Here is a 57671-nt window from a genome sequence, read left to right as displayed (position 1 = left end):
GAAATGTTACAAGATTTAATATTGACTGCATGTAATCAAGTTCTACAAACAATGGAAGAAACTACAGCAAACGAAATGAAAAAACTTACAGGTGGAATGAATATGCCTGGAATGTTTTAATTGAGGTGAATAATTTGGATTTTTATCCTATAGCAATAGAAAAGCTAATTGAAGAGTTTGCAAAGCTGCCAGGAATAGGATATAAAACAGCTCAAAGACTAACCTTACATGTATTAAATTTACCAAGAGAAGAGGTAGATGAATTTGCAGAGGCCTTAGTTAAAGCTAGAGGAACTATAAAATATTGTTCTGTATGCGGGAATTACACTGATACAGACCCTTGTGGAATATGTTCTAACCCTAGCAGAGATAAAAGTACAATTTGTATAATAGAACAGCCCAAGGATATTATTTCTTTAGAAAAGGTTAGAGAATATAATGGAGTATATCATGTTCTTCATGGAGTAATATCTCCAATGTCAGGAAAAGGTCCCGATGATATTAAGTTAAAAGAACTAGTTCGCAGGATCAACGAAGATGTAAAAGAAATAATTGTTGCAACTAATCCTAATGTTGAGGGTGAAGCTACAGCAATGTATATCTCTAGAATTTTAAAACCTTTAGGGGTAAAGGTTACAAGAATTGCTCATGGAGTTCCTGTAGGTGGGGACTTAGAGTATGCAGATGAGGTTACTTTATCTAAGGCATTAGAGGGTAGAGTAGAGCTTTAGAAACTTAAATATAAGTGTCTCCATCAAATAAAGTCCTATCATTTTGCAAATTCATTTTAAAATGCAAATAAAGTTGTTTCAGGAAACATGGTTTATTAGGGTTAAGGAAAGCCCTGTAGGCCATGTTTTTTATTAGAAGTTTACGACGGATATAGAATAAGGAGACAAGGCTAAAAGTCAGATAAATCAATGGATTGAAAGATTGAATGAATAAGAAAATGGAAGAATAAATGGACAAAATCTCCCATTATCCCTAGTTCCTAAATCCTATTATTTCCTCAATCCTAATAGAACTTTATTTTCATTTTTTGCCCTGATTTTTAAGAAATACAAGTACTTTGAAAGACAGGTTCAAGGGAAAAGGGCTTAAATGGAAAATTAGGGGTAAAAAAACAAGCCAGTGGTATCAAGGGTTTGAGGGGTGTTGGTGAGAGAACTTTATTTGAAAAAGGTGAGGAGTTTGTTTGATGAACACATAGTTAGGAACAAGGAAAAAGGGGTAAGGAATATAGGAAATAAAAAAGACAGGATATAGGACTTAATTAGTTGTTATAAAAAGAAAATAAAGTAGTGGTATTTGAAGGGATAAGGAATCAGGAAAAGTATTGGGAATACAGGGTTTAGGTAAGTTTTAAGGTTAAAGGAATAAGGAGATTAAAGGAAATTTGTAATAGGACTTTATTTACTTTTACTATATAACATAGGCCTTTTTTTCTGTTTCTAAAAATGATGTGGTGAAAAATATTAGAAACAGAAAAGTTATTACATTGCAGAAAAGTAGTTACAAAAAGAAAATAAAGTTCTTAGATGGCGTTTTACCCACATTTCTTGATACGTGAATGGGGATAAAGTATATAAAATATAAGGGAAATGTGGATAAAAGGGAAAAGAAATTAGGACATTATTTACTTTTTATAAGAACTTAGCATATTTTTTCTGTTTCAGAAATGATGAAGAAGAAATTTTGGAAAAAGAAAAGACAATTTTAGTGATGGTAAAGTTCTATTAAAGTGAAAATAAAGTTGTGATATTGGAAGGTATAAGGAACAAGGAAAAGCATTGGGGATAAGGGGTTTGATAGGGCTTTAAGGTATAAAGGGTTTGGTGTTTGTAGGAAGTTCATGTAAGGACTTTATTTGTGTTTCCTATAGAACATGCTCTATTTTTTCTGTTTCTTAAACTCATTTAGATGATAATTTGGAAATAGAAAAGTATTTTTACTGCAAGGAAAGTTCTATTAAAGTGAAAATATAGTTGTATTATTTATATGAATATAGAAAACAGGTTGTGGAAGAGGTTAATAGGGCATTAGGAGAGTTGGCTAAAAGATAGCAAGGTGTAAGGAAGTAGGTGCTTTTACAGGCTATATAGTGTAAAATAAAGGTATATATTAGTAGAAAAATATGTAGTAAGGATTATTTATATTAGGTGCAATAAAACATTGCTTGAATGTAAAGAGTATTTTATAGAATGTAAAGCAATGATTATGTAGAATAATTATATTGGAGGTGGAACACAATGAACAATAATATTGGTAAATCAATAAGAAGTTTACGAAATAGTAAAAATATGTCTCAAGAAGTTTTAGCCGAAAAACTAAATGTTACACGACAAGCAGTTTCCAGTTGGGAAAATGGAAAAACAGAACCAGACGCAAATATGCTTTTGCAAATTAGTATGCTATTTCAAATGGATGTTGATTCTATTTTAAAAAATGAAACTTTCGTTAAAGAGCAATCAAAAATTTCTAAGGGATTAATAGTCATTTTAAGTTCCGTTGCTCTTTTTATTATTCATTTCATACTAGGAATCTGCGGATTGATAAATATTATAGCCGTTATTTTTTCAATAGGATTAATGACTTTTATTTCGTTAATAATGTATGTTGCATTTGAAAGCAGTATAAAGAATAAAGATTTTTCTATGATTGCGGGTTATAGAAAAAGTGATGAAAATAATTTACCGCTGCTTATAAAACAGTTACGCACTATGAGTTTTATTACTAGTTTTAATGCCGTTTTTTTAAATATACTATATGTTCCAGTATACTTTGTCAACGCTGAGAAACAACTATTTATAAGTATAATATATTTTGCTGTGGGGATTATAGGACTTGTTACTACTATTTTAGTTGTTAACCACAAATATAAATAATGCCAATATTGTAGAAAATGAGTATAACCTATATTAGTAATTAATACGTATCACTTTAGATATTACGTATTATAAATTTTGTGAAGTAAAGAATAGTGTATTTTAAGGGGTGTATGATAAATGGAATTGATAGCACCATGTAAAAAATATTATTCATCTTATATTGATGCTATAAAAGAATTTTCTGAGTATAAAGTTGATACTTATCAATTTTTAGATGCATCAAAATATGACATCTTTGAAAAAATTGAGAATTTTAAAACAGGCAAAAATTTACCGCTTAATTATGTTAAAGCAACATATTTATGGCTGGTAGAAGATGATGAGTTTATCGGAGAAGTATCAATTCGTCATGAATTAACTGACTCTTTGTTATGTTTCGGTGGTAACATAGGATATGGTATTCGATATTCAAAATGGAATAAAGGATATGGCACAATTATGCTTTCTTTGGCCTTGAAGCATGCAAAAGAAGTTGTTGGCTTAAACAAGGTTTTAATTACATGTAATGATAATAATTTAGGTTCTGCCCGTGTTATCGAAAAAAATTTTGGATTATTGCAAGACAAAATTATAAATGTGATTGATGGTGTTGAGAGAATAACAAGAAGATATTGGATTGAAATTAATTAATATAGAGTAGCAAATGTAAAAAACAAATTTAGGTTGTGAATAATATTCTCAAAATATGTATTAAGAAAGGTTATATACATTTGCAGGGGGTGATAGTTTGGCTAAGCATGATTTTGGAATAATAGATTCTTTTGAAGAAAACAAATGGTATAGCGATTATGAACCTGAAAAATACAATTGTATTTCGGTACATGATGACTTATTAGAAGAGATGATTATAAAGTATAATAAGGAACTAATGACATTTAAAACATACTTTCAGGTTACAACTCAGCCAGGAAATGGCTTGGATTATTGTGGAGTAACTCTCATCCCGCCAGAATCCCTTAAACAATTTAGAGATATTATCATAAAGGCAAATAATCATTATAAATCACAAGAACTTCAATTGCTTATTGAAAAGGTATCTGGTGCGATTAGTGAGGATAAATACTTAATTCACTACGGAATATAGTGTTTTTTGTATATAAGCATATGAATATGCAGGCTAATAGGGGGATTATCATGTTTGAATATATTAGATTGCAAAGAACAATGTGCTATGGAACTTGCCCTGTTTATAGTGTAACAGTAGACAACGAGGGTAATGTAAATTATCATGGAGAAATGTTTGTATATAAAAGTGGAGAGCAGCATTGGAAGATATCAAAGAAAAAAGTAGAACAATTAAATGACTTGATTGAGGATTTTGGGTTTAAGTCTTTCATATATGAGCCAGGGGAGGAGTTCATTACAGACCAACCTTCTTGCATAACAACGGTAAAGTATTCTGGTGAAGAAACTAAAGAAATTGACCACTATTATGGACATATTATGATAGATGATAGTTTGGCAGCCTTTGAAAAGAAAATAGATAGAATAATAGGAATTAAAAAATATGTAAATCCAAGGTTATACATATATCAGGTTGAAGAAAAGAATTCAGAGCCATTAATTAGATTTATAGTTATTTCTGCTTCAGAAAAAGAAGCAATATATATGGTAGAAAAAGAATGTGACAGACAAGAAGTATTAGAATGGCAAGTGCGGAAGATTGGTATTGCTACGGATGACTATTATGGACCTGCCATACTGATGAAAAATATTTAACTACTAAATGGTAAAATAAGAATAAAGTTTGCTATAATAAGCAGAAAAGGACAAATGCCAAGGTGTGTTAACACCCTGACGCTTGGAACCTTTTTCAAAATAGGGCTATTAGGATTTTTTAGAACGCTTTGGAGGATTAACGGTCTTCCAAGGCATTTTTTCTTATTTTTTATAGCAATCAAGAAAAGTACAGAAAGAATGCCTAGACCTCGCCCCTTATCCCTCGAAACTTTCCCCAACTTATAAGAGTTTAAACTAAAGAGATAGTTCTATCCCTAGAACAATTTCTAAATTAGACTACAACATTTTTAGTAAAGCCTGCAAGGGGAACAATCCTATAACCTATTGAATTAATATTAAGTGTCATTAGTATTTGAGGTGTCGCGCGGTGCGGATTTTAGCCTTTTTATATAGCCATATAGCATTTTGATAATCTCAATTAACCTTTTATCTAGGGCATCATATTGTGTACTATTTATATAACCATTTTGATATGCAGTAATGAGATGGCTCCTGCATTCTCCCGCACTTCCTAATGCAATATTTGCGTGAACTATTTCTTTTTTTATAAACAACTGTGTATTTCCTTCTGCAAGATTTGCCCCTATACTCCTAACAGCCCGTACTAACTGGTCTGTAAGCCTATATTGCTCACAACTTGGAAATCCTTTAACCAATTCCCTTATATCCTGCTCAAGAACATTCGCCTTCTGCCATACTTTTAGGCTTTTAAAATCTTTTATATATAAATTTTCACTCATAGAATTCATCCTTTCAAATTGATTTTTAACATCATACGGATTATTAAGGAGAAGTCAAATTCTGATAGAAGAATTTTTGCTAAGTAATTACTGAAGGTTAAAAGGGTTAAGGAGACATATAATGCATAATTAATCCTTAGCCCTTTCACCTTAGAACTAAAATCCTAACATGGTTTTTGTCGCTTAAAAAATATATTTAAGCATTGTAATATCAAGGATTTTTGGGGATTTACTAAATACATAATTATATATGGAAGGGTAAAGAGGATAGGGGGGAAGGATTTAGGGAAAAGTGAAAAAAACACTTGAAAATGTATTTGATGATTTAATATAAAATAATCGCCTATTAATAAAAAGGTATTTTACTAAATCAGAATTGAATACCTCCGTTACAATATATTTGTATGCTTACCTAATTTGATAGGTAAGCAATTTTTTTGCAAAAATACTTGAAATTATAAAAAGTAATTAAATATAAAGAACTATAACGAACCTAAAATATATATTGAAGAATGGAGGAATTTGTATGAACAATAGGATTTTATTAGGTTTAGACAATGGTAACAAATGCATAAAAACAAGTGAAGGTTACATCAGTGAGGCGGGATTCATAAAATCTAATAATGAACCAATCTCAACAAGCAACTTGTTAATTTATGAAGGTAAGTTTTACAGTATCGGGAGTAGCAGATTAAGTGTTCAAATGGATAAGACAGTCAATCAGGATGCTTTCATCTTGTCTTTGCCAGCAATAGCAGATGTGATAAATAAAGTAGGAGTAGAAGGTGATGTGGATGTAATCCTGGGAGTAGGGCTCCCGATAGTCAATTATGGAACTCTTAAGAAAAAGTTTCGGGAATATTTTTTAAGGCGGGATATAAAGTTTAATTTTAACAAAAAGGATTATGCAATCAATATAGTTGACTGCCGTACTTATCCTCAAGGGTATTCCGCACTGATAACGGTGTTTAACAGTTACAGAAATCTTCTATGCAATGTTATTGATATTGGTGGATATACAATTGATTTCTTTAAGGTGGAGAATGGAATAATTGATGTTTCATCCTGTTACTCACTTCCCAATGGAATCATTACATTAATTGCTAATATACAGCAGGAACTTTTAAAAACAAATATCAGACTTACGGAAACTCAGATACAGGAGATTATCACAGGAAAAGAACCCGTTCTTTTCGAGGCGGATATTAAGGAAGTGATTAAAGTGATGTCAGAAGAATATGTAGAAAATTTATTAGCGAAAATCCAGGAATATGGATTTGAGTTTCGCAATCCTACTATTTTCACAGGAGGAGGGAGTATGACGCTTAAAACATATATTGAAGAATCTAGTAAAATAAAATATGTAGATTTTCTTGACCAGTTTGCAAATGCTAAGGGCTATAAGATTTTGCTGGAGCAGGAACTAAGAAGGTGATTTTATGGCTGTAAAAAGGATTAATCTATCTTTTTCATTAGATAGGAAAGATGATTTAGAAGTATTTAACATACTATCAAAGCAGAAATATAAAACAGATTATGTAATTAAGGCAGTGTTAAGTTTTACAGGAAAAGGGGATAAGGATTTAGGCAAGGAAGCAATAAAACAGGCTGTAAAGGAGGCAATAGCAGAGTGTGGAGGAATTACCATAGAAAACAAGGGAAAAGAGAATGATAGTTGCATACAACATGAATTGCCTGACGATATATTTGATATGTTTGATAATCTATAGCCTTTAACCTTTATAAGCAGTGAAGTTCCAGACTTCCTGCTTTTTTTTAGATAACATATATGTAATAAATAGGTAATAGGTTACAAATATCCTTAGGTTGTTTTTACTCTTTTCTCCTCACCCCTTATCTCCTATGTCCTAACAGGAGGTTCCCAAATGAACTGGAATAAAAAGTTAGGTACTACAAGGAACTAAGACATTAAAAGTAATGAAATAAAGTGGTATACTCTTTACAAATAACATCCAATATGCTATTTTTAATTTAGGCATTTTAGGAAGTAGTTAGTAAATTAGGTATAACAGGAGAAGTAATTGCTTTACTGCAATTTATTTCTCCTGTTATACTTTTGTATAAAAAGATTTTGTATTTTGATAGAATATCAAGGGGAAGATTAAAACCCGATTTTAGAATCGGTATCCTTATAAGAAGATAAGTAAGAATAAATTATTAGAAATTAACCATTTTATATCAGAAACGGAGCAAATGTGTAGGTTTTGGATAGGTAATAGGTTTAGAAGCGGTTTTGGGGGAATAAGGGGTAAAAAAGTGATTCTAAAATTGAAACAGAGCAGGAGTATGGGGATTATAGGTTAAAGGGGATAGGAGGCTTGAGGTTAGAAGTGTATAGTATATTATAATTAATAATAGTATCAATTTTTCTTACTCATAAAATCTTATCAAAATCTATATAAAAGACTCTATTAATAACTTAGGTTGTACAATATAATAGTAAATATATAATCTTGGAAAAATGTAGCGAAATGGCACATGTAACCTTTATGAGGTGGAGATATATGAAAATCAAAAGCAAAACAATTATTATAGCAGTATTTTTAATAATACCTTTAATACTGTTTTTATCAAGTTATATGGGTTTCCGCAGTCAAAAAATCAATAATGAGCACTTAGAAAGTTTCAAAAATAACCTTATGGCAACTATCCAGCAAAAATCACATTTTGATATGAAAAATATAACTCCTTTTGAATGGGACAGAATGTATATTATACGACCTTATACCAGCAGAACAGAAATGCATGAAAAAGTAGGAACAAAATGGACCACTGCCGATACATATATTGGTTATCTGATATTTGATAAAACATGGCTCGGGGAGCATCCACTGGATGATGACATATTTCAAAAATTAGTTTTTGTGAAAGATAATAAAGTAGTTTTGGATGTTACTCTCAATAGGGGTGATGCTGATTTTACACAAATTAGTAGTCCTGTTATAAATGATAATGCTTTATTTGACATTGATAAAATAGATGGAAGAAATATTATTAAAATAAGTAAGCAATAGAGAATACAATGCTTTCGTAAAAAAGAGTATGTTTGGAGTGAATAAGGTATGAAAAAAGAAAAATCAACAAAGATGATTACTATATTTACTGTTATATGTGCTTTAGTAGCATTTATCAGTTTATTTTCCAGTTATCTGCTGTCATTATATTTATCTCATAAATTCAATATAGATACAAGAGATGCTGGTTCAATAGGAATTATAGGCGGTGCAGATGGACCAACAGCAGTTTATTTGTCAGGTCAGTCTTCTTCGCACTTGTTTACTGCAATCTTTGCATTGCTAACAATATTGGGATTCATATATCTAGTTGTTATCAAATATAAGAAAAATCATAATTAATCCAGAATCAGTTATTTATCAGGAGCAAAGATGTAACAACAGGTTTGTTTGTACAGAAAAGATAATATAACATATTATATAAAAAGGCTTTCCAGTCAAAACTGAAAAGCCATAAGATTATTAATCAGATAACCATTTATCCAGATATTTTATCATCTCACTTACATCTGGATAATGCTGTGAGAACCTTTCAGGTGCCAATTCGGGCACTCTATCTGACAATTTATTCAGCAATTCCTTTAATTCATTCAGTAAATCTATCCCGTCGTTGTAGTTATAATGGTAAACAGTTTCAAGGATGTCAAGGTAATATTCGGCATCCTGATATTCCCTTGAGTCTTTACCAAAGTTCTTGTCTATTGCAGAAAGTATATTCTTAATTTCTTGTTTTAAATTCTTGGCTTTCATACAACCACGTCCTTTCATTTGATTTTAAACAGGATACAGAATTATGGTTTTGAAAGTCAAGTTTTTTTTGATTAAAAAATTTTTAAGATTACGGCTCATTAAAAAGGAATACTGACATCGTCATATATAGGGGTGAAGTTGCCATCATCCAGTACAGCGGTGATAGGGGCTATACCAGTTGAAGAATGGTAACTTTCATTTTTAGGGATATAATCACATACATCAAAATCTTTATTTTTTATTATATTGCCTACAATAGCAGCAATCTGTTTTTTGGAACATTCGTTGTCTATTTTCTTAATTAAATCTAAATCAAATCTCTTTTTCAGATGAAACAGTTGTGCTTTAGAAATGTTGATTAGGTTTTCTCCTGCATTTCTTTCTTCTTGAGCATTGCCTGCGTTAATATTGCTATTTTCTTTTATGGCAGTTTCTGTTTCATCAGTATCCTGCATGTCATGATAATCCTTTGTAGAAAGGTTAAAGAGAATTTTTATTTCTTCTTCTCTAAAGCAACATAATTTTTTTAATACTGCAAGTTGCTGATATGTCATATCCTTTAAATCTATATGCTTAACAATTGCTTCAGCAAAATTAGTCATCTGGTTTATATCTCTTGGGTCAATACATATAATTTCATTTTCAGTGTACAGGCCTGTTTTTAATAGAGTGTTTAAATCTTCATTACTTGCAGGGGTAAAAGAATAGGCTTGTTTTTCCCATAGACTAATTAAAAGCCTTAGCATGTTATCATCACGCAGTTTAACGGAACAATCGGTAATATCTTTTCCTAATTCTTTAAAGGTACTTATAATTCTAATATTCCTGAAACCAAACTGCCAAAGGCGGTAGGCGGCTGCAATGCTTTTGCTTTGTCCAACCTTATGGTCATCATTATCAAAGAATAAGTTAATAACCACATCTTTGCCGAAATATTTATCAATTAAGTATATATGGAAGTCGGTTAAATTTGCTTGCCCTGGAGAAACGGCGTCATATCCCATGCAGGAAAGTTTTATTGCATCTGCAATGCCTTCTGTAATCCATAATGCATTAATGCATTTATTCTTCAGTTCGTAAAGGTTAAAAAGGAAGTTTCCAGGTTTAAACGGAACAAAATTTCTAAAAGCCGTTCCGTTTTTATTTGCTGTCAAGTTATCCTGATAATCGGTCACGTTAAGGTATTTGTACTGTTTTGGAGCATTTAAATCTGTTTGTCGGCACTGGTACCCGACAACTATGCCAGTTTCATGGTCTTGAACGGGAAACAGGACTCTGTCATTCAGCATAAAGAAATCACTGTAGTAGAGTTGCTTCTGGCTAGCCTTATCAAAATAGATAAGTCCATATCTCAAAGCAGTATCTATGTCTATATTATATTTCTTACTCATGAAATCAGAGAGTTTATCGACAGAATTTAATTTATCTGCATTTTGAGTAAAGTCATTAATCAGTTTACTGTTTTTAGCATCCTGAATTGCTTTATCATAATCAGTAATCCCATTGTCAATTATATTCTGGGCTTTATGATGCCTGATGGTCATTTCAAGGTCCAGTGCTTCCAGTATAAAACCGGGCTTGTTTGTAGAGTTGGAAGGAGAAACCTTGAAGGAAGGCTTTATTTGTTGTTCTTCTCCTTGGCATTGGCGGCCTTGCGATTCTGCTGTATAAGAAAAATATCTTTCAGGAAGCAGCCAGATATTACAGTAATCTGTATATCTAAGGCTATTTGTTTTATGATAGCGTTCCAGTATTTTATCTTTTAACTTCTGCTCAAAATCAGCGATTGAGTTGAATCCTAGATTCAGCCCAGCAAAGTTGTTTGCAGCAAAAATTTTTGCTTCGTTGAGGCTGTTCCTACCTGAGAAATTTTGCATATACATGATAAATTCAAGGTATGTACCGCTTTTACCGCAGGCGTTGCAGTGAAAGTTCCGTTTGTTGTCATTAAGAGAAAGAGAGGTAGGGTTATCTGCTCCAGAATGGAATGGGCAGACAAAACGCCCTTTGTTATATTTCCCTTTAAGCCTGTAAAAATCCTTTAACTTTGCAGCAGTGAGAGACTGCTGGATTAGAGGTTCAATATCATTAAGGTATTGAAATATTAATACACCAACATCGTGAGATGTCTTTTTGGCAATGATGTTATCTAAACTGCTGTTCATAGGCTATTCCTCCGTTCCGTAATTTTTAATGAACGTATTATAGCCATAAATCAGTGTATTTCAAGAGGAACTTTATTTTGTAACAAAAATGTAACAAAAAAATAAAGCCTAAAAATTTGACAAACTTAAAAATATGGTTAATATGTTATTAATACTTCAAGGTACTTCAGTTCAAGAAAACTTTGCGAAACATTGAGAGACGCCTTGAAGTTAATGAAGTATGAAGTATTAATGAAATATTCTAATCAATTTTAGTTTTGGCTCAATTCTTGTTTTGAACTGAAGTAATGAAGAATGAAAATTAATACTTGAAATGCCTTATATTCAATCCTTAATATGCAATACAAAACAGATTAAGGAGGCATATAAGGCATGGATAATATAAAGGTGCTTAAAGTTGCGGGAGACAGCAATATCAATGCTGTTGTAGATGCAGCATTAGAAGAGATAAAGCAAAACATGGCTGTAAATATCGATTGTATCGGCATGAAGGCCGGCTATCAGACGGTAAAAGTTCTAATTTCATTTACGGAAAGGTTAGTTAAGATGGGCTACAAATTTTATATAAGACCTTTTTATGTAAAGGTGGACACAGTAACCCATGAAAATGATGCTTTCGCTAAGACAGCCATACGCTGGACTTTAATTGCAAAAAAGAAATAATATTAGTTCTTGTACAGCCAATGAAAATATGGTAACGTAAAGGCATATTGCCGAAAGGGGCACACCTTTCTTATACTGCATCTAGAGGTATAAGGGAGTGTGCTTTTTTGTTATAAATGAGGGATAGAAGGTAAAAATAAAGGCACAAACAAATATCTACTAATGACATAGGGGTAGGTGGATGAAAGAATCAGTGTTAGATTCATAAGAATAGGTGTATATTGAAACAAAACTTATTTATCTTGACCTAAGAGCCAACTGACGCTTACATTTAATACTTGAGATAAGGCTACCAGTTCAATATCGGTTATAATTCTTTTCTTCTGTTCGAGTTTTGAAATACTTGCTCTATCCACATAAACTGCTAATGTCTCAAGTTTTACTGATAGTTCCTGCTGCGTCATATTATTTTTTAACCTTGCAATTTTAACTCTAGAGCCTGCAATATTGCGTTCTTCGGAATCTAATATTAATTTCATCAAACATACCACCTTTTGTTCTTTATTGGAACACTTGTATTTTATCCGAAGTTGTGCAATAATATGTTCTAATAAAGAACAAACTTATAAATTAGGGGGCTAATTGTAATGCATAAGGAAAGATATGGAACTGAGGAGATAATTCAAATTGTTTTGAATCATGAAAATAAGATTCAGTACAGCAGCATTAATAATGGAGAAGCCTATAATCACCTTAAAAAATTGCATATTTTTGATAGGTTATCTGAAAGTTCATATGTTCAATTTAGTTATGGCAAGCGTTGGGTGACCATTAATAAAATTATTATTGCCAACCAAAAGTATTATGTAATTACCATTGATTCAAATAACTATAAATGCAGTAAGTTATTAATAGATTCAGTTACAGGATTATACAATAGAAACTATTGGCAACAGATTAACGATGGTTCAATATATCATCATCTTTATAGCAAAAAAGATTTCTCCCTAATATTCATAGATATAGATAATTTAAAAGAAATTAATGACACTTTTGGTCATTTAGTAGGTGATAAGGCAATTGAAATAGTAGGACAGGCGATTAAAAACAGTATAAGAAAAGAGGATTTAGGTATAAGGTATGGGGGCGACGAATTTATTATTTTGCTTTTTAATCAGCATAAAAAGGCAGCGAAAAGAGTAACAGAGAGAGTTAGGAGAGAGATTCGTAAACTAGCAGTAGAACAAGGGATGAATATTCAAATCAGTGCGGGAATAGCCTGTACTGATTGTTTAGTAGATTTGGAGGATATGATAAAAATGGCAGATAAAAATTTATATAGAGAAAAGGAAAAGAAGAAAGAACAAAAAGGACAGAATAATGAAGTTAATAATTTAGCAAAGGAAATTAGAGAAATAAGAGATGAACTAAACAGAAAAATTGATGGAAAGAGCAAAATATTTACTAGTACAGAGATATTAGAACTAAGTCAGAAGTTAGATAAACTTATTGTAAATTATTTGGGAAAGAAGTAATATGTTTTATTTATCTTATCTTTTTTGTGGTATGAAAATCCATCAAAACCCCTGTAACTTAAGCCTTTACCCTAACTCCACTAATATACATAATTATAGGGTTAAGGTTTTAAGGATAAAGGGCTAAGGATATAAAAAAATAAACTTGACAAGGATACCCAATTATATATAAGGTATGCCCATCTAATAGTGGTTTCAACAAGCATCCTTTTCTTGAAAAACTGTCTACTTTTTTAGTAGACAGTTTTTTGATGCCAAATTTAAGCATAAATAGTGTCAGTTATTAAGAAAAGGGAAAAAGTTTTTTAAAAAATATATAAAAATAGGACTAAAGACCTATGAAAAATCCATTCTGCCTATTTTTCATGTGTTATGCTCAAAAATAGAAGGGGAGAAAAACGAGATATGGATTATTAAAGAAGTTTTTTAAAATCTTGCAAATCACCTTACTTTTTAAAAACATGTGTTATGTTCAATAAAAGAGGGTCGGAAAAGGAGATGATTCTATGGTAAGGATTAGGGCACCAAGTACCAAAGAAGTAAAAGAGGCATTTTGCCGAATGCCCCTTTTACAGTGGAAATTTATAAAAATAAATTTATTAATAAGTATTATATCAAAAAGCAAGGGAGAAATGAAATATGAAAAAAATAATTAATCGTAAAGTTTATAATACAGAAACGGCGGAATTATTGGGCAAATACTGGAATGGTCTTGGCAATGATGACTTTAATTATTTGCATGAAGAATTATATATAACCAAAAAAGGTAATATGTTTCTGTGTTATTCAGGTGGTGCCTTATCAAAGTATGGGGAGTCAGGTTATGGATGTGGATGGGGGACCGAAGGTATTATTCCTTTAGAACCAGAGGAAGCATATGAATGGCTTGAAAAAAATGATTGCAATGAAGTAATTGAGAAGTATTTTGCAGATAAATTAGAAGAAGCATAATAAATTTACTGTAAAAGTGGATTGAGAGCATTTTGTGGGAATGGCTGGGTGCTCCGTTATATAGACGAATTTCGGGGCACTTCCAGCATGATAAAAAATGGAAATATGATTTCAATATTAAAAATAAGAGGAGAGATGTATTATGAGACAATTAGAAATGGTAATTAGTGCTGAAAATAAAAAGACAGTTAAGGATAGAACAAGTAAAAGACTAATCAGAGTCAATTATCTCCTATCTGAAGATGGCAGGGAGGCGGAATTGTATAGTGTTGTTAGCAAAGGTATGCTCCAAAGTATTCAAGTTGAAGCAGAGCATGATGAAATTGCATATTTGGAAGAATGTAAATATGATAAAGACTGCTATAATATAGGGTTTTACTGCATTAAAGAATTTATGAATTCAATGGGTGAATTCGAAGTTACCGGCATACCAACAGAATACTACGATTATGATGAAGAATGTAGATGCTGTACAGGGAATCTAGTCATTAAGTTCTTTAGTAAACCCATGACATTTGAAGAATTATTATCATGGGAAAGAAATAGACAAACAAGACTAAAGCAAGACGAAGGAAATATATTGCAAGATTATTGTTTGAAGAAGTTTGAATGGAACAAAGAAATGATAATTTGGACAAAAGAATATGGAAGCAATAGTTTAAAGAACCTTTCCAATACAACAAGTCAAGCAGATATTTTATATATATACGAAAGGGCTCAGAGGGAACTGCCAGATTTTGAAATTATTCCGAGAGAATGGTTTGAGTATAAGGTCCTTAATACAGGAGCAATTAACATACCAAACATTGATGTAATCGAAGCAGAAATTCAGGAGTATAGAAAGCAAGGATATGATGCATCAATTAAGAACTTAATAAATGATGAAGAAGATAAGCCGATTTCTGTAATATTTATTGAAAACTATCTAGGGAAAAACACACTGATGAAGCGTATAGATGAATTAATTTAAAATATAGTAAAGAAAATAAAAGACCCTAGTAAAAGAAAAGCAGAAGGCAGCATTAGGTAAAATGCACCTTCTGCAAACAAAATATGTACTGAATAAAACATCTATAACAAATTATTTATTGCTAATAATTGATAAGTAGTCCAAATAAAAGCACACTCCTTAAGAGATGTGATTTTATTATAACAGATTAATGGTCGATAAAATGCCGTAATTCTGTTGAGGATTATAAAGATATGTCGTAAAATGGAATTAACAGTATTTGGACAAAGGGTGATATCTGTGAAAAAAGAATCTAGAGATGTAAAGAAAATAACAAATGTAGAAGATATAATAGAAGCCCATAAAAGAGCGATAAAATTGGTACCTGTAAATTGGAAGGGCAGAGAATTAAAAATACCTGTTTATTATAGCATGAATGCTGCAATCGCTTATGAAAAGGCCTTTGAAGAAACAGAAAGTTATAGAAAATCATTCTGCACAATGGTTTTGAAGATAATCAACAATAATAAAAAAGTTATTTACCAAGAAGATGACTTCCCTATTCTTGGTTTAGACGACATAGAGGGTTTATCAGATAATGACTTGCAAAAAGTAGGAGAAGAAATAATAAATAGTTCAAACTATTTAAAAGGATTTGCCGAAGAAGTACCTGAGGAAACAGATGACTTCTTCCAAAAATTCTATTTGATACATAAAAAAGAAACAGAAAAGTATAGAGAACATATAAAAAAAGTAGCAGAGCAATTAAAGCCTAAATTAGATTTTGCTGACTACTATAAAAACTTACTGCCAGGCATAGAGTTAGTATCAAAACTAAGTAGAATAACAGAAACAGTAAGACCTCCTTTGGTTGATATAGCAATATATCAAAACATTATAGGCAATTCTGCGTTGACGGAATTGGCGGCTACTGCAAGTAAGATGGGGAATATGATAGGTACATATATGGAAGTTATTAACCCGATACAAAGGAGTATAAATAAATCGATAATAGAAATGCAGTCTGTATTAGTGCCAACAACGAGTATTATTAATGAAACAATTAAAAACTATTATTCTGAAATAAATGCAATAAGGGATATATTGCAGCCAATCAACATGGAATATGTTAAAACGGCATTAGAAAGTCAAGAAGCACTTAGAAATGTCATGAATAGTGGCATTCAGAGCCATATGCAAGCATTTGGAGCAGAATTAAACAAAATACTTAACTTCACACATCATGACAAGTTATTTAATTTTGCAAATGTGCAGCAGGATATCATTGGCAATATAAGGCCGTTTTTATTGGAGACACAGCAAATTCTGTTTGCAAGAAAAAATATTAGCGATAATTTAAATAAAAAGGCAAAAACCATGCTCCAATTTGGATGGTGGTTTATTAGTTCCCTTCCCATAGAAATAATTAACTATATCTATAAAAATAAAGAAACTCTAAAGCAGAAAGATGTAGATAAAATAATATCTGACTATTATAAATCTGGTGAATACAAAGAACTTGAAGAGATAATAAACGAATGGAATGAATTAGAGTATTTTAATAAGTGGGAAAAGAAGGTTAATGATGCTTTCTATGCTCATAAATTAGAAATGTATTCTCTATCAGTTCCAGTATGGGCGCTAATGATTGAAGGTATCATTCGGGACTTTATGAGGGGAAATTATGATGTAACGGCATTTAAATTTGGTATCTTGTATGACAATTTTAAAGAGAAAGCAAAGGAACTAGATGGATTTATTGTTAGTTATGCTTTTAATTGTATGGATTCATTCTATGTCAGATTTAATCCCGAAAAACCAGATGGGGTACATGATTTTAGCAGGCACAAAATATTTCATGGACAGGCTGTTAACTATGACACTGAAATAAATTCATTAAAATTGATGCTGTATTTAGATGAACTATTTTATATGGCATTGTCTTTGAAAAATTCTATTATTGCATAATAAAGGACTAATTATACATGCCTTTGGCATGTTTCTTTATATGCAGTATTGCACCCTATATAAGATGTAATATGCAAAGGAAAACCTAAAAAGATATAGAATATTAAAGTATAGATGATATAATTTGGTATGTAGATATTAATGCTGAATTTAATATACCCAAATTGGGAAATTCATAGGAGTGATAGATTTGATTAATTTTCAAGATAAAATTAACTTTATATGGAGTATAGCAGAACTTTTAAGAGGTCCTTATAAAAAAGAACAGTACGGGGATGTAGTCTTACCTATGGCCGTACTAAGGAGGTTTGACTGCGTTCTTGCAGCCACTAAAGAGGAAGTACTTAAAAAGTATGAAGCATTAAAGAAGTCGGGGCTGCAAAACGTAGACCCTGTTTTAAATAGGATTTCAAATCAGGAATTCAATAATACCAGCAAATATGATTTTGAAAAGTTATTAGCAGAGCCAGATAATATCTCAAATAATTTAAGGAATTATATCAATGGCTTTTCCAAGAATGCTAGGGAAATCATAGAGTATTTTGATTTTGATAAGCAGATTACAAAACTTAATGATAATGACCTGCTTTATCTTGTGATATCTGAATTTAATAAAATAGATTTGCATCCCGATGTAGTAAGCAACACAGAAATGGGGTACATATTTGAAGAACTGATAAGAAGATTTTCTGAACATGGAGAGGCAGGAGACCACTACACCCCTCGTGAGGTTATAAGGCTCATGGTAAATATTCTCCTAAACGAAGATAATGAGGAACTGACTCAGCCAGGACTTGTTACAACTGTCTACGACTGCTGTGCAGGGACAGGAGGCATGCTTTCAGTTACAGAGCAGCATTTGAAAGAATTAAATCCTGGAATACAAGTAGAATTGTTTGGTCAGGAGATAAATCCCCAATCCTTTAGTATCTGCAAATCCGACATGCTTATAAAAGGACAAAATGCAGATAACATCATCTTAGGAGACAGTTTTACGGAGGATGGACACAGGGGTACAACTTTTAGGTACATGCTTACGAATCCGCCCTTTGGCGTGGAATGGAAAAAAGCAGAGAAGTTTATTCGTGAAGAATATGAGAAAGACGGGTTTGATGGTAGATTTGGTGCGGGTCTTCCCAGAATATCTGATGGTTCTCTTTTATTTTTACAGCACCTAATGTCTAAAATGAGGCAAGATGAAAAAGGCAGCCGTATTGCCATTATCTTTAACGGTTCACCATTATTTACAGGGGATGCAGGTTCAGGAGAATCGGAAATCAGACGCTGGATAATTGAAAATGATATGCTGGAAGGGATTATTGCACTGCCCGACCAGTTATTTTATAACACCGGCATTTCTACTTATATTTGGATAGTAACCAACCGTAAGAACAATGACCTAATGAAAGGTCCTGTAAGGACAGGGAAAATACAATTGGTCAATGCAGTAGACTTCTATCAGAAGATGAGGAAGAGTCTTGGAAATAAAAGAAATGAAATCAGTGAGGAACAGATAAAAGAAATTACGAGGATATATGGGGATTTTAAAGAAAACGAATACTGCAAGATTTTTGATAATGAAGATTTTGGTTATCAAAAAATAGTAGTGGAGAGACCCTTAAGGCTTAACTTCCAAGTAACTGAAGAGAGGATTAATAATTTATACAATGAAACGGCTTTTAAGAAACTTGCTGAATCCAGGAAGAAAGGCCAAGCAGGGCTTAAAGAAATAGAGGAAGGCAAGAAAACTCAAAGGCAAATAATAGACACCTTACAAACAATGGATGCTAATGTTCTTTATAAAAATAGGGATACCTTTACCAAGGTACTTAAAAAGACTTTTAAAGCAGCAAATATTAATTTGAACATCCCTCTATTAAAGGCTATATTATCTGCCTTATCTGAAAAGGATGAAACAGCAGACATTTGTGTAGACAATAAGGGTAATCCAGAACCAGATTCAGACTTAAGAGATACTGAGAATGTACCGTTGAAAGAGGATATTCATGAATACTTTGAACGGGAAGTAAAACCTCATGTTCCTGATGCCTGGATAGACGAAAGTAAGACTAAAGTTGGATATGAGATACCGTTTACAAGGCACTTTTATAAATATGAGCCTCTAAGACCTTCCGAAGAGATAGCAAAGGAGATTAAGGAACTTGAGGAGAGTATTCAGGAAAGGTTGAGGAAGGTGATGGGGGATGAGTAAGTATAGGAGATATGAGAGGTATAAGGATTCAGGAGTTGAGTGGATAGGGGAGATACCTGAGCATTGGGAGGTTAAAAAATTAAAGCATATATCTAACATTACAATGGGTCAATCTCCCAAATCAGAAGAGTGTAGTCTTGATGAAATAGGATTGCCATTTTTACAAGGAAATGCAGAATTTACTAGTTTGCATCCGATACCTAAAATGTATTGTAATACTGCTAATAAATTTTCAAAAATCAATGATATACTTCTTTCTGTAAGGGCTCCTGTTGGAGCAATGAATATATCTGATAGAGTATATGGCATAGGAAGAGGACTTTGTGCAGTTACGGCAAATAAAGTTCAAGTAAGGTATTTATGGTATAGCATGAATGTTAGCCTAGAAGAACTTTTTATTAAATCTAAAGGTAGTACATTCGAAGCAGTTACAGTTACAGATGTTAATAATTTACTATCAATTTTACCTCCTAAAAAGGAACAAATCGCCATTGCCAATTTCCTTGACCAAAAAACCACTGAAATAGATGGTTTAATTGCTGATAAGGAAAAATTAATTGAACTATTACAGGAAAAGAGACAAGCGATTATAAGTGAAGCCGTTACAAAAGGACTTAATCCGAATGTTAGGATGAAGGATTCGGGGATTGAGTGGATAGGGGAGATACCAGAGCATTGGAGACTTTCAAAAATAAAGTATGAATCATTAATTAATAATAGAACATTAAGTGAAAGTACAGATGATGATTATGAAATAGACTATATTGATATAAGTAGTGTAACATCAATAGGTAAAATTGATGGAATTCAAAGTCTAATTTTTAAAGGTGCACCTAGTAGAGCCAGAAGGATTTTATCTAAAGGGGATACCATAGTATCTACGGTTCGAACATATTTGAAAGCAATAGCCTTTATTGAAAATGCTCAATCAAATTTAATATGTTCTACAGGATTTGCAGTTTTAACTCCATTATCAAAAGTTGTTCCAAAATACTTGTTTTATCTAATGAGGTCAGAAAAGTATATTAATGAGATTGTTTGTAGGTCAGTGGGAGTTAGTTATCCAGCAGTTAATGCTTCTGATATTGGTGCTTTGGAGTGTGCTTTACCAGATAGAGATGAGCAAATGTACATAGTAGAGTATCTTGATAATTGCATTACTCAAATTAACGAATTGGTAAATGATATAGAAGCACAAATCAATAAACTCAAAGAATATCGCCAATCCCTTATCTCTGAAGCGGTAACAGGTAAAATTGATGTAAGGAATTATGCAGTAGGTTAATTTAAAAAACTAAAGGGGGGTCTTAAATGGCTAAAACTCCAGTGGAACTTACAGAAAAGGGCTTTGAAGAATATGTTGAAGAACATCTTTTAAAATCTGGATATGTGAAGGGTAATCCTAACAACTATAACAAAGAGTTTGCTCTTGACACAAAAATCCTATTTGACTTCTTAGAGGATACTCAGCCCAAGAAAATGGAGCGATTGAAAGAAATCTATAAAGACCAGTATCAATTTAAGGTGTTAAACCGATTAAATCGGGAACTTAATAATCGTGGCATGATTGATGTATTAAGGCATGGGATTAAAGACTATGGGGTATACTTAGACCTTGCTTATTTTCAGCCTGCCAGCAAATTAAATGAGAAAACAGTTAAACTTTACGAAAAGAATCGCATATCTGTTACTAGACAAGTACGCTACAGCACTAAAAACGAAAACAGCATTGATATGCTCATCTGTATCAATGGACTTCCAGTTATTGTACTTGAACTTAAAAATCCTTTCACTGGTCAAACTTATGAAGATGCAATAATTCAATTTAAGAAAGATAGAAGCCCCAATGAACTATTATTCCAGTTTAAGAAAAGAGCCATTGTATTCTTTGCAGTAGATACCGTGGAAGTCTATATGGCTACAAGGCTTTCTTGGGAAAAGACTTTCTTCTTACCCTTTAATAAAGGCTGTGATGGAGGAAAGGGAAATCCTGATAATTCTGATGGACTTAAAACTGCCTACCTTTGGGAAGAGATACTCCAAAAGGATAGCCTGATGGATATACTAAAGAAGTTTGTATTTATAGAGACCCAAGAAAAGAAAGATATAGATGGTAATATATATACCTCAGAAACTATCATATTTCCAAGATATCACCAATTGGATGCAGTAAGAAAAATGGAAGCCGATGCAAAGGAAAAGAGGGTAGGAACAAATTATCTTGTACAGCACAGTGCAGGTTCAGGAAAAACCTACTCTATTTCTTGGCTTGCCCATAGACTTGCTAACCTTCATGATGATGAGGATAATCCTGTATTTGATTCTGTGATTGTTATTACCGACAGAAGGGTTTTGGACAGGCAGTTGCAGGACAGCATTTATCAATTAGAGCATAAACATGGGGTTGTTGAAAAAATAGATAAAGACTCCAATCAATTGGCTGATGCTATTAAGGGTGGGACAAGAATTATTATTTCTACCCTGCAAAAATTCCCATTTATTATTGAAAAGGTTGGGGAATTAGAAAATCATAAATATGCAGTAATTATAGATGAAGCCCATTCCAGCAGTGCAGGAGAGAATATGGCTTCTCTAAGGGAAGTGCTATCAGTAAGCAGTCTTGAAGAAGCAGCAAAACTGGATGAAGAATTAGAAGGCAAAGAGTACGACCCAGATGAAGAGATATTAAAAGTCATAAAGAAAAGAGGAAAACAGCCCAATATCAGTTTCTTTGCCTTTACGGCAACACCTAAAGCAAAGACTCTTGAGATGTTTGGAACCATAGGTGAAGATGGACTACCCCATCCCTTCCATTTATATTCTATGAGACAGGCAATTGAAGAAGGATTCATACTAGATGTACTTCAAAACTATGTTACATATGAAACCTACTTTAAACTGGCAAAGAAAATAGAAGATGACCCTGCTTTTGACAAGGCTAAGGCCACAAAAGCACTTACAAGATATGTTAGTCTTCATCCCCATAACATTGCTCAAAAGACTGAAATCATGGTAGAACACTTTAGAAACGTAACTAGACATAAAATAGGGGGAAGAGCCAAGGCAATGGTTGTGACCAGTTCTAGGCTTCATGCTGTACGCTATAAGCATGCTTTTGATGAATATATCAAAAAGAAAGGCTACAGAGATATGAAAACCTTAGTAGCCTTTTCAGGAACCGTAAAGGATGATGAAGTAGATTATACTGAAAGTGGTATGAACAAATTTAAGGAGTCTGAACTTCCAGACCGCTTTGCCACTGATGAATATCAAGTGCTGTTAGTTGCGGAAAAGTATCAGACAGGCTTTGACCAGCCCCTTTTACATACTATGTATGTAGACAAAAAGTTGTCGGGAGTTAAAGCAGTACAGACTTTATCAAGGCTTAACAGAACCTGCGGGGGAAAAGATGATACCTTTATCCTTGACTTTGTAAATAAGGCAGAGGATATTCAAGAAGCCTTCAAACCCTACTATCAGGCAACTATCGTAGAAGAAGTGACAGAGCCCAATCTTCTTTATGATATTGAAACTATGCTAAATGCATCTAGCGTGTATTTAAAAGAAGAATTGGATAGGTTTATTCATATATACTTTAAGCCAAAGGATAAAAAGACTTCTGGAGACAGGGCAATATTAAACCATTTGATAGATATAGCCGTAGAAAGGTTTAAAAAGTTGGATGAACAGCATAAAGAGGATTTTAGTAGTCAAGCAACGAAATTCATAAGACTTTATTCCTTCATCCTTCAAATCACGCCTTTTGAAGATGTGGAACTCCATAAGTTATATGTATACTTAACATATCTACTTAAAAAACTGCCAAAGGAAAAAGGTTCTACTATTCACCTAGCAGATGAAATTGCTTTGGAGTATTATGCTGCAAAAAAGACATTTGAAGGGAGTATTTCTCTAACTTCTGATGATGAAAATGTACCAGTTACACCTGTAAAATTTGCAGGAACAGGAGTAAAAGAAGAACAGGAAGATTATCTTTCAAGTATTATTCAGCGACTTAATAATCGGTTTGGAACGGATTTTACAAAAGCCGACCAGTTATCTGTGGAGCAGATTAAAGAGGATTTTGCCGCTGATGAGGATTTGGTTCAAAAGGCTAAAACAAATACTATTGATGATTTTAGGTTTGCTTTTGAGAAAGTTTTTATCAATAAAGTTATTGATAGGATGGACCAGAACCAATCCTTCTTTACCCGTGTTTTGGATGATGAGCAGTTCAAAAATGCTCTTATGGAGTATATGCTGGTTGAAACTTATGAGAAGTTAAACAGCAGGGCGTAGTTAATTATATTGAGGAAAAACCGTACAAAATTACTTTAATAGATAGGGGCGTGGCTATGGAAAGATGTAAAATATCAAAAAAGATTACATATATCGATATTCATAGTTCACGCCTTGAATCTGACATTTTACCGTTACTTAAAAATGAGGTTTTCCATGTTACCTCTGTAGAAAATCTTTGTCAGATATTAAAAGATGGTAAAGTGATTTCAAATGCTGATAAAAAATTTAAGTACTCATACTCACAATCTGAGAATAGTTATGGAAGGAAAAGAGGCTATATTTGTTTATTTGACCTAAGGAATAAAGAAGAAGATATTATTTATGATACTTTGGATAAATATTATTTTTTACATCCAACTCAATTTCAAAACAAAGTTGTTTACTTGATTTTGAAGAAAGAATTATATTGCAATCTCATTGAAAATGGTGCAGCAAGAACTGAAGTAGGTTATAGGGAAGTTTATATACCATATACGGAAGTGTGGTGCCCAGATGAAATTCTTCTTGAAAATATAAAGAAGATTATTATTACTAGAATTTATCAATGAGAGGGGGATTATTATATATAAAAATATAAAAGGTAAAAAAGTATTTATAGAAGAGCAACATCAGTATGTTTTAAAGCATTGGATAGATTATTATAAGAGGGAACTATTTCCGCCAGTGCTTATTACACTGGACCAGCATACAGATACTTTACTAGCATTTAGATATTATTGCTGTGACAAATGTGAAAATACAGGACATACTTATGACTTTGATAAAGCCAATCAAATGGCTATTGATATGCTTCAGGATTCTAATATCGATGATTTATCATTTATAAAGAAATTAAACAATGATGAACATATTGATTTTGCTACGAAAAAAGGTATTATATCGAAGGCTTTTGTTATAAGTTTTGAATGTGTTGATGATAAATACGACCCTGAAAATGATAAAATTTACTATATACCTAAAGACTTTTATAATAAGTATTTGGGAATGGCTCAGGATAATAACTATGAACGAATTCTATCGGATAATTGTATTGAAGATGATGATTTATCTATTTGTCTTAATGAGATTCCTGTAGATTATCACCCAAATTACATATTAGATATTGATTTAGATTTTTTTCGAACCGCCAAGTCTATCAATCCCAATAAGAAAGAAGTCTTTTATCATTTGATTCGTCAGGCTAAAATCATAACAATTGCAACGGAGCCAGACTACATAGAAAAAGGTATCACAGCAGACTATTTATTGAGTAAAATACTTTATCATATAGAAGAAGCCATGAAGTAAATGGTTATTACTAAATATAATAAGGACAAGGATGATAATATATGAATTCTTTTTTTATAGAAAACATTATTAAGGAATTTAATTGGGATATTATCACTAGTATGTACGGCAATTCCCATAGTTCTATTATTGGATTTTTGTCAAGCGAATGGATTAAAAAGTCCTCTGACCATTCTGTGTTGGATGGTGCCCCTTCACCTTTTGTAGGTAAGGGAAGAAAAGGACAAAAGAATGCAGATATCCTATTATGCAAAGGTGATAAACCATTTATAGTAGTTGAGGTTGAAACGTTAGTATCTAAATATTTGGAGAAGATAGATTCAATTGCCTCTTATATTGGGAATACAGAAGATTATGACGGGATTAGTTTTGGACTATTAGTTATGCTTAATTATACAAATGGTGGAAACAAGTATAAGCATAATTGGCATGATGTAAAACAATATGCCATAAGTAAAGATATCCCGATTGCATTTGTTTCTATTGAAAAGACAAGGTAGATTTAGGGGATACTGTTTTAGACCATTTAAAAAGAAGGAATGAGTATTATCCGTGGGAAATCAGCAGCATAGATTATTGGGCTTATGGAAGTGATAGAAAGATAATTGAAGGTAATTTATTTAAAAGATATGAAGCATTTATGTATAAAAAAAACGGGAATAAGGATGTTAAAATACAAATTTTAAATGAAGAAATAGAATTAGTAATAAATAAAATGGGACTAAATAAATTTACAGTTCTGGACTTCTATGATTATATAAAAGATAATGAGAAAGATTTGCTGGAACGATTAGATTCAGCCTTTATGAATACTGAGAGCAAGAAAGGATATTCACCTTTAAATTATATAAGCAACCGTTTAGTACATTATTCAAGACAAAATGATTCATTTTTAAGTCCTCACGTTTCTTATGAAAAAGGTAAAGATAAATGTTTTATGAAGGTTTCTGAAAAAGACAAAGAAAGATTTAAAAGCGATTATATTGCAGTTTTTAAATTAAAGGACTAAATAATTAATAACTAAGGAGAAGGTCTATGGAAAGGTGTCAGTGGTGCGGCAAAGACTCTAGCGGGTATGGCATGGTAGTTTTAACTATAAAAGAAGATGAGCCATCTCAATTGATATGCGAAGATTGCTACAATAGGTATACGGCAGATATGCTTGGAGTCGAAGACTATAAGGATTTTGAAAAAGAAGCAACCTTTAAAGATTGTGATGGTATAGACCACTACTTTCAAGTAGGAAAGAAGATTCATCCAACAGGTATTTGTTGGAAGGCAGTAGAGTTTACAGGAGTAGATAAAATAGGGTATTCCTTTGAGGTACATCAGGATTTTGAAGAAGATTCAAATGATGCCTTGAGAAGGCTTTATAAAAAGATAAGGAAAGGATTATCACAAAAGTTCATAAAAAGAGAAGTATTCCAAGGACATGAACTTATCTCTTTTAAAGACAATCTAGTAGAAGGGCGTATTGAATGGGATGATAGATACGACGATAGAACACCAAAATTTATTATTGATGGACAGGAATATAGCCTAGAAGAAATCGGTAGAATGATGATGTCCTGCGAAGGATGGAATTTTAAATTAGAAATTATAGAACCTACAGAATAAATTATAGTATTTGATTTGAGAGGAGAAAAATGACTACATCTTTTGAACCAATTATTGATAAAAATTGTAAAATACTAATTTTGGGGACTATGCCTAGTGTAATGTCCCTTGAAAAACAACGATATTATGGAAATAAGCGAAATCAGTTTTGGAAGATAATATATGGGCTTTTTAATAAAGAAGTTGAAGAAGATTATGAGAATAGGAAGACATTCTTATTGAACCAACACATTGCTATTTGGGATGTGTTGAAAAGTTGTGATAGAGAAGGAAGTAGTGATTCAAAAATAATTAATCCTGTTTCTAATGATTTTGAAACCTTTTTCAACCAGTATCCTGGCATAAAAACAGTATTTTTTAATGGGAGTAAAGCAGAGGAATTATTTATAAAGTTGGTAATAGGGAAAATGTGTTTTAAAGAAGGTTTATTATTTTATAGACTACCGTCTACCAGCCCTGCAAATGCAATACGATTCAAAGATAAGTTAGAACAGTAGAAGGTTATTTTATCGTATTTAGGATTCATTGATAATAGACATTAAGCATTTATAGTAATAGAACCTTGGTCTGGAATCAAGAATCTTGGTTTCTGTAAAAGAGCATATATTATCATAAGGAATAAGGTTCAAAGAATAAAGGGTAAAAGGGGACAGAAACAATATTTAAATCTAAAATAAATACGTTGCACTAACTAATGATATAACGTAAAATATAGGTATACAGAAGGAGAGCATATTCTCTTATACGGCCAGCATATGCTGGAATAAAACGTGAGGGAGTATGCTTTTTTTGTATTTCAAATAATTGTTTAGGAGGTATGCAATGCTTTCATTTACTGATTTTTCTAATAAGATAATCACGGATTTAAATAAACGTTTTTCTGAAGTCATTATGGAGGGCAACCATCTAGTAGTAAAGTTTGGTCCTACGAGCATGTCTATACCATTCAATACTATGTACAAGGAGTATCAGTCAAGAAAGGATTATAGGGAAACTTTAAAATCATATAGTAGAATTTTTAATGATATTTTGAGCCAATATAAATTTAAAATTGATTATAAGAATGTTTATCCTATGCTTAAAAGCAGGGATTTTAGACAAAGAGAAAATAATATTCAATTTTACAGAGAACAGGCCTTTGCAGATATAGATACACTTTATGTTACAGATGCAGGGGAAGTGTTCAGATTTGTATTAAATAGCGATGATGTAGATTTTGAAAAGGTGAGAAAGAGGGCATGGGAAAACTTAAATAAGATAACAAACCCTTTAGTTAAACTGGATAAGATGCTTGATATATTCTGCCTTAAGTATTCTACAGATTATAATTCCACTTTATTACTAAGTACTACATTACAGAAGCAAATATATAAGAAAGTAGGGCAGGAGTATCTCTTTGCAATTCCTTCATCAACTACACTAATCGTAGTCAAATTGCGTCATGAATATATAAAAATTATAGAATCACTGATTATGATAGATAATGACCCGAATAAGGTTTCAGACAAGGTTTATAGGTGTAAGAATGGGGTGCTTGATATTGCATCTGTTTAACAGTATATTAAGGAGTAGAAGGAATAAGGGTTAAGTATAGTTATAGAGGAAATCACAAAGATTTATTCTAATTTGATTTAGAGATAGTAATTTCATATAATATAATAAGATATGTAATATGTGGAAAAGGAGATATGGTAATATGAATAAGGTAATAATTGAATGTGCCGAATTGGTTGATAAATATGAATTAAATAGAGATAGCATCCTGAAACAGTTACAGTCTATGGAAATAGATAAAGGAATAGAGGATTTTATTATTGCATACAATGATGACTTTCGGTATACTTTGATTGGTGAAATCAAGAGCAAACAGGTAGTTTTAACTAATATTGAAAAGGCTATCGCTTTTGAAAAGATGGATAATACGGGTTTATACGAATTTATAAAAAAGGGACAAGGGAAATAGGAAAATTAGGACAAAAGAAAAGGCTTTGGGGATAAGGTGTATATCCTACAAAGCCTTATTTTATTAGCATTTGGATATCTCAAATTTTATTTTCTCTAAAAAATTCCTTATAGTAGGAATATTGTTCAGCAGAAGTTTGTACTCACAAGGTTCTACTTCCTGCTGAATTTGATTTAGATACTGCTCAACTGCTTGGAGATGGGATAGGGATAAGGAATCATAAGTAGTAGGATTAAGAAAACAAGTGACTAATACTGTGATTGCTTTACCTAATTTCCACGCATCCATATTTCCTAATGTTCTATTCACAACCTGTTGCAGGTAATTTAGTTCCAATCTCAAAACTTCTAGATTTATCATAATGACCACTCCTTCACGAAATTTGAAGCATTATAGCCATAGGTACACGAGAAATCAAATTATTTGAGATAAAAGTTTTAAAATTAATAAAATAATTCATGGCATATAACTCAATATTGTAGTAATAAAATGTTACATGGGTGGATATAATATTGACACATGACAAACAATAATGTAATATAATATTACAAAGGAGGGTTTAAAGATGGCAAAGGAAATTCCTATTGGATTAAAAATAAAGGCTATTAGAGAAGCAAGGGGATTAAGTCAGATTGAAGTAGTAGAACGACTTGTTGAAAGAGATGTTAATATGAGCAGAGAAACATTAAGCAAAATAGAAAACGGCAACAGGACTGTATCGGCTGTGGAGTTAAATGCTCTATGCAAAGTTCTGAATATAGATATAAACATCCTATTTGAAGATGATGAAGATGATGATTTAGTTACATTATTCAGGAAGAAAAATTTTTCAGAGAAAACGATTAAAGAAGTAGAAAAACTTCAGGATATGGTAAAGGTGTTTATTTATCAAAAGAAAATATATGCTGGGGAGTTTAAACCACAAGAGAGAAAGCCACTATGGGAGGAGTGTTAAGATTGCCAAAGAATAATTTGAATCTCCCAGAAGAATCTTTCAGACTGCAAATTAAAGACTTAGCAGAAGAAACGAGAATAAAGTTCGCTAGAAAAGGGCTTTCTGATATATTTGACATTTTATCGGAGGCTGCATTTTTGATAAGAAAGCCATTGGATACAGATGAATTATCAGGGTTTAGCACTTATTTTGAGGAACAGTTTATTGTCTATTTAAATAGTAATTTTACTTTGGGACATGAACGTTATACTGGTGCCCATGAATTATATCATCTTATTTATAATGCTGACATCCTGAAAAAAGAAAAGATTCTTTTAGATGATGAAAAGCATAAAGCAGAAGATATGAAAGCAAATGTATTTGCTTCTGAATTTTTAATGCCTGAAGACTATGTAAAAGAAGTATTTTATAAAATTGTTAATGTGGATAAGGGCAGTATTTTACCAAGGCATATCGTTAGAATGCACAATTATTTTAAAGTAAGTTATAAGGCTATGTTAAAAAGACTTATCCAACTTGATTTATGCTCTATTAACAAATATGAGGAACTTGTAGATATCTGCTCACTGGAAAACATGGAGCAACTCCAATCTCTAACCAAGCGGGAAGGCTATAGCATTGAACTGATAATTCCATCAAAAGAAACGTATGTACCTACAGAATATATAGAATTTGTAAAGAGTAATTACGAAAGAGGGAATATTTCATATAAGAACATGAAAAATAGTCTTGAATTTATCGGACTGACTCCAGGGCAATTCGGATATGAGTATCCCCTAGAAGAGGATTATTAGAATGAGGTACGTAGGAGCCATTTCTGATGCAGATATTTTAATTAATTTAGCCAGAGTTAACAGATTGGATGTTTTAGAACTTTTATTTGAGGAAATCATCATTCCACAATTTGTGTATGATATTGAAATAAAGAAAAATGCAGGCAAGTGTTATGGTGTAATTAATCAAGCCATTCATAAAGATGGGAGCATATTTAAGGTAGTAGATAGGAAGAAAGATATATCTGTAAATATACTTGCAAGAGGTATTATTGAAGATAAGAAAAAGGTAATCGGTCCAGGAGAAAGTGAATGTGCAGGATATGCTCAGGCGTTGAGAATTCCAATAATAATATCAGATAATTATACTGAATTTAAGTGGTTAGACGAATTCATTACCCTTACGCACAATAATATTTTGGCTTTATGTGTGTATTTTGGCGAGATTACAAAAAGTGAGGCAGAAGATATTTTTAATCAAATTAATGATAAGTTGACTCGTCCAACTAGAGATACCTTTGAAGACCAATATGGAAAGGCCTTTATAAGATTTGAAAGAAATGGTTGGAAAAAATATTTGGGCATATAGGGGAAGGTATATGTAATAAGGGATATGGGTTAAAGGAATTAGGTCGGATGAAAATGGTAATTGTTACAATATAATAGTTTTCTTCTGTATATTCGCTACAATAGCATTAGTGTCACAGATGGAGAGCATATTCTCTTTATACGGGCTGGTTTATTCTGGCATTATTAAAGGAGAATGTGCTTTTTATTTTTTTGAAAGAAAATTTAGACGACGAAATCAAGGTTAGGGGTGATATCATTTAAGACCAAAAGTATTCCATTAAACCATATTCCTCTTACTAACCTATAATTCTTTATTTTCTAAATCCCTATTATATATGTATATTAGTTAGAAAGGCCAAAGGCTCATGTATATAGGGATTCAAGGTAAACTGAAAAGACAAAAATTAAAAAGATTGTTAAAAATAAATTACATTTTATTAAAAGGGACCTGACAAATATTTCTATGCGCGCTACAATTATTATAAAAGGGAAAGGAGTTGATTATGGTGAAAAGGAAAATGAATATAATTTTTAATATATTAATACCTACAGCAGTTGGATTTACAACATTTTTCTTGATTTACTATTTATATCAAAAGATGTTTTTCGAATATAGATGGCTAGCAGTAATACCTCTTGCAATAGTGACAGGATATATAATAGTAGAAAATAGAAGAGAGTGGAAAATGATAAAACAGCAGGGATAGGGGAAACCTTATCTCTGTTTTATTAGGGGGAAGATTAATGTGATGTACTTGGTGCTTGCCATGATTTTTTGTGTTACCGTTGCTGGCATTGCCTGTATTTGGTTCATGTGTAGAAGGAAATAGCATATTTTTCATAGTTTCAAAAAGTGTACTTTTTGAAACTGCGTAATAAGGTATTTAAATAGCATTTCAAAAGGTTGAATTTATATTTTGCAATATATTTTAATAGTGTACAGATGGATGATAATTTTGAAAAAACATATAAGCGATGGGAATCGGGTGAAATAACTGCCGTTAAGGCTATGAATCATGTATGATGAATTTATCAAAAAGAGAAACAATAAGAACCAACCTCATAGTTAGGTTCTTATTGTTTCTCTTTTTAGCAATTATTCGTCTAATAGGCTATTTTGAATGAGTAGATATTTCTTAGTGTCTATACCTAGTTTTTGATTAATGTTTTTATTAGCCTTCACATATATCAGGTCGTATTTTTGAATGACATCAGGTAAAACCTTCCTAAATTCATATTCTTTTGCTCCACGCCTTATATAATGGTTGTCCACTTTTAATTTATAATCCATAACCATATCCTTGGTGAAGTAACCATAGGTTTTGATTTGTTGCAGTATGAATACTTCTATGGCATCTCTTATGCTTTTGCTTTTCACGGTATCTTTCACATTTACATGATAGATTTTATTTGCAAACTCTTCTCCAAAACAGTTTTCCAAATATTTTTTGCTCATACCCATGATGCTAAATTTATATTTAAGCATGATGGATGCTCTTTCATCTGCTGTTTTAAAAGCCTCATTATAGTCAGAAATAGTATAGAAAGAAATTCCGTTTTGACTATTATCTTTGGAAATTTGAATAGCAGTTGCTCTTAAGTTTTTATTTACATGGCTATATGGGATTTTGTTGAGTAATCCTAAGGTGCAAAATAAGTTAATGTATTTATTTGTATTCACGACGCTTTTATTCCTTTTTGCTGCAAGATATCGATTAGAAAAGAAAAATATGCTTTCTCCATTTGCATTAAAGAAACGGTTAACAATATTTTTTTTACCAATTTCAAGAATATCTAATAGTAGAGGGTAACCAAACCTAATGATACGGTTTAGGTTTGGGAATTCGTCTTTTCTTTCATAAAGTTGACTTAAAAGCATAATGTTATTTTCAAATCTTTTATTCTGTTTATTTATCCAAGTTGAATCCTTCAATTTAATATGAAAATATTCAATTAACTCTCTTATAGCAGTTGAAGTGTCGCAGTTTTCTCTAATTTTAACTATATCAATAATATCCATGCCTTTCCCAGTATTATGGCAAATGCAAGTAGGAGAATTACAAAAATACTTGTAATATCCACCGCTATTTTTTATGACAGCACTGGGGTTGTTGTCGTTATGGAATATGCATTTAAAGTTCGCATTAGATTTTGCATCAATACCTAGATAACTTATTAAGTCCTGCTGTTTTAAAAATGGAATCAAGTCCTCATACTGTAAGACTGGAGTAGAATGAACTTTATGGTTTCCTTTTTGCAAGTTGCTGGTCTTAGCCCTCGTAGCAGCGGGTTTTAGTTCAAGACTTTTAGCATCATTAATCAACTCAATGATATTACAACCTATGGCACTTGCAATATCGTGTTGAGTATATTTTATTGCTGTATTTAGGTATATACATTTTATAGTAAATGGGTCTTTTAGATTCTTTAAATGTTTATAATTTATTAGCCTTAAAACTCTATTTATATCCTTTACACTGCTATCAGCATGCTCTTTTCTTTCTTCAAAGGCGGAGAAATAGTCAATAAGTTTTTCCTGGAGTGGAGTAAAAACATCTAAACTTTCTGGCTTATCAGGGCCAAGCAGCCAATATACATGAAAGCCGTTTTTAGTTTTTACAATAGCATTTGGAATTAGTTTAAAATTTTCTAATTTCTTCAGAAAAGCAATCTTATATTCCTCTATTTCTTCTTTGTTCCTATATTCATATACAATCTTTCCTTTAGAATCTTTAAAGAGTTCCCCGTTAATAATTTTTGGAACCTTTCCAAAGTCCATATCAATAAAGTGTGCATTTACCCTTTTAATAGAATCTGTTTTTTGTCCACCACTGTTTACTACAAAATAGACTCCATAGCCTTGTCTCTGATATTTTTGAATCATTTTTCGCATAAGAGGGTATTCTAACTCCTCATCTAAAGTAAGAAGACAGTCAAAGTTCTTTGCTATATGCTTTTCCTCCTGAATGAGCCTAAAGTATACTTTTTCATTCTCCTTTTTAAATAGAGATAAAAATTCAAAATCTGTTATGCCTAATGCTTTACGATTTTCATAGTTAATTCTTGAATTCATTAAAACTCCTCCGTTTCAGAGGAGTCACTAGATATTATGTTTTCCGTTTACATTGAGGCATTTTCCGTAGTATTTTTATAACTCTCCGTTTTTAATAAGGTGTTTCCCGTCTTGATTAGCGACTCCATTGTTTATTTTTTAGCATTATATTTGTTGTGCTATTGAAATCAAATTTTTACATAGACTTTTTTATAAAAAAGAGAAACAATAAGAACCTAACTATGCGTGTAGGTTCTTATTGTTTCTCTTTTTAGAAATTATGAAGCAAGTAGAAAAGGACTGCTTAATAGCAGGTATAGATGGCTAGTAGTAATACCTCTTGCAATAGTAACAGTCTATATGATAATAGAAAATAGGAAGGAAGTATTATAGATTTAAAAAACAGGCAAATGATGCCTGCTTTTTAAATCCTAAATTAATGTTTCTATTGCTGCCTCCAATTCTTCTTGCCTTGGAATAGTATATACTTGTGCCGTAACATAACCAGAAGCATGACCTGCAAGTTGAGCAACTATAGAAATATCAACCCCATTTTTGAGAAGTGTTCTGCAAAAATAGTGCCTAAAAGAATGAATAGTTACATCCGTAATCCCTATTTGTGCACAGTATTTTTTGAAAATCTTCCAAATTCCTGACCTAGTGTAAGGGGTCTTGCGTTCGGATATGAACAGATTATCATACTCCGTTTTAATGTTTTTTCTTATTGTCATCCAGTTGTTAATTGCATCCCGAACATCCCTATGCAAGGGTATATAACGTACTTTATTTTGCTTTCCTATTACTTTTAGGTTACCTTTTCGTTCAGTTATATCAATGTCAGCAATACGGATATTTATGAGTTCAAAATTTCTAACCCCGCATCTTGTAAAAATCTCAAACATGGCAATATGAGCCTTGTTACCTCCACGGTATATATGACGGCGTAAGGCACGGTAGGTCTGTTCATCCAAAGACTTGGGTGCAGCAGGTGATTGAATCTTTATTTTTTTAATTGCTTTGGCAGGATTATTTTTTATATATTTTTCTCCTTCAAGAAATTCAAAGTAACTCTTCAGACTGGCCAATCTTAAATTAATGGTTGTTTCTTTCAAATGCCTTGTTCCCTGTAGATATGAACGCATATCTCTGATATCAATTTCAGTTACTACAATAGGGTCAAAGTTTATGCTATTGGTTTCTTCAAACCATTTCGCAAATGCCTGCACATGCTCGATATAAGTTTTTATTGTGGAATCAGACTTGTCTATGCTCATCAAATAAGTAGCAAATTCATCAAGATAAAAATTGCTTTCAATTAGTCCCTTATTATATTTCATCATCAACATCCTTCCTATAGTTTTTAATACTATAAAATATATAGGGTAAGGGTTTCAAGAGAGTGTTAAAGTTTTGTTTCCAATTTTTTATGGGATAATGGGCGATTATATGGGAGTTTATACTTGCTTTTAAGGTAAATTGGAAAAAGAACTTATATTTTGTTGACAAGTTTTGTGGAAAAATTATGAAAATTGTCCTATAATTTATATAAGTGAAATAAACAAAAAAATGGTGGTGATACGGTGAGTTATTTTTTAAATTACTACGATGCAGTTCGATATCCTTACGAAACTGATGAGAAGAAAGGCTTAAGAGAATCTCAACTCGGGGCAATACATGCTATAGCATCGCACTTTACTAATAGCAATTATCCTGCAATTATTACTATGCCCACAGGTTCAGGAAAAACTGCTATTTTGATATTATCAGCATTTGTTTTAATGGCTAAAAGGGTTTTGGTGTTGACACCGAGCCGATTGGTTAGGAGTCAAATAAAAGAAGAGTTTGAAGAATTACAGACATTATTAGATATAGGTGCACTGACGAATATTACTGAAAAGCCAAAAGTTTATGAGTTAAAAAATAAAATATTAACGGAAGAGGCATGGAGGGGATTAGAAAATTTTGATGTCGTAGTTGCTATACCAATGAGCATTAGTCCTGCTATAGATGATATTCCTACTCCTCCTGACGGTATGTTTGATTTGATATTAATTGATGAGGCACATCATAGTCCTGCAACAACATGGAATGGAATAATTGAAGCATTTCCACAAGCAAAAAAAATACTATTCACTGCTACACCATTTCGAAGAGATAAAAAAGAAGTTAAAGGAAAGTTTATATATAATTATGCAATATCAGATGCTTATAAAGATGGGGTTTTTGGTAGAATAAAATATATTCCAGTAGAAAATATTGAAGGTTCGGAAGATATTGCAATTGCCAAGAAGGCAGAAGAAGTGTTTATTGAAGATAAAAATGCTGGTTTTGAGCACTGTTTGATGGTAAGGACAGATAGAAATAAAAGGGCAAAGGAACTAGAACAAATATATGCTGAAAACACATCATTGAGATTAAAGATTATAAATAGCGACCATTCATATAGCCATGTTAAAAGTGTTATTAAAAAACTTAATAATGGGGAACTAGATGGGATAATATGTGTTAATATGCTGGGTGAAGGTTTTAACTTTCCTAAATTAAAAATTGCTGCAATTCATTCCCCTCATAAATCTCTTGAAGTTACACTACAATTTATTGGAAGATTTGCAAGAACAAACGCTCCTAATCTTGGAACTGCAAAATTCATTGCTACACCATCTGAAATTGAAATAGAAAGAGAAAAAATATTTGAGGAGGGGGCTGTATGGGAAGAAATTATTATGAATTTAAGTGAAAGTAGGATAGATGAAGAAATTGAAAATAAGCAGACTCTTAGTACCTTCGATTGCGTTTTAAATAGAGATGATGAAACAAATGACCTGTCATTGTCTTCATTAGTTCCATTTGCACATGTTAGAATATACTCGGTGGATACTTTTGACATACATGCAGATATTAATCTGCCTAATGGTCTACTATTAGTAAATAAACATATCAGCAGAGAATATTCAATGATAGTTATTATTGCTAAAGAGATACTTAATCCTAAGTGGACGAAACTAAATATGTTTCAGAAGATACAATATGAATTGTTTATAATATACTTTCAAGAACAGCATAAATTATTATTTATTAATTCTACTAGGAAGAATGAAGACATTTATGAAAGTATTGCAGAACAATTTTCTGGTACAAATATAAGAAAACTATCATTGGGTAAAATAAATCGAGTTTTATCTAATTTAAAGAACCCAGAATTTTTTAATATTGGCATGAGAAATAGTATACAAACAAGTAATACGGAATCCTATAGAATAATTAGTGGTTCTAATGCACAAAAAGCAATTAGAAAAACAGACGGAAGGATTTTTCATAGGGGGCATTGTTTTGGTAAAGGTACTGATAATAATGAAGAAGTAACTGTAGGATATAGTAGTGGTTCAAAAGTATGGAGCAATAGTTATTTAACAATACCACAATTTATAAAATGGTGTAACAATATTGCAAACAAGGTTACTAGCAAAGGCCCTGCATTTACAAACTCTCCTTTAGATTATATTCCAGTTAGCGAAGAAGTGAATACTGTACCTAACAAATTTATTATTTCAGTAGATTGGAATAATGAAACATATCAAAAACCACCAATTATAAGCAGTAAAAATAAAGATATAGGATTTGAATGTATTCAGTTGTTAGATATAGAGTTGCAGGTAAAAGGCAAGAATGAAGGGAAAATAGAGATAGTTTTTAAATATTACAATTTTGAATTCAGCATTTATTTTTCTCTAGATGATGATAAATTTTTCAAAAGTGAGGATAGTTTGGCTAAAAGTATATTTATTAATAGGAAATATGGCGATATCCCTTTATTGGATTATTTAAATGCTAATCCTTTAGTAATATATTTTAGTGATTTTTCTTCATTGATAGGGCATGAATACTATAAAAAGAATTATGATGACTTGATTTTGATAGATGAAGATATTTTAGAACCAATAGAATGGGAAGAAAATGGGGTGGATATAGAGTGTGAAATTGATAATCCAAGTCACGGGAAGATTTCTATACAAGAATTTTTAAATAAATATTTATCAGGCAAAGAGTATGATTTTCTGTATTATGACCACGGAACAGGAGAAATAGCAGATTTTATAGCAGCCAAGGAGCATGATAAACGCATTGTTCTTCAGTTCTATCATTGTAAAGGTTCTGGAGGGGAAAAATCAGGAGATAGAGTAAATGATGTATATGAAGTATGTGGACAAGTTATTAAGTCATCAATGTGGACAGATTTAAAGAAACTGAAAAGGAAACTAAAGGCTAGAATGATTACACATGAAAATTCTAGTGATAATCCGAACAATTACATAAGAGATAGTTATGATAAATTTTTAGAAGTCTTGGCTTCAGGAGAAACTAAAATGTTTGAATTCGAAATAATTTTAGTACAACCAGGTGTTACAAAGTCTAGGTTAAGTGAAAAGATTTCAAGTGTTATTGCGGCAGCAGATGATTTTTGTGTTAATCAGGGATATTTACCGATAAGAGTATTCTGCTCTAAGTAAAAAGCATATACTAAATTTTTGAATAGAGAATAAACATACATTTATTTCTTTTTTATATTAAAAGCCATATTCAATTGATAAAGGTTTGCTATGTAAAAATATCGAAAATGTATAGTATGTTAAAATATTGAAGAAGTTATGACTATTTTAAGGAGAATAAAGATTTATGGATAGTGTTACTCTAAAGCAACTTTATGATAAAGCATGCAAGGGGAAATATGGTTGTGAGTATTTTAAAATGGATTTACATATACATACTCCTTCATCTAAGTGATATAAAAAAACATATACGAGCAATGAAGAGGAATACATTAAAATACTGGATGAAGCCTTTGAAAACGGAATCGGTATTATTGCTATAACCGACCATAATACTGTTAAAGGATATTATGAGATGATGGACTATATAATGGCTGATAAGAAAAAATATAGTAAGTATACAGGTATGCTTATATTGCCTGGTATTGAAATTTCCAGTTTTGGTAAACATATTTTAGCAATTTTTCCTCCACAAAAGACTCAAGATGAACTAAATACATTTTTATATAACATAGGTATAGATATTAATGAACAAGGAGAGGAAGATGCTGATGCGTATAAAGTAACTCCTATGGAATTAATGAAAAGAATATATGAAATGGATGGCATAACTATTTTAGCCCATGCAGACTCAACAAATGGCATGTTAGAAAAACTTCTTCATAATGGCAATAGTGGAGATGATTCATGGATACATAAGGGAAAAAGTTTGGCATCTATAATTAAATCTGAACATCTTTACGGGATTAGTTTGAATGATAAAGGTTTGAAAGATAAACTTTTAAAAGATATTCTTAACAACAAGGAATATAGAAGGGAAAAAAGTATAGCAGTAATATATTGTTCAGACAGTCACGGAACTAGAGATACAAAAGCAAAGTATAAAGCCGATGGCAAACCTATAGGTGAGAGATATTCATACATTAAGTTATCCGAGTTATCATTTCATGGATTGAAAATTGCACTATTGGACCCAGAGGTAAGAATATATGATGAGATACCAGGAAACATTTATCCATATATAGAGGGAGTTGCTATAAATGGCGGATACTTAGAAGACCCTAAAAATCCTGATGGATTTCAGTTTTTTAGGTTTAACAAAGCACTAAACTGCGTGATTGGAGCACGAGGAACTGGTAAATCAACATTATTAGATACAGTTCAATATACACTTTTCCCAGAAGTAACTGATGATGAGGTTGCGTTGAAATTCGATATTTCTGCCGTTTTCCTAAACTACTTTGGAGATGTATATGCTTTTATTTGTGAACCTAAAATTGAGTTTGATAATTATACCAAAGAATTAATAGGTGTAAGGAATAAACCTAGTATCTATAAGTTGAGTAAAAATGGGAAATTTTATAGCAGCAGAAAAAGCAATGAAATTTATAAAGAATTACAAAACTTTTCATCAGTTGCTTACAAACAACGTGCTATATTGAATTATGCTCAAGATAAAAGAGGGCCAATAGATGTAATAAATAACCTTTTACTCATTAGTAATACTGAGAAGTATAGTAACCTGCTGAAAGGTATAAAACAGAATTACGACTCTATAGAAAGTATACTTAAAAAGCAAAATAGGGTTGAATGGAATGATTATATTGAAAGAGCACATATCGTTGAGGAAGATATGCAGGAAATAACATGCCCATTTCTTGAAATACTAGAAAGTAATAAACAAATATTTAACTTGAGAAAAAACATAATTAAAAAGGTAAATAAGATTTTAGATGGACAAGTAAGATTAAGGCTTGAGAAAGATTTTGCTGAAAAAGATAAAAAGAGAATTATTGATGATACTGTAAATCAATGCAGAAGGAAATTTAATATAATATATGAAAAACAAATTCTTTTAGAGAAATGGCTAACACAAGTAGTTAGGAAAGTTGCATTGGAAAATGCAGAGTGGATTTTCCCAGTATATGTTTTATATAATAAGCCCAATAAATTGGCTAAATGCTATGGACTTGAGGAAAGTGATGCCGAACAGTTAATCAAATGGGTTAGGCCAGTATTAGATAGATGGGTTTTTACAACATTTCCAGAAGATAAAATTGAATATGAATATAATGTAAATACTGGAATAAGTAAAAAACAAAGATTTCTACCGAGAAATATGCTTTCGATGGGTCAAAAATCAGTGGCTATGTTACTTATGATTGTTACTGCTGCTCATGATTTGGGTGATAATAGGCCTTTGATTATAGACCAGCCAGAAGATGACTTAGACAATATTTATATTTACTCAAGTTTGGTAAAAGAATTTAGAAAAATAAAAAATAGTAGGCAGTTAATTTTTGCGACACACAACCCTAATATCCCGATATCAGGAGATGCAGAAAACATAATTATCCTTGAGTCTACTGGTGAAAATGGTTATGTTAGTTGTTCAGGTTCTATTGATAAAGTTGGAATAAGCGAAAAAGTACTAAACATACTTGAAGGAGGCAGACAAGCACTAGATGTAAGAAATATGAAATATCCTCCATTTAAATAAATAGATTATTTACAAACCAAGTATTGAAAATAAATTATAATTAACTTTAAATAAAATATTTAAAGTGCAATATTTATGAAAGTTACATGAATTGAACTTCAATAAACATCATATTTGTGATTCAAGTGCCGATAGATTGAGATTCAAAATAAGGAGATGATTAAACTGGTATCAAAAGAAATATTAAAATTATTTATTATGATATCATCTTTTTTTGAGAGTATTTTATTAAAAATGAAAAAAGGAAATCATAAACACTCTTATTTTTTACATAAAATGGTACAGTTTTTTTACTGTTTATCTATGGCTTTTACTTTAGAGTTAATATTAAGTATAGCCGTTATTATTTTAATAGCCATTAGATATAATGCGGTGACATTAGGACAGCATGTTTTGTTTTGGATACCAATATTTTTAACTGTACTTTTGATATGGATAGTTATATTAAACTACAAAAATTTAGAATTCAGTCTTCCTAATTCATTACTTTCAGCACTTTTAATATTAAAGAATACCAATTTTAAGATGAGATTATTTGAGTCAATATTAAGCATATTTATAATACCCATTATATTGACTACTCTTATAATTAGGCTATTATCAAATTACTCAGTTCCAACACAAGAAATGCCTATTATAGTAGAGGTAGTATTTACTATTTGTTTTATTATTAGTCTTTTAATCTATAGTGAATCAACAAAGGATGAGTTTAAAAGATTAACACGACAGTTTGTAATATGGTTTCTAATTTTTTTAGGCTTTATGATTTTAACTTTATATCAGATAAATACTTATATTATAGAAGGACAGATGCAAGAAAATATGATAAATATTTCAATAGCAATTTTGGGACTTGTTTTGACAATGGTTACTATTATTGATAAGGCAAGACTTTTATATGGAGCAATATACGAGAAACGTAAAGATACAATTATAAAGGAAATAGACAAAGAAGTAGAGAAATATTCTATTGATAAATTTAAGAAAATTCTAATTTCTAAATACGAAAAGATATCAGATACTTTTATAATTATTAGAAAAGATTGGAATTCAGGTAAAAAGATAAAAGTGATTAGAATAATGTTTATTGCATTTTTACCTATGATATTTTTAGCAATAATATTTAAAACCGAGGATAGAATAAATAATATTATGGAAACTATAGTTTTATTTTTAAGTAGTAATTGGTTTAGAATATTTAAAGATGATAAAGAGTTAGGCACCAAAGTTTTAGGACTATTAATAATTAGTGGGATGTTAATAAAATGTATATATGACCTAATTAGAAACTTTAATAAATATAAAGTATATAATAATATGGTTTATATTTGCAGAATATTAGGATTACTAATGTTTATGTTTATTATACTTGCAACTATTTTTTCTAATATATATGCAACTATTTTTAAGTATGCTGTAATACTAATATTTGTAATTATATTAATCTTGCTACTTTTGATAACAATAATAGAAAAAATTTGGCAAAAAAGAAATAAAAAGAATAATCGTGTTAATCAAGAAGAAGTATAACAAAACAATATGTATTTTTATGTTAGAATTAACAGACAATAGCATAATGAAAATAGACAAAAAATAGACAAGCAGTATTCAAAGAAAGACTTATAATTATAGGAAAAACTAGTTATTTATATTTAAAATTAAATACAATTGAATTCTTGACTTTAAGGAGATGTATTTAATGCAATACACAATTTATAGATGATGATAGGAAAGACATAGATGAGAAATATTTTCTGAATAAAAAACAAGGAAAGTAAAGTGTATTAGTACATAGGAGTTAGATTTTAAATAGATGTTATATATGTATATAGGGTTAACAAAGAATAAAACAAAAAAATATTTGAAATTTTAAAAATGTATTGGAGAATTTTGAAAATTAAGTGGTAGAAGTATTTAATAATTAAATAATAATTTCAACAAAAAAGTTTATAAAAACTTGATAAGAATATGCAGCCCTATTTATATTATATAGAGTTTAAGAAATAGGAATTTTATAATATAGGGAGGGCTTATACTATGCATTTAAAACCAGAAGAAATTTATTCTAAGTTTAATGAGGTAAATATTAAGATTAAGATTCCCAAGGGATTGTTATTATTATTGATACGGCAGATAAATAGGCATCTAGAAGTTTTAAGATATGAAGAGGGAGTTATAGATGACTTTGCAATCCATGAAAATATCGCCAATACAGAAATGATAATGACTAAAGTACTTATTTTAATGGCTGAACCGTACAATAGGAAGGAAATTTTACTTGAACTAAATATAGCAGAATTTTTAGTTTTGAGGGAGTGTGTACACTTAAACTTACAATTAATGGGCATGCACAACCAGAAATATCAGGACTTTGTACGGCAAATAGAAAGCATATATTCTATGCTGAATAAAAAGGATATAAAGGAATATAGGGATTACATTAATAACTATAAAGAAAATAGGGCTACTTTAAACTGATAGAGATTTAAAATGTTGGCGACTTGTTCGCCAATATTTTTTGTAAGTTAAAATTAATATTATTGTAACATAGTCTTAATATTATTCTGCTTTTTTGGAAGTTCTAGAAAATTTTTATGTTATGCTAAAAATAAATAAAGGGAAAAGTGAGGCATATACAAAATGGAAAACAATATAGTAAGTTTAGATAATTTTAGATTAAAAAAAATTGAACAAAAGCATAAATCCACCCGTGGTTTTCATCTTAAAGAAAGAAAAAAGAAATTATATCTTACTGAAAAAGAAGTAGAGATTTTATTAGATTTCCTCGATGAAGATATAGGCTATGCAAACGAAGAAGAGGAAATGTTTATAAAACAGAATGAATGGAAGATAGTGGAGAATTGCAGAAAAGATAGACAGGATTGTGAAAGAATTAAAAAAATAATAGAGGATAATATAGAAACCTATGAAGATTATGTTATGTTAGAACGTGATGACATAAGTTTTCTTGATTTAGAAATACACATACGTAATTCTAGCACAGATAAGGAAGAAGAAGAAAGAAATTTTAAAAAATATGAAACAATAATGAAAAAATTCGATGAAAAATTAATAGATAAAAGACCCATTATATGAATTCATAGGGGTAAAGGAGCAAAGGGTTTAGGATTATACCAGAAATTGCAATATGAAAAAACTACACTCTCTGCTAAATAAGAAAAGGCGTTAGGGGATTATGTCCTGCTAATGCCTTTCTTATTACTTTAATCATCTTTTTCATATAAGTTTTGCATTTTACTGGTGAATGACAATAATGCAATAAATGAAAAACCTACGAATAAGCCTATAACAAAGCGTATAACAATGTTTTGAATGGTTACAACAAAAGGTATTAAGAATATGTTTGCTAGTATAAGCAATCTTATAGTTCTAAAAATACTTCCTTTCATGATACTTAAATGCCTCCTTGTGCAAGTAATACATAGAATTTTACTTGGCCACTATACCCTATTTCAAATTGAAATTTAACGTTTAAAATAAAGTTGTTGTATGATAAAATTAAAGTACACAGAACGAATGGATTAAAATGCCATTGACACAGACATCTTAAAGATGCCTTGAGGTCAGTGGCATTTTTTTATTTGCAATTTTAAAGTATTGGAGGTAATTCAATGGCTAAAAGAAGCAATGATTGGGATTCAAACAAATTAAATAGATGGATAAAGGAAGGCAGGGGTCAGGGAGAAGGGAAGGAATATAAGCCTTGGTTAACTGTGCAGGATTTCCCTAGTATGGGCAGGGTAACAAGAGTTTTTGGGTGGACAACACAAAGAATACATCATTTTTTTTCAGATACGCAATTAAAGTATTTTTATTTACTAGATTGGGAAGAAAGAGTCATTGATATTCGAGAGCATTATCCCCTTATAGATTTAGAAGTAGTGTTAAAAGATACATCGGATTTAAGACTTGGTAAGTTTATAGACAGGAAAACCAAGGAGCCTTATATACTAACTACTACATTTTTGATTACACTATTGAACTCTGATGGAAAAAAGAGTTTTGCTGCAAGAAGCATAAAATATGCTTCGGAATTGTCTAAAAAGAGTACAATCGAGAAACTGGAAATTGAAAGGAGGTACTGGAAGGTTCAAGGAATTGATTGGGGCATTGTGACAAATAAGGACATTAATGATGTCAGGGCAAAAAATATAGAATGGGTTCATTCAGCGATGAATTCTGATGACTGCAACGGTCTTTCTAAGGCTGAGTTTGATGACTTGTTTGACGGTATTTTATACAGATTTATTGATAATAAGCAGAGCATAAAGAACATTATAGCAGGATTTGAAAAAGACTATTCACTAGATGTCGGAATGGGATTACTATTATTTAAACGTTTAGTTGCAGAGAAAAGAATAGTTCTAGATATGGATAAGCCTATCAATCTTAGTCAAACAGGGAAATCAGTTTACATACCTGAAATAAGTGACAAAGGGGGAAATAATGATGTTAAGGTATACGGTTAATTCTTTAATAGAATGGAAAGACGGGACTGAAAGTACTAGCATTGAGAGACTTCTGTGGATTGATGATGAAATAGCCTATACAATAGATGTAAATAAAAATAAAGTCCCTTATATTTGCAGATTAGAGGATATAGAAGATGCATTGGCTGGGGGGAAGGCAGAAATAAAAGATGATGACGAATTTATAGTTGTGTTAAAAGAAGAAGATATACCTGAAAAACATAAGGAAATTAGGGATAGGGCGTGGGAAGTAATTAGGGATATGGTAGATAAGGAGCCAGATATTTTTCAATCCACTTTTAGAGGGAAGTTAATTAAAAGAGCCTCCGAAACCTGTGGATTAAGTGAATCATGGATTCTGGAATATTTAAAAAGGTACTGGAAAAGGGGAAAAACTTGCAACGCTTTATTACCAGATTACCGAAACTGTGGAGCAAAGGGCAAAGAGAGAAAGGCTGGAAATGTGAAAAGAGGAAGACCTAGAACTAATCAGTCTATTATAGGAGAAGGGGTAAATGTTACTGAGGATATAAAAAGAATCTTTCGTATTGCTGTAAATAAATACTACTATACCACAGCAAAAAATTCTTTAACATTGACTTATGAACTCATGAGAAAAGAATATTTTTCGGATGGTTTTAAAGAAGAAAATGGAGTTAAGATACCAATTATAAAGCCTCAGGCGGAAATTCCATCCTTTGGGCAGTTTAGGTATTGGTTTGAGAAGGAGCGAAATATAAAAAAAGAGATAACTAGCAGATACAGCAATAAAAAGTATCAAAAACAGTATAGACCTATAATAGGCAGTTCTTTAGATGGAGTATTTCAACCTGGGCAATTTGAAATAGACTGTCAAGTAGGTGATGTTTATTTAGTATCACGGTTCAACAGAAACTGGGTTATAGGTAGGCCTGCCATTTATGCAGTAATTGACAAGTTCAGTAGACTAATATGTGGTCTATATATTGGATTAGAAACAGGTTCTTATGCAGGAGCCATGATGGCGCTTTTAAACGCAACCATGAATAAAGTAGAGTTTTGTAAGCAGTATGGTATTGAAATAGAGGAGAAGGATTGGCCAGTACATCATCTTCCAGAGACTATTATTGCAGACAGGGGAGAATTAGAAGGAGGAAATATTGATAACCTTATTAATACTCTAAATGTGAAAGTTCAAAATACTCCACCTTATAGAGCAGACCTAAAATCAGCAGTTGAAAGGTTCTTTGGACTTACAAATGAGCGAGTAAAGCCATTTGTGCCAGGTGTTGTGGATTTAGATGGAAGGGAACGAGGGGATAAAGACTATAGGATAAAAGCAAAACTGGATTTATTTCAATTTACTCAGATAATGATAAAATGCATTTTATACCACAATAATCATTATCATTTGGATTACTATAAGCGTGATGAAGATATGGTTGAAGATAATGTTTCCTGTATTCCAATAGAACTTTGGAACTGGGGTATTGCAAATCGAGGTGGGACACTTAGAACAGTTCCAGAGGATGCTGCAAAACTAGCACTGATGCCTTCTGATACAGCCACTATGACTGCAAAAGGGATTAGGTATAAAGATATTTATTATGCAGCAAAGTCTATGCTAAAAAACGGAGTATTTGCTGATGCACGAACCAAGGGAACACGGAAAATTAAAATAAATTATGACCCACGTAATATGGATTACATCTATGTCTATAATGATAACCCTAATGAATACGAGAAATGTTTTTTGGTAGATGCTAACAGCAGATATAAAGATAAGGCATTTGAAGAAATAGAATACTTATTAGTAGTAGAAAAAATGCAGCAGCAAAAGAGCAAAGATAATGTAGCACAAGCCAAGACTCAATTAATTGCTGAAATAGAAGACATAGTTCAACAAGCAGAGAAGGACTACAAAACAGAGACAAGCGTAGTAGAAAGTGACAGACAGAGAGTAAAGAATATAAGAGGGAATCGGAAGGCGGAAAAAGCAGTTAGAAGATTGGAAGAGGTTTTTGATTTAGGAAGTGCTAATGAAGACCATCAAAGCATTCTAGATGAAAAAGAAACAGAAGAGATGGATACTCTGCAATTGCTGTTTCAAAAACAGAAAGAGGTGATGATGGATGAAGGAAGTGATGATACCGAATGGTAGTATAGCAGTAGAGGCAGAGTATACAGAGCAGATAATTCCAGATTATAAAGGCAATCCATTTATTGAATCTCTTCCTAATCTCCTTTCCGCCCAAGAGGCAATTGAAAGATTGGCTTTTTATCCCGAATTTAATAAAAGTGAAAGATTGCTGGACAGTCACTATCGTATTCATATGGTAGACAGATTATTTCAGGTTTTTCAGCCCCTCCCTATGAGCATAGAACTTGAAAGAAAGATTTCTCGTGCAATAAGGCAAGGATACCTTTCCCGGAATCCATTTAGCAGCAAACTGGCTCAAGGGTTTAACAGAGATTATCATGAGAATACTAGTAACCTAATAAATAATAAAGATTTTTATTCAACTTCACTAGGATTTTCTTTGATAGGAATATCAGGTTTGGGAAAGACTTCTTCTCTTAATAGGGTACTAACTTTATATCCTCAGATAATTGTGCATTCTGAATATCAAGAAATTCCTTTTTCGATGTATCAGGTAGTATATCTGAAATTGGAATGCCCCCATGACGGCTCAATTAAGGGACTCTTATACGAGTTTTTTGCTGAAATAGACAGGCTTCTTGGAACCAATTATCATGAAAAAGTAATGAGGACAAGACCAACTGTTGATGTGATGATGACCGTCATGAATCAGGTGGTAAGAAATTGTGCTCTAGGCATTTTAGTTATTGATGAGATACAACATTTAAGTATGGCCAAATCTGGTGGAAGTGAAAAGATGTTAAATTTCTTTGTAAACCTCGTAAATAATGTAGGGGTACCAGTTATTTTAGTGGGAACCCCAAAAGCAATCAAAGTCCTTCAGGGAGACTTCAGACAGGCACGCAGAGGGTCAGGCCTCGGTGGCGATATGGTATGCGATAGGATTCAAAGAGATGGGGTGTGGGACTTATTAGTAGATTCTATATGGCACTACCAGTGGATGAGGAAAGAAACGCTCCTTACCCCTGAAATAAGTAATGTTTTATATGAAGAAACCCAGGGGATACCTGATTTATTAAAAAAGGTTTATGCTATTGCTCAAGCCCATGCTATATCGACAGGAAAGGAAGAGATAACTCCACAAATTATTAAAAAGGTAGCAAAAGAGAATTTAAAACTAATTCAGCCAATGATTACTGCATTGAAGACGAATAATCTGAGAGAAATTATTAAATACGAGGACATCTATATGGCGGATATTGATTATACAGATTATTTAACTCGGACGAGAGAATCTATTAACCTGGACTTGCGGGCTAAGGAGATAAAGAAAGAACAAAAGAAACTAAGGCAAGAGGGCTCTATAGGGGTAAAAAAAGAGGCACTGATAAAACTTGTTGAGTTAGGTGTAGATATTAAAAAGGCACAAAAAATAATTGATGCTATGTTTTCTAAAAATCAAGACTTAGGTGCAGATGATATGGTAAAAGGTGTGCTAGAACAACTTAAGGATGAAGAAGTAGAGGGGATAGGGAAAAAAGGAACAGGTAAAATGGAAGAAAGAGAATCAGGGCGAAATGCTGTAAACTCATCTGATATTCGAACCATTGTTGAACAAGGCAAAAAGGATAATAAAAGTGCTTATGAGGCTATAAAAGAATCAGGATATATTGTAAGTTTTGAAGATGATATTTTTTCCAAGGGGGTGATATAGTGAACTTTTTTCCTACACCTTATCCAGGCGAAATATTATATAGTACGCTGGCACGATACTGTATGCGAAGTGGAAATATAAAAGAAATCCATAATTTTGAAGACTTATTCGGAACAAGGAATTGTATAGCAGTTATGGAACTGTCTACACAATTAGATGCACTAATTGAAAATATGCCTGTCGGTACAAAATATACAGCAGAATATTTTATTTATAAGCATACCTTATTTCCTTTTCTTGCAGCATTTATCCCAAAAGAACGGGCTGAAAAGATAATTGGAACTATGAGAAATGGTGAAGGGGCAGTTTCCTACATGAGGATAGGTCTAATATCAAATTCTATCAATTTAAATAAATACTTTCGATTTTGTCCTGAGTGTTTTAAAGAGGACATAGAAAGATTTGGAGAGCCATATTGGCACAGAAGTCATCAGGTTACAGGGGTATTTGTATGTTTAAAACATAAGATACCCCTTTGTGATAGCACAGAACTCATAAGGGCAGGTAACAGACAGAGGTTTATTAGTGCATCCCATGAGAACTGTATAGTAGAAAAAGAAATAAGGTATTCAAATGATTTGATGGAGAAGATGCTTTTGATGGCAGAGGATTCAGAAATACTTTTAAACAATCAGTTTGGATTTAGGGAAGGTGAATGGTTTAGAAGTCAGTTTCGGGTTAAATTGATAGAAAAAGGCTATGCAAGGATGAACAATTATATTCACCAAAAGAAGTTAAAACAAGACTTTGTGGATTTTTATGGTCATGAATACTTGGCACTTGTTCAATCCCCTGTATCAGTTAATAGCGGAGGTTGGCTATCTGATATGGTTAGAAATAATGATAGGACAACCTATTCAATAAGGTATCTATTATTAGCGAGGTTTCTCGAAATTCCAGTGGCTGATTTATTTAATACAAAACTTGGCTCTAATGATGAAGATGAAAACAATATTGATGCTTATCAGGAACTGTGGGACCAGAGGTTGATAGAACTTACCCAGTCAGGACTATCAATCCGAGAAATATCAGATATATTAAAGTCATCTACAAAAACAATTAGGAAGGCTATTGATAGGTTAGGAGTAGAAGAGTTTTGGAAATTTAATGGTGGTGGAAAATATCTTCACAGCAAGTTTACTGATACAGAAGAATTTAGAATGAAAAGGGAAAGGTTAAGGGAAAAGTGGCTTGAACTCCATGCTCAATATCCTGATAAAAGTAGTAGCCAAATTCGTAAAAATAACGATGGAGTTTATGCATGGCTGAAAAGATATGATAGTGAATGGATGGAAGAAAACTATCGCAGAATAAAAACAGTAGTTAACACTGTTGATTGGGATAAAAGAGATGCTGAATTGCTTCCTAAAGTTAAGGAAGTGATAAAAGAAATGAAGGAAGGCAAGCCTGAAAGGATAACATGGTCAACTATAGGAGGCAAGTTAGGGATTAGCGGCTGGCTCTCTAAAAGGAAGGAGAAACTCCCATTGACAAAGGCATATATAGACTCAGAATTAGAAAGTCTAGAAGAATTCCATATAAGAAAAATAAAATGGGGCATTGAAGAATTAGAAAGGCAGGGAAAAGAAATAACATTATGGAATATAGCAGAAACAGCATGTGTTAAGCCAAGGTACATGGAAGGGATTTATAAGGAAATTAAGCAGATATTAAATAACAGAGGATATGATTGCAATTTTAAATTTTAGGGTAAAGTCACATATAAGGATAAAAAATTCCTTAATGTGGCTTTTGTTTATAAAACCCAAATAATAGACTTATTTGAAGGTAAATAGAGGAAATTATGGGTAAATGGCGAATATTTTATATAGATGCGTTTTGGACTAATATTTGAAAGCAAAGTGAAAGATATTATCAATGAAAATGTATGAAAAATGTAAAGTTGAAACGAATTTAATATAGAGTTGCGATTTAAGTAGATTTACAATCTATTTGCAAACACACAGAATTAATACCTTGAGCGAGGATTCTAATAGACCTTGCGAGAACCATATGAACTCTAATATGAGCCTAAAGGAGGGATGTCTTATGAAATTAAATAACATATTTAATATTATTAAATTCCATAGATATGCGGGACTCTCTATAAATCTTGGTATAATAGGACTAAACTTTGCTTGGGGTTCTCGCTGAAGGTATTACTATAAAATACTTATGATATAAATAAAACTTTTATTTAAATGTAAAAAATGTTTTAAGGGAATGAGAGAGATATGATAGGTAAATGTGCTTTATGTTATAGGGAAAGGGAACTCCAATTAAGTCACATTATTCCTAAATTTGTAATCCGATATTTAAAGAAAACATCTGTTGGAAATATTAGAAGAACTGATAATCCTAATAAGGTTGTGCAAGATGGGGAGAAATACTATCTATTATGTAAGGATTGCGAAGAAAGATTTAATAGTGCAGAAACACTTTTTGCAAACAAAGTTTTCTATCCATATTTAATAGATAATAAAGAAGAATTTAAATATGATGAATGGCTTTATTATTTTATTACATCAGTAAGTTGGAGAAATCTATATTTAGATATAACTAATTTTGTAAAAGTCGGAGATATTCAAATTGATGATTTACATGTTCTCATAGATAGTGAAAAGATTATGAGAGACTATCTTATGAAAAAAAGAAATGACATGGGTAATATTAAAAATCATATATTTTTCTTTGGAGATATTAGAGAGGCGTATAAAGAGTTTAAACAACAGAATCCGCATGTGGCTTTTAGCAGAAGTGAAGGAGGTCATACGTTTTATAATTCTAAAAGAAAAACATACATGAGTATATCAAACCTTATGGGAATAATTCTAATTACAATATATAAAATGCATTCAGAAGAATATTGGGAGAACACAGAAATATATAATTGCAGGGGAATAATTAGAGCGAAAAATCAGTACATCAAAAGTGTAGTTGGACAAGAGTTCTTTGAATGGATGAAAGAAATAAATGAATCACAGTTGAAGTTAAATTCACATCAGAAAGAGAAAATTGTTAAAAATATAATAGAAAATAAAGAGGAGTTTATAAATAGCAAGATATTTGAGCAAATGATGAAAGATAGAAAATCATAATATCCATTTTATATATGGGGGGAGATGAATGGAAGTAAAGAAACATCCTAATGAAGATGAAAAAGAATTTTTAACCATAGGATATAACAGGTTTTATGACTTGTTTGAAGAAATGATAAATGATGATTTTTGGTTTAAAGAAGATGAATATCGACTTTTTAAAATAAAAGAAATATTTGCAACGTATTTTGAACTATTGAAATATCCACCTATACAATGGATTATCAAAAATCAAAAAAGACCAAATTTTAGTGATGTAGGTAAAGCCTTGTTTAAATTTATTAGAAACGTATTACTGCATTTTCCATACTTTGATAAATGGGATGATATTTGGGTTATGAAATCGCTAATTACTTTATATTCTAATAAACCACAGTTTATAGACCAATTTCTAACGAAATATGAGTTTAAAGAAGAGTTTAAATATAGGTTTTGGGAACAAAAATATAAGAGAATGACATATATAAGTATTAATTTCCCTACAGAATATAGTATGAATAAAAAAATCTTTCTTAAAGATATTTTAACTGAGAAAGATGGAGTAAAATTTTCGCTTATTTTTATGTATAACATTTTAGAGTCCCAAATTGATAGAAGTAATTTTAATCTAGAAATTGAGTAAAGTTAAAATCTTAAACAACAATAGATTAGTACTTTATATAACTAATTAATATAAGATTATATTGGGAGAGTAACTATGAGGATTTATGATAGAGATTATACTAAATTAACCGAAGATGAGATAAATGAATGGGAAATGCTTAAGAAAAAAGAAGTGGTAAAGACTACAGGAAAATTTAATATTAGAAAATCAATGTTTAGGAAATATCCCAAAGCAGTTAGACATTATTTAAGTATATTTCCTAATAACTACTTGGATATAGAAGATTTAAAAAATGAAGATATGCTTAAGACTAGTATTTCTAATTTCTACGATTTTTTAAGTAATGAAAACATTATTGAGAGTGATATTGCAAAGTTTATTAAGAATAATAAAGCATATTTTATAATTGGTTCTATTTTAAAATCAAATTATAACTTTGGGCATCATGATGCATTTATTATACCAGAGTTTATGTTGGGAAATTCATACAAAGTAGATTACCTACTCATAGGAAAAAACTCAGGTGGATATGAGTTCGTCTTTGTTGAGTTAGAAAATCCATATGGAAAAATCACCTTAAAAGATGGAAATTTAGGAGATACTTTTAGAAAAGGTATAAAACAGGTATTTGATTGGGATGAATGGCTTGAGTCAAATTATGTGTCACTCAGAGAAACTTTTCAAAAATATAAGAACCCAAATGAACAGTTGCCTAATGAATTTTTTAGCCTTGATAAAACAAGAATACACTATGCAGTTGTTGCTGGAAGAAGAGATGCTTTCAATCTAAAAACATATAAAGAAAAACGAAGATATTTAGATAAGCATAAAATTCTTTTACTGCATTATGATAATTTATGCGATAGTGCAAAAAGTACCATTGGTAAGCCTACTTATTAGTTAGACATATTTTTTATTGTTCCATTATCTTATTGATAAATAGACTTTTTTATATACTAAGATTTCAAAAAATAGAGATTATCCTATAAGAGGAGATATAGAATGGATAAGTACAGTGAAGTAATTACAAATTATTTAGGTAGCACAGATAAAAATTTATGTGATGACTGTTTATCAAAATTGTTGAGCATCGAACCACGTCAAACTATTAATGCTGTTTGTAATAAATTATTTAAGCAAGATATGATAAACCGTTGTAAAGGCGAATGTTCATACTGTAAAAAGATTAAAATAGTAAATGGTGTTGGTCATACGTATAATAACGAAGTGGTAAATCATGAAGTAAACAGTCAGAATCATTGCCCGAATCTACAAAACACAAATAATAATGGCGTTTTTTCAAGGCTCCCTTTTGATGAATTTGAAAACAGAGTGGGATTATATTTAAATAGAAAACTTAAGGATAGTTTCTATGAAAAGCCATTAATTGTAGGTGTTAATAAAGTTCATAAGTTTGATTTGGTTTCATTGGATAACTCCATTGTGGCGGAATGTAAAAGTTATACTTGGACAAAGGATGATAATTTTCCTTCTGCTAAAATATCAACTGCAATAGAAGCAGTCTTTTATCTTTCTAGAATAATTGCTGAAAGAAAAGTTATAGTTTTCCAAGATGATTTTAATAAAAAAGGAGAAAGTCTAGTAGAAACTTTTATAAGAAGATATGATGGAATACTTGATGATGTTGAAGTATGGAGATATTTAGTCGGAGAATCAATTGAGTATGATAGAATTCAAATAAAACGGGAAGGAAAAGAATGCTGGTATAAAAATCTATATAAATAAACGATAATCTGAAATCAGCAATAAATTTATATATAATGGTATCCCTATTCCCTTGCTCCTTACCCCTTGTTCCTGTATCTATGTCTCCATCAAATAAAGTCCTATCATTTTGCAAATTCATTTTAAAATGCAAATAAAGTTGTTTCAGGAAACATGGTTTATTAGGGTTAAGGAAAGCCCTGTAGGCCATGTTTTTTATTAGAAGTTTACGACGGATATAGAATAAGGAGACAAGGCTAAAAGTCAGATAAATCAATGGATTGAAAGATTGAATGAATAAGAAAATGGAAGAATAAATGGACAAAATCTCCCATTATCCCTAGTTCCTAAATCCTATTATTTCCTCAATCCTAATAGAACTTTATTTTCATTTTTTGCCCTGATTTTTAAGAAATACAAGTACTTTGAAAGACAGGTTCAAGGGAAAAGGGCTTAAATGGAAAATTAGGGGTAAAAAAACAAGCCAGTGGTATCAAGGGTTTGAGGGGTGTTGGTGAGAGAACTTTATTTGAAAAAGGTGAGGAGTTTGTTTGATGAACACAATAAGTACTCCTACTTTAAATTTAAAGTAGGAGTTTATGGTTTTTGAGAGGATGTTAGTAGATGATTAATTTTTTATATGTAGGTATAGGTGGATTTATAGGAGCTACTTTAAGATATATGATATCTTTAAATTCACCAAAATATTTTGGAACTGGGTTACCTTATGGAACTTTAATGGTCAATGTAATTGGAGGCATTTTAATAGGATTTATAATGGAGTTGAGTTTATCTACTGATTTAGTATCTCCTAATTTTAGATTGTTTCTTACTACAGGAATCATGGGCGGATTAACTACATTTTCAACTTTTAGTTATGAAACGATAAGCCTTTTTAGTAGTGGAAGTTATACCTTAGGTATTTTAAATACATGCTTAAATTTATTTTTAAGTTTAGGCGGTGTAATATTAGGAAAGTATGCTGTTTCATATATGGTATAGCTTAGATTTTTTATAAAGCATACATAAATTATATATAAACATAGTATATAATTTATATATGCTTTATTTTTTGGAGGTCTTTATGGATTACATAGTTTTTTTTATTGGAGGATTAATACTATTATTTTTAATTGTTAAGCTGCTAGCATGGCCCCTAAAAATTCTATGGAAGCTTTTGATTAATGGGGTATTAGGAGTAGTTTTATTAATAATAGTAAACTTTATTGGAGGATATTTTGGATTAAGTATTGGAATAAATCCTTGGACTGCAATTATTGCAGGCTTCTTCGGTATTCCAGGAGTGATATTTCTAATTTTGTTTAAAATGTTTTTTTAGGGGAATTGGCAAAGAAGTCAAACTAAATATATTAATATTAAAACCGCTGATAAAAATCGGTGGTTTTTTACATAATATTATAAGTAATAATGGCTTTAATTTATGATCTAATATATAATTTAATTGGGATCAGGTGTGGAAGGAAGATGCTGTATGAATAAGATAATAAGTAAAGCCTTTGTAGGGATAATATTAATATTATTATTAATCTTAAATTTAGTTATTATGTTAAGATTTAATAATGTTACAGAAGATATAGGAAGAAATTATGAAGAATTGAATCATCTAAAAAGGGATATTGACAATTTATCGAAAGATTTAAATAAGCTTTCTGAAAAACAAGATTGGGTTAACAATAAGGAATATAAAATTATAGAAATAAGTGATGATTATAAAACTGTTAAAATAATGATACAAGGAAGTTTGAAGGAATTAGATAATAATTCGGATGTATATTTATTATATGGAAAGGCAGCTGATGACTCAACTGATGATATTAAATGGATAAAAACCCACTTAAGTATTTCTTATGGATTAGGGTTTTCTAAAAAGTTAGATCTTCCTTACCAAGAAAATTATAAGTTTAAAATATTAGAAGAAGGATCAAATAGATTAAGAAGTGAAGAATTATTTTACATATCTTTTAAAGAAGATGTAGAGAATAGAATGACAACTCATGTTTTTAGTAATAGCAAAACAAAAGATTTTATAACACTAAATTTAAATATAAACAATGATTATAAGGGATTGGAAAAATTAAAAGTAAAGAATATTAAAATAAATATATATAATGGAAAGGATATAGCTAAAACAGTATTAATTTATAGCAATGGTAAACTTGTGGAAGATAATAATGAATTAAACATCAATACTTCAACTGCGTATAGTGATTCTGACAAAAATAAATACTTTAATATTGAAAGATTAAATTATAATATAAAAATAAAGGATGACATTAAGAATGATACTAATCTTAAATTTGAGACAGAGATAGAAGATTATATGGGAAAAAAATTTAACTATAAGGTTAATGATGATTAATAAATTAGCACAAGAAAGCCTATTTAGGACTTTTTATATTCTTAATAAAAAATATAAAAATTATATTGACATTAGGTATAGTAAATGATATACTAACTAAGTCGCTACAATGTGGCGAAACAAATGGTCTTTGAAAATTAAACAGAATTAAGGTAAATAAATGCCAGTCAATAACTGTAATTGAGTAAGGATACTCAAAATGAAGTTATAGAGAAGCGAAGGAAACTCGCTCAGCGAAGCTGAGGAGTGCTCAAAGAGTAAGCGACTATCATCAAATCATAGATTTGAGATATCTGCTTAAGCGATTCGCACCAAATTATAAATTTGGGCTCTCTGCTTAACTTTTAAATTGAGAGTTTGATCCTGGCTCAGGACGAACGCTGGCGGCGTGCCTAACACATGCAAGTCGAGCGAGGGGAGTTCTTCGGAACAAACCTAGCGGCGGACGGGTGAGTAACACGTGGGCAACCTGCCTCAA

55 protein-coding genes and 1 rRNA gene (1 of these 56 running past the window's edge) are annotated in these 57671 nt (G+C 31.3%); 48 read left to right on the top strand and 8 right to left on the bottom strand.

Annotated elements, in window-relative coordinates; translation table 11 throughout:
• The 6 genes from CLHOM_RS10435 to CLHOM_RS10410 all read left to right on the top strand — a co-directional run.
• Positions 1-120: the 3' end of a YbaB/EbfC family nucleoid-associated protein gene (locus tag CLHOM_RS10435; protein WP_052221650.1), read on the top strand. Its footprint begins 222 nt before the window's first position; only the last 120 of its 342 coding nucleotides appear in the window; the start codon falls outside the window, past its left edge; its stop codon occupies positions 118-120.
• 14 nt (positions 121-134) lie between these two features.
• On the top strand, positions 135-731 hold the full coding sequence (gene recR, locus CLHOM_RS10430; protein ID WP_052221649.1) for a recombination mediator RecR: 597 nt from the start codon (positions 135-137) through the stop codon (positions 729-731).
• Between the two features lie 1518 nt (positions 732-2249).
• Positions 2250-2885 carry a helix-turn-helix transcriptional regulator gene (locus tag CLHOM_RS10425; RefSeq protein WP_052221648.1) on the top strand — a complete coding sequence of 212 codons (636 nt, stop codon included), beginning with the start codon at positions 2250-2252 and terminating at the stop codon, positions 2883-2885.
• 120 nt (positions 2886-3005) lie between these two features.
• Complete coding sequence (locus CLHOM_RS10420) at positions 3006-3518, top strand: GNAT family N-acetyltransferase (RefSeq protein WP_052221647.1); 513 nt, start codon at positions 3006-3008, stop codon at positions 3516-3518.
• Positions 3519-3615: 97 nt separating this feature from the next.
• On the top strand, positions 3616-3972 hold the full coding sequence (locus tag CLHOM_RS10415; RefSeq protein WP_052221646.1) for a hypothetical protein: 357 nt from the start codon (positions 3616-3618) through the stop codon (positions 3970-3972).
• A 50-nt stretch (positions 3973-4022) separates the two neighbouring features.
• Positions 4023-4607, top strand: coding sequence for a DUF6438 domain-containing protein (locus tag CLHOM_RS10410; RefSeq protein WP_052221645.1), 585 nt, complete (start codon positions 4023-4025; stop codon positions 4605-4607).
• Between the two features lie 356 nt (positions 4608-4963).
• Here the strand turns inward: CLHOM_RS10410 and CLHOM_RS10405 are convergent, their stop codons facing one another.
• Positions 4964-5368 carry a four helix bundle protein gene (locus tag CLHOM_RS10405; protein ID WP_052221644.1) on the bottom strand — a complete coding sequence of 135 codons (405 nt, stop codon included), beginning with the start codon at positions 5366-5368 and terminating at the stop codon, positions 4964-4966.
• A gap of 526 nt (positions 5369-5894) precedes the next feature.
• Here CLHOM_RS10405 and CLHOM_RS10400 point away from each other — a divergent pair.
• The 4 genes from CLHOM_RS10400 to CLHOM_RS10385 all read left to right on the top strand — a co-directional run bounded on the left by CLHOM_RS10400 (position 5895) and on the right by CLHOM_RS10385 (position 8745).
• Positions 5895-6803 carry a ParM/StbA family protein gene (locus CLHOM_RS10400; protein WP_052221643.1) on the top strand — a complete coding sequence of 303 codons (909 nt, stop codon included), beginning with the start codon at positions 5895-5897 and terminating at the stop codon, positions 6801-6803.
• A 4-nt stretch (positions 6804-6807) separates the two neighbouring features.
• Complete coding sequence (locus CLHOM_RS10395; protein WP_052221642.1) at positions 6808-7098, top strand: hypothetical protein; 291 nt, start codon at positions 6808-6810, stop codon at positions 7096-7098.
• Positions 7099-7893: 795 nt separating this feature from the next.
• Positions 7894-8403, top strand: a complete 510-nt coding sequence (locus CLHOM_RS10390) for a hypothetical protein (protein WP_052221641.1) — start codon at positions 7894-7896, stop codon at positions 8401-8403.
• Positions 8404-8451: 48 nt separating this feature from the next.
• Positions 8452-8745, top strand: a complete 294-nt coding sequence (locus tag CLHOM_RS10385; RefSeq protein WP_052221640.1) for a sodium ion-translocating decarboxylase subunit beta — start codon at positions 8452-8454, stop codon at positions 8743-8745.
• Positions 8746-8865: 120 nt separating this feature from the next.
• Here the strand turns inward: CLHOM_RS10385 and CLHOM_RS10380 are convergent, their stop codons facing one another.
• Both CLHOM_RS10380 and CLHOM_RS10375 read right to left on the bottom strand, forming a co-directional pair.
• Positions 8866-9153, bottom strand: a complete 288-nt coding sequence (locus CLHOM_RS10380) for a hypothetical protein (protein ID WP_052221639.1) — start codon at positions 9151-9153, stop codon at positions 8866-8868.
• Between the two features lie 98 nt (positions 9154-9251).
• Positions 9252-11318 (bottom strand): CHC2 zinc finger domain-containing protein, encoded by a 2067-nt coding sequence (locus CLHOM_RS10375; protein WP_052221638.1) that lies wholly within the window; start codon positions 11316-11318, stop codon positions 9252-9254.
• 372 nt (positions 11319-11690) lie between these two features.
• Here CLHOM_RS10375 and CLHOM_RS10370 point away from each other — a divergent pair, with 372 nt between their 5' ends.
• Positions 11691-11981, top strand: coding sequence for a stage V sporulation protein S (locus CLHOM_RS10370; RefSeq protein ID WP_052221637.1), 291 nt, complete (start codon positions 11691-11693; stop codon positions 11979-11981).
• A gap of 233 nt (positions 11982-12214) precedes the next feature.
• Here the strand turns inward: CLHOM_RS10370 and CLHOM_RS10365 are convergent, their stop codons facing one another.
• Entirely contained in the window at positions 12215-12460 is a 246-nt protein-coding gene (locus CLHOM_RS10365) for a helix-turn-helix domain-containing protein (RefSeq protein ID WP_052221636.1), read from the bottom strand.
• 108 nt (positions 12461-12568) lie between these two features.
• Here CLHOM_RS10365 and CLHOM_RS10360 point away from each other — a divergent pair, with 108 nt between their 5' ends.
• The 16 genes from CLHOM_RS10360 to CLHOM_RS10290 all read left to right on the top strand — a co-directional run bounded on the left by CLHOM_RS10360 (position 12569) and on the right by CLHOM_RS10290 (position 28705).
• On the top strand, positions 12569-13456 hold the full coding sequence (locus CLHOM_RS10360) for a diguanylate cyclase (RefSeq protein ID WP_052221635.1): 888 nt from the start codon (positions 12569-12571) through the stop codon (positions 13454-13456).
• A gap of 506 nt (positions 13457-13962) precedes the next feature.
• Positions 13963-14112, top strand: coding sequence for a hypothetical protein (locus CLHOM_RS18345; protein ID WP_161803218.1), 150 nt, complete (start codon positions 13963-13965; stop codon positions 14110-14112).
• A complete protein-coding gene (locus CLHOM_RS10355) occupies positions 14096-14407 on the top strand; it encodes a hypothetical protein (RefSeq protein WP_052221634.1) in 312 nt (103 codons plus the stop codon). Before CLHOM_RS18345 ends, CLHOM_RS10355 begins: the two co-directional genes overlap by 17 nt.
• A gap of 142 nt (positions 14408-14549) precedes the next feature.
• Entirely contained in the window at positions 14550-15377 is an 828-nt protein-coding gene (locus CLHOM_RS10350) for a hypothetical protein (protein ID WP_052221633.1), read from the top strand.
• Positions 15378-15656: 279 nt separating this feature from the next.
• Positions 15657-17324 (top strand): hypothetical protein, encoded by a 1668-nt coding sequence (locus CLHOM_RS10345; RefSeq protein ID WP_052221632.1) that lies wholly within the window; start codon positions 15657-15659, stop codon positions 17322-17324.
• A 190-nt stretch (positions 17325-17514) separates the two neighbouring features.
• On the top strand, positions 17515-19536 hold the full coding sequence (locus CLHOM_RS10340) for a type I restriction-modification system subunit M (RefSeq protein WP_052221631.1): 2022 nt from the start codon (positions 17515-17517) through the stop codon (positions 19534-19536).
• Positions 19529-20821, top strand: a complete 1293-nt coding sequence (locus tag CLHOM_RS10335; protein WP_052221630.1) for a restriction endonuclease subunit S — start codon at positions 19529-19531, stop codon at positions 20819-20821. The genes CLHOM_RS10340 and CLHOM_RS10335 overlap by 8 nt, the downstream gene beginning before the upstream one ends.
• Before the next feature lie 26 nt (positions 20822-20847).
• On the top strand, positions 20848-23835 hold the full coding sequence (locus CLHOM_RS10330; RefSeq protein WP_052221629.1) for a type I restriction endonuclease subunit R: 2988 nt from the start codon (positions 20848-20850) through the stop codon (positions 23833-23835).
• 56 nt (positions 23836-23891) lie between these two features.
• Positions 23892-24386 (top strand): hypothetical protein, encoded by a 495-nt coding sequence (locus CLHOM_RS10325; RefSeq protein ID WP_052221628.1) that lies wholly within the window; start codon positions 23892-23894, stop codon positions 24384-24386.
• A complete protein-coding gene (locus CLHOM_RS10320; RefSeq protein ID WP_082204398.1) occupies positions 24379-25125 on the top strand; it encodes a peptide arginase family protein in 747 nt (248 codons plus the stop codon). Before CLHOM_RS10325 ends, CLHOM_RS10320 begins: the two co-directional genes overlap by 8 nt.
• 41 nt (positions 25126-25166) lie before the next feature.
• Positions 25167-25625 (top strand): hypothetical protein, encoded by a 459-nt coding sequence (locus tag CLHOM_RS10315; protein WP_052221626.1) that lies wholly within the window; start codon positions 25167-25169, stop codon positions 25623-25625.
• Between the two features lie 140 nt (positions 25626-25765).
• A complete protein-coding gene (locus tag CLHOM_RS10310) occupies positions 25766-26134 on the top strand; it encodes a hypothetical protein (protein WP_052221625.1) in 369 nt (122 codons plus the stop codon).
• A gap of 26 nt (positions 26135-26160) precedes the next feature.
• Positions 26161-26742, top strand: a complete 582-nt coding sequence (locus tag CLHOM_RS10305) for a DUF7686 domain-containing protein (RefSeq protein WP_052221624.1) — start codon at positions 26161-26163, stop codon at positions 26740-26742.
• Positions 26743-26771: 29 nt separating this feature from the next.
• Complete coding sequence (locus CLHOM_RS10300) at positions 26772-27239, top strand: DNA-deoxyinosine glycosylase (RefSeq protein ID WP_052221623.1); 468 nt, start codon at positions 26772-26774, stop codon at positions 27237-27239.
• 325 nt (positions 27240-27564) lie between these two features.
• On the top strand, positions 27565-28296 hold the full coding sequence (locus tag CLHOM_RS10295; RefSeq protein ID WP_052221622.1) for a DUF1444 family protein: 732 nt from the start codon (positions 27565-27567) through the stop codon (positions 28294-28296).
• 142 nt (positions 28297-28438) lie between these two features.
• The gene (locus CLHOM_RS10290) at positions 28439-28705 is read left to right on the top strand and encodes a hypothetical protein (protein WP_052221621.1); all 267 of its coding nucleotides are present in this window, start codon (positions 28439-28441) and stop codon (positions 28703-28705) included.
• 63 nt (positions 28706-28768) lie between these two features.
• Here CLHOM_RS10290 and CLHOM_RS10285 read toward each other — a convergent pair whose 3' ends face one another.
• A complete protein-coding gene (locus CLHOM_RS10285; RefSeq protein ID WP_052221620.1) occupies positions 28769-29065 on the bottom strand; it encodes a hypothetical protein in 297 nt (98 codons plus the stop codon).
• A gap of 205 nt (positions 29066-29270) precedes the next feature.
• Here CLHOM_RS10285 and CLHOM_RS10280 point away from each other — a divergent pair, with 205 nt between their 5' ends.
• The 4 genes from CLHOM_RS10280 to CLHOM_RS10265 all read left to right on the top strand — a co-directional run bounded on the left by CLHOM_RS10280 (position 29271) and on the right by CLHOM_RS10265 (position 31710).
• On the top strand, positions 29271-29660 hold the full coding sequence (locus CLHOM_RS10280) for a helix-turn-helix domain-containing protein (RefSeq protein ID WP_052221619.1): 390 nt from the start codon (positions 29271-29273) through the stop codon (positions 29658-29660).
• A 2-nt stretch (positions 29661-29662) separates the two neighbouring features.
• Positions 29663-30454 (top strand): ImmA/IrrE family metallo-endopeptidase, encoded by a 792-nt coding sequence (locus CLHOM_RS10275; protein ID WP_052221618.1) that lies wholly within the window; start codon positions 29663-29665, stop codon positions 30452-30454.
• Between the two features lies 1 nt (position 30455).
• The gene (locus CLHOM_RS10270; RefSeq protein ID WP_052221617.1) at positions 30456-31022 is read left to right on the top strand and encodes a PIN domain-containing protein; all 567 of its coding nucleotides are present in this window, start codon (positions 30456-30458) and stop codon (positions 31020-31022) included.
• A 487-nt stretch (positions 31023-31509) separates the two neighbouring features.
• A complete protein-coding gene (locus tag CLHOM_RS10265; RefSeq protein WP_479723122.1) occupies positions 31510-31710 on the top strand; it encodes a hypothetical protein in 201 nt (66 codons plus the stop codon).
• Between the two features lie 389 nt (positions 31711-32099).
• Here the strand turns inward: CLHOM_RS10265 and CLHOM_RS10260 are convergent, their stop codons facing one another.
• Together CLHOM_RS10260 and CLHOM_RS10255 are read right to left on the bottom strand one after the other, a co-directional pair.
• The gene (locus CLHOM_RS10260; RefSeq protein ID WP_052221615.1) at positions 32100-34076 is read right to left on the bottom strand and encodes a hypothetical protein; all 1977 of its coding nucleotides are present in this window, start codon (positions 34074-34076) and stop codon (positions 32100-32102) included.
• Between the two features lie 410 nt (positions 34077-34486).
• Entirely contained in the window at positions 34487-35392 is a 906-nt protein-coding gene (locus CLHOM_RS10255) for a tyrosine-type recombinase/integrase (RefSeq protein WP_052221679.1), read from the bottom strand.
• A gap of 243 nt (positions 35393-35635) precedes the next feature.
• Between CLHOM_RS10255 and CLHOM_RS10250 the strand changes: the two genes are divergently transcribed.
• From CLHOM_RS10250 to CLHOM_RS18530, 5 genes are all read left to right on the top strand, one after another.
• The gene (locus CLHOM_RS10250; protein WP_052221614.1) at positions 35636-38563 is read left to right on the top strand and encodes a DEAD/DEAH box helicase; all 2928 of its coding nucleotides are present in this window, start codon (positions 35636-35638) and stop codon (positions 38561-38563) included.
• A gap of 310 nt (positions 38564-38873) precedes the next feature.
• Positions 38874-41102: a Spaf_1101 family AAA-like ATPase gene (locus CLHOM_RS10245; protein ID WP_341376974.1), complete on the top strand. Its 2229-nt coding sequence runs from the start codon at positions 38874-38876 to the stop codon at positions 41100-41102.
• Positions 41103-41336: 234 nt separating this feature from the next.
• Positions 41337-42632: a hypothetical protein gene (locus CLHOM_RS10240; protein WP_074782970.1), complete on the top strand. Its 1296-nt coding sequence runs from the start codon at positions 41337-41339 to the stop codon at positions 42630-42632.
• Positions 42633-43139: 507 nt separating this feature from the next.
• Complete coding sequence (locus CLHOM_RS10235; RefSeq protein ID WP_052221611.1) at positions 43140-43580, top strand: hypothetical protein; 441 nt, start codon at positions 43140-43142, stop codon at positions 43578-43580.
• 162 nt (positions 43581-43742) lie between these two features.
• Positions 43743-44198, top strand: a complete 456-nt coding sequence (locus tag CLHOM_RS18530; RefSeq protein WP_200903911.1) for a hypothetical protein — start codon at positions 43743-43745, stop codon at positions 44196-44198.
• Between the two features lie 128 nt (positions 44199-44326).
• Here the strand turns inward: CLHOM_RS18530 and CLHOM_RS10225 are convergent, their stop codons facing one another.
• Positions 44327-44512, bottom strand: coding sequence for a hypothetical protein (locus CLHOM_RS10225; RefSeq protein ID WP_052221610.1), 186 nt, complete (start codon positions 44510-44512; stop codon positions 44327-44329).
• Positions 44513-44734: 222 nt separating this feature from the next.
• Between CLHOM_RS10225 and CLHOM_RS10220 the strand changes: the two genes are divergently transcribed.
• The 12 genes from CLHOM_RS10220 to CLHOM_RS10165 form a co-directional block, all read left to right on the top strand.
• Positions 44735-45592: a heteromeric transposase endonuclease subunit TnsA gene (locus CLHOM_RS10220; RefSeq protein ID WP_052221609.1), complete on the top strand. Its 858-nt coding sequence runs from the start codon at positions 44735-44737 to the stop codon at positions 45590-45592.
• Positions 45573-47732, top strand: a complete 2160-nt coding sequence (locus CLHOM_RS10215; protein WP_052221608.1) for a Mu transposase C-terminal domain-containing protein — start codon at positions 45573-45575, stop codon at positions 47730-47732. Before CLHOM_RS10220 ends, CLHOM_RS10215 begins: the two co-directional genes overlap by 20 nt.
• Positions 47704-49386: an ATP-binding protein gene (locus CLHOM_RS10210; protein WP_052221607.1), complete on the top strand. Its 1683-nt coding sequence runs from the start codon at positions 47704-47706 to the stop codon at positions 49384-49386. Before CLHOM_RS10215 ends, CLHOM_RS10210 begins: the two co-directional genes overlap by 29 nt.
• Positions 49386-51095: a TnsD family Tn7-like transposition protein gene (locus tag CLHOM_RS10205; RefSeq protein WP_242846761.1), complete on the top strand. Its 1710-nt coding sequence runs from the start codon at positions 49386-49388 to the stop codon at positions 51093-51095. The genes CLHOM_RS10210 and CLHOM_RS10205 overlap by 1 nt, the downstream gene beginning before the upstream one ends.
• Positions 51096-51620: 525 nt before the next feature.
• On the top strand, positions 51621-52484 hold the full coding sequence (locus CLHOM_RS10200) for a hypothetical protein (protein ID WP_052221605.1): 864 nt from the start codon (positions 51621-51623) through the stop codon (positions 52482-52484).
• Between the two features lie 28 nt (positions 52485-52512).
• Positions 52513-53106: a hypothetical protein gene (locus CLHOM_RS10195; RefSeq protein ID WP_052221604.1), complete on the top strand. Its 594-nt coding sequence runs from the start codon at positions 52513-52515 to the stop codon at positions 53104-53106.
• A 75-nt stretch (positions 53107-53181) separates the two neighbouring features.
• Positions 53182-53988 carry a Shedu anti-phage system protein SduA domain-containing protein gene (locus CLHOM_RS10190; protein ID WP_052221603.1) on the top strand — a complete coding sequence of 269 codons (807 nt, stop codon included), beginning with the start codon at positions 53182-53184 and terminating at the stop codon, positions 53986-53988.
• Positions 53989-54090: 102 nt separating this feature from the next.
• Positions 54091-54834 (top strand): hypothetical protein, encoded by a 744-nt coding sequence (locus CLHOM_RS10185; protein WP_200903910.1) that lies wholly within the window; start codon positions 54091-54093, stop codon positions 54832-54834.
• Between the two features lie 603 nt (positions 54835-55437).
• Positions 55438-55815 carry a fluoride efflux transporter CrcB gene (gene crcB, locus CLHOM_RS10180; protein ID WP_052221602.1) on the top strand — a complete coding sequence of 126 codons (378 nt, stop codon included), beginning with the start codon at positions 55438-55440 and terminating at the stop codon, positions 55813-55815.
• Positions 55816-55897: 82 nt separating this feature from the next.
• Positions 55898-56152 carry a pro-sigmaK processing inhibitor BofA family protein gene (locus CLHOM_RS10175; protein ID WP_052221601.1) on the top strand — a complete coding sequence of 85 codons (255 nt, stop codon included), beginning with the start codon at positions 55898-55900 and terminating at the stop codon, positions 56150-56152.
• 153 nt (positions 56153-56305) lie between these two features.
• Complete coding sequence (locus tag CLHOM_RS10170; protein ID WP_052221600.1) at positions 56306-57193, top strand: hypothetical protein; 888 nt, start codon at positions 56306-56308, stop codon at positions 57191-57193.
• Between the two features lie 345 nt (positions 57194-57538).
• A 16S ribosomal RNA gene (locus CLHOM_RS10165) occupies positions 57539-57671 on the top strand; the annotation flags it as partial.

Origin of the sequence: Clostridium homopropionicum DSM 5847 (assembly GCF_001263795.1) — a bacterium.
GTDB classification, from domain to species: Bacteria; Bacillota; Clostridia; order Clostridiales; family Clostridiaceae; genus Clostridium_H; species Clostridium_H homopropionicum.
Note: the sequence above shows the minus strand (reverse complement) of the source record. Positions and strands in the feature narration are given on the sequence as shown.

Bases quoted from the DNA above. Each gene is read 5' to 3' on its own strand.
- CLHOM_RS10370 (WP_052221637.1), top strand. From the start codon at position 11,691: ATGGATAATATAAAGGTGCTTAAAGTTGCGGGAGACAGCAATATCAAT.
- CLHOM_RS10225 (WP_052221610.1), bottom strand. From the start codon at position 44,512: ATGAAAGGAAGTATTTTTAGAACTATAAGATTGCTTATACTAGCAAAC.
- CLHOM_RS10210 (WP_052221607.1), top strand. From the start codon at position 47,704: ATGAAGGAAGTGATGATACCGAATGGTAGTATAGCAGTAGAGGCAGAG.
- CLHOM_RS10235 (WP_052221611.1), top strand. From the start codon at position 43,140: ATGCATTTAAAACCAGAAGAAATTTATTCTAAGTTTAATGAGGTAAAT.
- CLHOM_RS10215 (WP_052221608.1), top strand. From the start codon at position 45,573: ATGTTAAGGTATACGGTTAATTCTTTAATAGAATGGAAAGACGGGACT.
- CLHOM_RS10330 (WP_052221629.1), top strand. From the start codon at position 20,848: ATGGCTAAAACTCCAGTGGAACTTACAGAAAAGGGCTTTGAAGAATAT.
- CLHOM_RS10375 (WP_052221638.1), bottom strand. From the start codon at position 11,318: ATGAACAGCAGTTTAGATAACATCATTGCCAAAAAGACATCTCACGAT.
- CLHOM_RS10170 (WP_052221600.1), top strand. From the start codon at position 56,306: ATGAATAAGATAATAAGTAAAGCCTTTGTAGGGATAATATTAATATTA.
- CLHOM_RS10400 (WP_052221643.1), top strand. From the start codon at position 5,895: ATGAACAATAGGATTTTATTAGGTTTAGACAATGGTAACAAATGCATA.
- CLHOM_RS10295 (WP_052221622.1), top strand. From the start codon at position 27,565: ATGCTTTCATTTACTGATTTTTCTAATAAGATAATCACGGATTTAAAT.
- CLHOM_RS10310 (WP_052221625.1), top strand. From the start codon at position 25,766: ATGTATAAAAAAAACGGGAATAAGGATGTTAAAATACAAATTTTAAAT.
- CLHOM_RS10350 (WP_052221633.1), top strand. From the start codon at position 14,550: ATGAGACAATTAGAAATGGTAATTAGTGCTGAAAATAAAAAGACAGTT.
- CLHOM_RS10425 (WP_052221648.1), top strand. From the start codon at position 2,250: ATGAACAATAATATTGGTAAATCAATAAGAAGTTTACGAAATAGTAAA.
- CLHOM_RS10255 (WP_052221679.1), bottom strand. From the start codon at position 35,392: ATGAAATATAATAAGGGACTAATTGAAAGCAATTTTTATCTTGATGAA.
- CLHOM_RS10335 (WP_052221630.1), top strand. From the start codon at position 19,529: ATGAGTAAGTATAGGAGATATGAGAGGTATAAGGATTCAGGAGTTGAG.
- CLHOM_RS10260 (WP_052221615.1), bottom strand. From the start codon at position 34,076: ATGAATTCAAGAATTAACTATGAAAATCGTAAAGCATTAGGCATAACA.
- CLHOM_RS10200 (WP_052221605.1), top strand. From the start codon at position 51,621: ATGATAGGTAAATGTGCTTTATGTTATAGGGAAAGGGAACTCCAATTA.
- CLHOM_RS10380 (WP_052221639.1), bottom strand. From the start codon at position 9,153: ATGAAAGCCAAGAATTTAAAACAAGAAATTAAGAATATACTTTCTGCA.
- CLHOM_RS10315 (WP_052221626.1), top strand. From the start codon at position 25,167: ATGAATTCTTTTTTTATAGAAAACATTATTAAGGAATTTAATTGGGAT.
- CLHOM_RS10325 (WP_052221628.1), top strand. From the start codon at position 23,892: ATGGAAAGATGTAAAATATCAAAAAAGATTACATATATCGATATTCAT.
- CLHOM_RS10280 (WP_052221619.1), top strand. From the start codon at position 29,271: ATGGCAAAGGAAATTCCTATTGGATTAAAAATAAAGGCTATTAGAGAA.
- CLHOM_RS10240 (WP_074782970.1), top strand. From the start codon at position 41,337: ATGAAAAAAGGAAATCATAAACACTCTTATTTTTTACATAAAATGGTA.
- CLHOM_RS10195 (WP_052221604.1), top strand. From the start codon at position 52,513: ATGGAAGTAAAGAAACATCCTAATGAAGATGAAAAAGAATTTTTAACC.
- CLHOM_RS10290 (WP_052221621.1), top strand. From the start codon at position 28,439: ATGAATAAGGTAATAATTGAATGTGCCGAATTGGTTGATAAATATGAA.
- CLHOM_RS18345 (WP_161803218.1), top strand. From the start codon at position 13,963: ATGGTAAGGATTAGGGCACCAAGTACCAAAGAAGTAAAAGAGGCATTT.
- CLHOM_RS10355 (WP_052221634.1), top strand. From the start codon at position 14,096: ATGAAAAAAATAATTAATCGTAAAGTTTATAATACAGAAACGGCGGAA.
- CLHOM_RS10285 (WP_052221620.1), bottom strand. From the start codon at position 29,065: ATGATAAATCTAGAAGTTTTGAGATTGGAACTAAATTACCTGCAACAG.
- CLHOM_RS18530 (WP_200903911.1), top strand. From the start codon at position 43,743: ATGGAAAACAATATAGTAAGTTTAGATAATTTTAGATTAAAAAAAATT.
- CLHOM_RS10305 (WP_052221624.1), top strand. From the start codon at position 26,161: ATGGAAAGGTGTCAGTGGTGCGGCAAAGACTCTAGCGGGTATGGCATG.
- CLHOM_RS10175 (WP_052221601.1), top strand. From the start codon at position 55,898: ATGGATTACATAGTTTTTTTTATTGGAGGATTAATACTATTATTTTTA.
- CLHOM_RS10190 (WP_052221603.1), top strand. From the start codon at position 53,182: ATGAGGATTTATGATAGAGATTATACTAAATTAACCGAAGATGAGATA.
- CLHOM_RS10395 (WP_052221642.1), top strand. From the start codon at position 6,808: ATGGCTGTAAAAAGGATTAATCTATCTTTTTCATTAGATAGGAAAGAT.
- CLHOM_RS10185 (WP_200903910.1), top strand. From the start codon at position 54,091: ATGGATAAGTACAGTGAAGTAATTACAAATTATTTAGGTAGCACAGAT.
- CLHOM_RS10270 (WP_052221617.1), top strand. From the start codon at position 30,456: ATGAGGTACGTAGGAGCCATTTCTGATGCAGATATTTTAATTAATTTA.
- CLHOM_RS10410 (WP_052221645.1), top strand. From the start codon at position 4,023: ATGTTTGAATATATTAGATTGCAAAGAACAATGTGCTATGGAACTTGC.
- CLHOM_RS10390 (WP_052221641.1), top strand. From the start codon at position 7,894: ATGAAAATCAAAAGCAAAACAATTATTATAGCAGTATTTTTAATAATA.
- CLHOM_RS10420 (WP_052221647.1), top strand. From the start codon at position 3,006: ATGGAATTGATAGCACCATGTAAAAAATATTATTCATCTTATATTGAT.
- CLHOM_RS10365 (WP_052221636.1), bottom strand. From the start codon at position 12,460: ATGAAATTAATATTAGATTCCGAAGAACGCAATATTGCAGGCTCTAGA.
- CLHOM_RS10405 (WP_052221644.1), bottom strand. From the start codon at position 5,368: ATGAGTGAAAATTTATATATAAAAGATTTTAAAAGCCTAAAAGTATGG.
- CLHOM_RS10300 (WP_052221623.1), top strand. From the start codon at position 26,772: ATGACTACATCTTTTGAACCAATTATTGATAAAAATTGTAAAATACTA.
- CLHOM_RS10360 (WP_052221635.1), top strand. From the start codon at position 12,569: ATGCATAAGGAAAGATATGGAACTGAGGAGATAATTCAAATTGTTTTG.
- crcB (WP_052221602.1), top strand. From the start codon at position 55,438: ATGATTAATTTTTTATATGTAGGTATAGGTGGATTTATAGGAGCTACT.
- CLHOM_RS10220 (WP_052221609.1), top strand. From the start codon at position 44,735: ATGGCTAAAAGAAGCAATGATTGGGATTCAAACAAATTAAATAGATGG.
- CLHOM_RS10385 (WP_052221640.1), top strand. From the start codon at position 8,452: ATGAAAAAAGAAAAATCAACAAAGATGATTACTATATTTACTGTTATA.